We start from the raw sequence: 57,671 nt of genomic DNA, 5'->3' as shown, positions 1-57,671 counted from the left end.
AAATCAGTACAGTTAGAAGGTAAAACCTTAGCGTTATTACAGCCGACTAATTTAATGGTAAACAATGGTGAAACCATCGCGATTGTTGGCTCATCAGGCTCAGGAAAAACCACCTTGTTATCCATTTTAGCCGGGCTTGATTTACCAACGTCTGGAGAAGTTTATCTTAAAAACCATGCATTACACCAGCTTAATGAAGAACAACGTAGTCAAGTTCGTGCAAATCATGTTGGTTTTATCTTTCAACAATTCTTATTAATAAATAGTTTAACGGCTCTTGAAAATGTGATGCTGCCTGCTGAGTTAGCCAATATTGATGAAGCTGAGCAACGCGGCATAGAATTATTAGAAAAAGTAGGCTTGGCTGACAGGCTTGATCATTATCCGTCACAACTTTCGGGTGGAGAACAGCAAAGAGTTGCGATTGCGAGAGCTTTTATTAGTCAACCGGATATTTTGTTTGCCGATGAACCTACAGGAAATTTAGATACCAAAACAGGCTTACATATAACCGAGTTGTTATTTGACTTAAATGAACAATTAGGCACTACCTTAGTGCTGGTGACTCATGATCCTAAGCTTGCTGCTCGTTGTCAGCGACAAGTAGAAATGGACAGTGGTGTACTCACCCAAGCGTCAGAAAACAGTGTTTATGTTAGTCAAGAAAATTCAGCAGCAAATGTAGGTTAACCATGACAAGTTCAAATAACATCTGGTACAAACAATCATTGCGTTTACTTGATCATGAATTACGTCGAGGCGAATTAACCATAATCTTCTTGGCAATTGTTTTAGCGGTTGCGACTGTTTTTTCATTAACGGGGTTTTCAGGCCAAATAAAACACGCCATCGTCGCCAATAGTACGAATACCATCGCCGCCGATCGTGTCTTTGGGGCAAGTAGTCCGATTGATGAAAAATTTATTTCTAAAAGTGAAACGTTAAATCTAAATGTTGCGTTAAAAGCCTCCACCGATTCGATGGTCTTTTTTGGTGACAATATGTTACTCAGTGAACTTGATGCTGTTTCAACTAATTATCCTTTACGCGGTGAATTAAAAATTCAACGTGCCATCAATGGCGTGGAAGAGGTAGTTAGTGGACCCGCTCGTGGTGAGTTATGGGTGGAACGCAGTGTGCTTAGTCGGTTAGGTGTAGAAATTGGCGATACCGTAGAAATTGGCGTAGCCCCATTAAAGATTGCCGGTATTTTGACAAATATTCCCGATCGCTCTTATCGCTTTTTAGTGGCAGGGCCGACCATCTTAATGAATATTGAAGACCTCCCAGCAACTGATATTGTCCAACCAGGGAGTCGCATGTGGCATTCTTATTTGTTTGCTGGTGATCCTCAAGCAATAGAAACATTTGATGAATGGATAAAACCTCAGGTTAACGATACCCAACGTTGGTATGATGCTAAGCGCGCGCAAAATCGTTTATCAACTACGCTTGATAGCGCTGAGCGGTTTTTATCGTTAGCGAGTATGTTGGGTATTGTCTTAGCAGCGGTTGCGGTTGCGGTTGCTAGTAGACGCTACGGACAACGTCATCAATCCGTTGTTGCCGTATTTAGAGCTCTTGGTGCATCAATTTCACATGTTCGTAAACTGTATTGCTTACATTGGACTTTATTAAGTGTTATTAGCATTGGCGCGGGCTTGCTCTTAGGTTACGTGTTACTTCTGCTAGGGGCGAATGCCATTGAACAGTATTTGTCATTGGATGATTCACCGCTTACGTTTACACCTTTCATTACTGCGATTGTCACTGGTCTTTTATGCGCCGTAGCTTTTGCTATTCATCCGATAAAAACTTTAATTCATACTTCACCACTGTCGGTGATCCGGGGGTTCTCAACGCCAAAAAATGTTAAATTTGGTTGGCATCAATTAATCCCTTTAGTCGCGCTACTGACTTTATTGTTGATGTTTAGTGGCGACATCATTATGAGTTTTTCTTTATTAGCCGGTGGTTTATTGGTTTCTATTATATTGCTCGGATTAGGTCGTTTGGTGATGAATGCTGGCCGGAGTGTCGGCACAAAGGCGGGACAATCATGGCATTTAGCGTTAGCAAACTTAAAACGACGCGCCAATGAAAACAGTGTTCAATTAGTCAGTTTTACTATTGCGATAAAGTTATTATTACTAATTACCGTAATGAAAACATCGATTATTGACGAGTGGCAAGCTCAGTTTCCAGAAGATACACCGAATCAATATTTGGTGAATATTACCCAAGAGCAAATTGCGCCACTTGAACGCTTCACTGAAGAAAACGATATTCCACACCGAGGCTTTTTTGCGGTATACCGAGGTCGGTTAACGTCAATCAATGGTGAGCAAACCATTCGTATCAAAGATAATAAAGATCAAGATTTATCGGAAGAGGAAGAAAAAGAAACGCAAGATTCTGAACCCGAAGGTCGAAGAGGAATGGGGCGAGAGCTTGGCTTAACTTGGTTACATGACTTGCCACAACAAAATAAAATTCTCGAAGGGGAATGGTGGCAGAAAGGCGATACAACCCCGCAAGTTTCTGTAGAGTCAGGCGTTGCGGAGCGGCTTGATATTAAATTAGGTGATGAATTAGCGTTTAATATTGGCGGCCGCGAAATTTCCGCATCGGTGACCAGTTTACGAGAAGTTAATTGGAAAACACGTCAACTCAATTTTATTATGATCTTTAATCAATCTGTGCTGGCTGACTTTCCTGCTACGTCAATATCTGCTTGGAATGTTGCACCAGAGAAAAAGGACGCGTTTTATCAACTCATTGGACAGTATCCAACTATTTCAATGATTGATTTTGATAATATCATGAAGCAGTTGAACCAAATGATTGAACAAGTCACTATCGCCATTGAGTTAATTTTAGTGTTAGTTGTTCTTGCTGGCAGTTTAGTGTTAGTCGCTCAAGTACAAGCGAGTATGGAAGAGCGAGAAAGAGAATTGGCCATCTTACGTACACTTGGGGCGAAGGGGAGTTTATTACGAAATAGCATCTTATTTGAGTTTATTGCCTTAGGAGGCATTGCAGGTTTGATGGCGAGTATCGGCATGGAAATTGGCGTTTTCTTTTTACAAACGCAAACTTTTGACATGACAGGGAGCTTTCATTTTTCATATTGGTTAGTGGGAATTTTATCCGGTGCTGCATTTGTCGGTTTTATAGGCATGCTCAGTTGTTATCGCTTGTTAAATTTGACCAGCGTAACTTTGATCCGCAGAACGATGTAATTTCTTTTTGTCGATTTGATTAGTTTGACAGCAATAATCCTTTTAAATCCCGTTAATTAAATAATAAATAACGGGATTTTTATTTTCTATCCATGATTGTATCTGTTTTTCATAACGCTTTTACCGTATAGTTTTAACTATTATCAAAAAAATAAAAATTTACTTATGGCTTCTCTTGAAAATACCAATGGCGTAATGAAAGCGTTATTAGTGACTGCAGCATTATTTGTTGTTTTAGCGGGTGTGAAAACAGCAACCAATATTTTAGTACCGTTTTTACTTTCAACCTTTATCGCTATTATTTGTAATCCATTAGTGACTAATGCACAAAAATATAAAGTGCCAAAAGGCATTGCCGTGTTATTGGTGATTTTAATGTTTGTTATTATTGTCTTATCGTTAGCGGGATTAGTTGGAAAATCATTAACTGAATTATCCGCGTTAATGCCAGTATACCGAGCGCAATTAACGGTTCAGTTAGCCTGGGTAATCGAAAAACTTGCTTCTTACAACATTATCCTCTCTTCGGAGCTGATCACTGAATATGTTGATCCTGCGGCAGCTATGGGTCTTGCTGCAGATATGTTAAGTGGTTTGGGCAATGTTATGGCAAATTTATTTTTAATCATTATTACTGTCGTTTTTATGTTGTCAGAAGCCTCTTCAATGCCGAAAAAGTTACATTTAGCGTTTGATGATCCGCAAATGCGCATGAGACAAATTGATCGTTTTTTATCATCAGTGAATAATTATTTAGCGATTAAAACCTTAGTCAGTATAGCAACGGGTGCATGTGTTTCTATTATGCTTTGGGCGTTTGGTTTAGATTTCCCCTTGTTGTGGGGGGTGTTAGCATTTTTACTCAATTATATCCCTAATATCGGTTCAATTATTGCGGCTGTTCCGGCCATGTCGCTTGCCGTATTACAACTTGGTGCACCGGAAGCCGGTTTTATTGGCTTAGGTTATTTAGTGATTAATACCGTGATGGGCAATGCGGTAGAGCCTCGATTTTTAGGAAGAGGCCTAGGTTTATCAACTTTAGTCGTATTTTTATCTTTAATATTTTGGGGCTGGTTATTAGGCACTGTGGGGATGCTCCTGTCGGTTCCTTTAACCATGATCATTAAAATAGCCTTGGAAACATCAAAAGAAGGTCGTTGGCTTGCGGTGATGCTCTCGGGTGAGAACTTATCCGAATATTCGAGCGAAGAAATGGTTGAAAAAACGAAGACAGTATAAGTCTATTCGTTAAATAACCGATCGAATAACACCAAGCAGGTAATAGCTTATTGCTACAACTTAAACCATTGCCTGCTTACAATTTTTAACATTCTACTCGTCATTTTTAACATCTTTGTAACTGAAACTAACAGCCGTTATTGAAATAATAAACTCAATTACACCGCCTTTAAATAGGTTTTAATTACAGTTGAGTAGCCCATGAAATTTTTACCATATATTTTATTTAGTATGTTAATCACTGGTTGTAGCACTAACGGCGTTAATCGCGACAATCAAAATTTAGTGATTCAAGAATATTACGCAGAGGTCAGTCATCGAAAAGAAGTACAGCTCGCTTCTGATGTTCCATCAGGTATCATTGGCGGCAGCATTATAGGCGCTCTTGATCAAGCGGATGGTAATAGTGATGATATTATCAGTGGTGCAATTGTCGGTGCGGTTTTTGGTGGCTTATTTACCCGTTTATCAGAAGGGGATAGTAAAGCCTATGAGTACCATTTATATACGCCTGAATTAGGTGCATTTACGTTAATTCAAAAACAAAAAGTGGATATTACATCCGGTTGCTTGCTGGTGAGCGTATCGAGTATTACTCAAGTGTATGAAGATAATATTGGGAAATGCTAATTATTTAGTGATTCATGAAAGAAATGAATCTTTAGGTAGTGCTTTTTTTCATACTTGTTAGCCGCACTAATTTGTTTTTTATATTTTGTCTTTTTTAAACAGTGGAAGTTAAATGTCTTATTTTTGTCATCGTATTATTGGTTTAATTCTGTTACTTGTATGCCATTTGGCCGTAGCTTCAACAGATCAACAAATCGGTTTTTTTCTAAAGAGTGAATTTAACGATGGCGATTATATTAATGGCATTGGTAGTGAGTATTGGTTAATAAATCCAAACTCATCAGTTGGCTTGGCAATTAACAGTTCACTTGGCAATGCAAAAGTGACAGATGATTTATCGATTGAACATCATTATTTAGCGTGGGATTTGGGGATAAAATTTGGTTACTTTGACGATATCTTTGTTTATGCGGAACTTGGTTTTGATTTTGGCGAAATGGTATTAAGTGATCGCGATAAAGATGAATATGATCATAATTTAACCTTTAGTGAATTTTTAACTTACCTTGCCACCGATGGTTATACTCAACATCATAGTTATGCTGACTATTATCAAGATTACGATAGTTCCAATGATATAGATGGCTATATTGGCTCAGGCGTGGGGGTTAAATTTGATCAGATTGTTGTTGAAGGTTTTGCTCGTTATCGGCAAATAGATGGTGAATATTGGCAAGCCGACAGTCAAATTTATTCAGGAGTTAAAGTAACACTGTTATTTTAACTCATTAGTATCCTGATTTACCATGTTGGTATTGCTACGATTTTTTACCAATTTTAAATTGCCCATTGGACTTAAATTGAATTGCTTCTGCGCGTTTCTTGCCAATTAAAATGGTGCCATCATCGATAAATAAAAAATTTTTCCAGCAGTTTTTGAAAGTAAGCCAAGTTGTTTCAATCACTAGCTTTCGATTAATACAATAGTAAACAATGGTATTAGGATCCCATTGAATATTTTCTAAAATTGCATCAGGTAATGCTGCTTCATCGCTGTCCCAAATACCTTCCCATTTTCCTGATTCATGCCAATTCGCCTTATCAAAAGCCCAATCACCTTGTTTGAAAAAATCAGGATGATCAGCTTGTTTACTGATAAAACTATCCCATAAAACCATCGCTCTTTGCTCTGCCATTGGCTTGATTTTGTTTAATTCTTTACTGTCGATGGCTAAGCTTTTATGACGGAAAATCCAAGCGTATTTAAATTCATCTAAAGGGATATAATTCATTAATTATTTTATTTAGTGGGAAACTTACGGGAATTATAACAGGGGAGAATGTGAACTTTAATACCTATTATTTGATAAGTACTAAACAGAGGTGTTTAGTACTTAAAGGGCCAAAATTGCATCAATGTCATCTGTTTATTTCAGTTTCAATCGATTCTTATTTTCAGCTAATACATGTTTGCCAATACCTTGTACTTTCAATAAATCTTCGATTGAAACAAAAGGGCCATTGGTTTGACGATAACTGATTATCGCTTGCGCTTTTTTCATCCCTACGCCTTTCAACGTTACTAAGTCTTTTGGCTTAGCATTATTGATATCGATTACCAACTGGGTTTGAGCAGTTTGACTCGATTCTGCTGTTACCTCAGTGTTAGCGATAGAGTGAAATGAAATGACGGTGAAAATAATGGCAATTAAATTAAATATTTGCTTATTCATGATTGATATCCTTATAAGTGAAGTTCCATTTGTTACTAATTCCTAACGACAACATGAATCCGTATAAGTAACCTAATTAGGTTTAGGCATGAATATGCCTTTTGTCAAACTTAGCGTTTATTCGACAAGAAATAGGAGAAAAAACCGTCTCCTAAGGTTAAAACGTTGCAATAGTTTGGTTAGCTTCTCGAGGCAATATATGCTTGATAATCAGGAATCGACTTCTCATAACTTGACGAAAATAACGGTGAATTGATCAGTAAATCAGCAGTGGCACGATTACACGCGACAGGTATATTCCAAACTGCTGCTAATCTTAAAAGTGCTTTTACATCAGGATCATGAGGCTGAGCTTCTAAGGGATCCCAAAAGAAAATCATAATGTCGATTTTTTGTTCGGTTATCAATGCACCAATTTGTTGGTCGCCACCTAACGGACCACTAATTAACTTGTTTATGGCGAGATTAGTTTGTTTTTCAATATGTAAGCCAGTTGTACCTGTTGCATATAACGTATGAGGTTTAAGGGCATCTTGATATTTTTGACACCAATTAATTAGCTCAACTTTCATATTATCATGAGCAACTAAAGAAATTGATTTGATTGCAGGGGCATTAATGTCGATATAATTCATCACGAAGCTCTTTACCATGTCATTTGATAATAAGATTAACATGGCTTATAAAAATTATGCTAAGAGTTATATATAACTTATTGATATATTGCGACTCTTCAATTAAACAAGCGCATTATTATGGCAATATTTCAACATTTAACACGGTGTCAGATAATTAAGCTTTTATTCCTTACAAAGACTTGATAGCCTGCTATTAGTTTATCCAATGAGAGTGGCTTCATTTTGACTTCATCAACGTCATTACCAACAATTAACACCGGATTATCATTAAAATTAAATGACGATCAATCATTACCTTCGTCTGCTCGAATAGCCTTATTAGATAAACCGCTAGCTAAATTGAATAAAGGCCAAGTGTTAGTCAAAATGTTGGCTTCACCTGTGAATCCGTCAGATTTAGTTTATTTGTTAGGTAAATATGGTTTGGCGCCTAATAATGGTGCTTATGTTGGATTTGAAGGTTGCGGTATTGTTCTAGATGCGAATGCCGGTTTATATGGGAAATGGTTGATTGGTAAACGGGTTGCGGTGTCTGCTCAGCCTGGTATTGATGGTGTATGGGCAAAATATGCTATTACAAAAGCAAATTTTTGTTTGCCGGTACGTCCATCGTTATCTGACGAACAAGCGGCAACCATTATCGTTAATCCTTGTACCTCAGTATGTTTGGTTGACCGCGCTATTGCATTAAAAGCCAAAGCAATCGTCATTAACGCAGCTGCTAGTCAGGTAGGTAAGGGCGTGATCCGCTATGCGAAAATGCTTGGTATAAAAACTATTGCCACCGTGCGTAGTGAAAGTAATGTTGAGGTTCTGACCAAACTAGGTGCTGTTTGTGTGTTATTAACCACCAATGATGACTTTTCAGAAAAGTTAAGGCTTGCTTGTAAAGAGTTTAAAGCTACGGTGTTGCTTGATTCTGTTGCTGCAGAAGATACACCTAATTTGTTAAAAGCTATGCCAAATAATGCTACGGCGATTGTTTACGGTCGTTTAACAGAAACGTTTGACCCGGTAGGTGGCTTATTTTCAGTAGCTGATGTGATTTTCAGAAATATCAAGATTGAAGGCTTTTGGTTAGCAAAATACATTGGAGATGCGAAACCATGGCAAGTGATTTCGTTAAGCCGAAAAGTTCAAAAATTATTTGAACAAGGGATTTTCCAAACCGATATTTATGCCAGTGTAAATTTTGACGATTTTCCAGCAGCACTCGATCATTATGCAAAGCATAAAAGTGATGGAAAAGTGATTTTAAAGCCAAATGCTTAATCGTGTTCAGCTTAAGGTAAGTAGATTTGTTAACCTCAAATAGAATCGCTTCTAGCTATTGAATGGTTAATGATTAGTGATAAATTACCGCAAGCACTTTCCTTGTTGTATGAACACTGACAACCAATGCCCACTTTACTTAACATAGAATTATTTTGCGTATATAAGGGGAGTAATTATTGAAACAAAAAATAATGCACCACTGACTCACGCATAAAATCAACTGATTGTTGATCAAACAAAGCATAATAAACTGCGTTTATTTCAGCTATATTTTTAACACATAAAGTTTCACTACTGGAATTTCTAATTAATGACTCGTATTGCAATAGTATATTTTACTGAAAGTAATGTTACTGAGAAAATTGCTGAAGCGATTGTTTCTGGCATAAAACAAGAAGACGGAATAACTGTAATTTTACATAGAATTGCAGGACAAGAGATAATTGAAGGGCGTTTTGAAAATCCCGAATTATTTCAACAATTAAAGTCATGTGATGCGATTCTTTTTGGAAGTCCTACATATATGGGAAGTGTTTCTGCTCAATTTAAGGCTTTTGCTGATGCCTCAAGTGAATATTGGCAAGAGCAAGAATGGGCTGATAAAATTTCTGCTGGCTTTACCACGGGAACTGGGTTAAATGGTGATCAGTCAAGTACGTTACAATATATGTCAACCTTAGCAAGTCAGCATGGAATGTTATGGGTCAATATAGCTTCATCTTATGGTGTGGAAAATAATAAGCTAAACAGATTAGGTTGCCAATTGGGTGTCGTTTCTCAAGCGACTAACGGCTCTGTTCATGAAGTTGATCTTGCAACAGCAAAATATTTAGGGCGTAGAGTGGCAAAACTCACACTTCGGTTAAATGAATAACATCTTTAAAAATTAAAGTAGAACTGCTATTAGTTTAGTCGGTGTTACTTTGATATGAGGTTACAATAAATAAAATACCTATATTGCTTGGTACATAAAGTTATACAAGTCACTCTATTTTGACTAAAAACAGTTGGCTAACTTTATTTCGTTCGTTATTTTAGTCAACAATTAACAGCACTAAACGAGGCGTTAAATTTATACTGAGTTGAATAATATGATATTTAAAAAACGGTTTATTAATGCCGTAATAATATGCACCTTTGTTTCTATGGGTAGTAGTGCACAAGTAAAAATTAAGCGCACTGATATTGAAGATATTTCAAATTCTAGGGCTTTAATGTTAGACGTAGCTTTTACCGAAATAGTTAACAGGCACAAAATAAACACGGCTGGCGTTGCTTTGATTAAAAGTCGTCAGGTTGTTTGGCTGAATCATTATGGATTTCAGTCTCCCGGTGTTCCTGCGTCTACCAATACATTATTTAACATTGCATCATTGACTAAAACGATAACCGCAGAAACAGTGCTTAAACTAGTTGCACAAGGCAAACTGTCGCTAGATGAATCAGTAGCTCCTTACTGGCTAGATCCAGATCTCAAGGACAACCTAAATGTTCATAATTTAACACCTAGAATGTTACTTTCTCATATGAGTGGATTTATGAATTGGCGTTATTTCGCTGATGATGGAAAATTAGATTTTATTCATAAGCCCGGTACATCCTTTGGCTATTCAGGAGAAGGATTTGAATATTTGGCAAAATATGCTGAAAACAAAATGGGGGTTTCGTTCGATAAACTCGTTCAAGCGACTATTTTTGATCCGTTAGGTATGGATAACGCCTCAATTATTGTAGATAAGAAACTTTTTAATCGAATCGCAAAACCCTTAGATAAAAAGGGAAACTTTTACGGGTATTACTGTCATCCTCAAGGTTACTGCAGCAAAGAAGGGAGTTATTCTGCTGCGGCAAATTTGGTTATTTCAGTAGCCGATTATGCGAAGTTTTTAATTTCTTCAATGAACGGCGATGGTTTACCTCCTAAACTCAAAAATGATAGAAACACTATGCAAGGTATTCAATTTACACAACGCGAAATCGATTGCGGTGATACTATTGATATTCTGTGCCCGATTAAACTTGGCTATGGGTTAGGTTGGAGTATGTCTTTATTAGAAGATGATATGCTTATTGGTCATAGAGGAACTAACTGGACGGTAGTTTCTATTGCTTATTATTATCAAGGCAGTGGGGATGGGCTAATTATTTTCTTCAATGCACCAAATAAGGCTGGATTAGCAGCAATGATAGATGCGCTTGAGTTGCTAGACCCTGATTCACCTGAGATACACGGTTATAAACTTCGACTAGCTAGAAGTCACTAACACTCATTTGTTTTAATATTGCCAACTATTGCACTGAGTACGAGGATTAAATCATTAGGTGATATTTCAATTTCTAATCCTCTTTTTCCGCCACTGACAAATATTGTACTAAATTGTTGGCTAGACTTATCTATTACAGTCTTTAAACGTTTTTTTTGCCCTAGAGGACTTACACCACCTAACACATAACCGGTAGTGGTTTGAACACGTTTAGGCTCAGCCATTATTACTTTTTTGCATTTCAACACTTTAGCGACATTTTTTAACGTTAATTGATTTTCAACGGGCACAATTGCTACTGCTAGCGATTTATTTTCCATTTCAACAACTAACGTTTTGAATATTTTTTTAGCATCAACGGCTAATTTTTCCGCCGCTTCAAGGCCATATGATGCTGCTGACTCATCATGATGATATTGATGTAACTGATAAGCTATTTTTAATTTGTCGAGTAATTTAACGGCAGGAGTCATTTTTGTATTCGTTAGCCAACAGAACTGTGTAAGGCTATTTTATTTCCTTCGGTATCTTTTATTACTGCGCGAAAACCGTGTTCGCCCATTTGAAATTTTTCTTCGATTATTTCTACATTAAAACGCTTGGCAACTTCTACTGCTTGGGCAATTCGTCCCTCAACATTGAAGTAAATCAATGGACCAAATTCATTAATATGCTCCACTGGTGATTCGATTAAACAGCCAGAAACACTAGTATTGGCATGGGGTAGTAAACCAAAGTTAAACTCGTTATATGTTTGTTTTATTACTTCTCCAGCTAACAAGGCTGAATAGAAGTCAATAGCGCGATCTAAATTCGTAACAGGGATGTCAACCCAAACAATTTGATTGTTCATTGTTCATCTCATTTATATTGCCATTCAATTAGTTAACTTAATATGCGAGTTATTCAGCTATTTTGCAAATTGGATATGTATCTTAAGTAAAGTAAGATAGAATTTCACCCATAATAACTCGTCTTTTTAAAGTTTAATTTTTCATGGCATTTCGTATTTTACATACTTCTGATTGGCACCTTGGCCAATATTTTTATGGAAAGAGTCGCGCTCAAGAGCATCAGCAATTTTTAACATGGATATTAGCGCAAGTTAGTCAGCATCAAATACATGCGGTTATTGTTGCAGGTGATATCTTTGATACGGGAACTCCACCGAGTTATGCACGTGAAATGTATTTTGATTTTATTGTCAACATTCATCAGCTTAACTGCCAATTAATTATTTTGGCGGGTAATCATGATTCTGTCGCCATGTTAGGTGAATCTAAAGCTGTGTTATCCGCGTTGTCGTGTCGGGTGATCACTACAGCATCTGAAAATATCAATGAGCAATTAATTGAAATAAAAGATAGTAATGACAATTTGCAAGCTGTTATTTGTGCCATTCCTTTTATTCGCCCTCGTGATGTTTTATTAAGCCAAGCGGGTCAATCATCGCAAGAAAAGCAACAAGCTTTACAGCAAGCGATCACAGCACATTACCAACAGTTATATCAGCAAGCGAAAATCATCACAAAAGGAGAAGTACCAATTATCGCAACTGGGCATTTAACCGCCGTTGGAGTCACTAGCTCTGATTCAGTGCGAGATATTTATATTGGCACTCTTGAAGCTTTCCCTACTAGCGCTTTTCCTGAAGCAGATTACATTGCATTAGGTCACATACATCGAAGCCAAAAGGTTGGTAAAACAGAGCATATTCGTTATTGCGGCTCGCCTATTCCACTAAGTTTTGATGAAGTCTCTCAAGATAAACAAGTGTTGTTCGTTGAATTTAATCAAAAGGCACTATCGACTGTGAAGCCACTGGTTATTCCGCGATTTCAAGCGATGGCGATGATAAAAACTAACCTAGACGATTTAGAACAAGCGGTGAAATCATTGCTTGAAACTATTGATATCGGTGAAAGCGACTCAAGCCAAGCTGATAGTAATGAAGGGGCTAAGCTTGCAATTTCCAACGGTGAAAATGTCTGGTTAGATATTGAAATTGAAAGTGCTGATTATTTGGCTGATTTAAGTCATAAAATTGAACAAATCACACAAGCATATCCGGTTGATGTGTTATTAACCCGCCGAACTAAGAAAGCACGGAAATCGATGATTTCTAGCGAAGCAAAAGTGACTTTGGACGAGTTAAAAGTAGCCGATGTTTTTCAAACTCGTCTTGCAGAAGAAACATGGCTATCTGATGAAGAAATAGCCAGAAAACAACGTGTAAACGAACTGTTTTTAACAACCGTCTCGCAAGTAGAATCAGAGCGGAAACAGCAAGAAATACTTGATGGATCAGAACGTGTTGCGCTAAAACCAGCCAAAGATGGTGAAGTATCGTGAAAATTTTATCGTTACGCTTTGAGAATATAAATTCTTTAAAAGGTGCATGGAAAATTGACTTTACCCAACCGCCTTTTGACGCCAATACCTTATTCGCTATTACCGGTCCAACTGGGGCTGGCAAAACCACCATTTTAGATGCCCTATGCCTGGCGCTTTATCATCAAACCCCAAGGATCAAAGTGTCTGATAGTCAAAATCAATTGATGACAAGGCAAACTCCATACTGCTTAGCGGAAGTTGAATTTGAAATTAAAGGTCGTGCATATCGCGCGTTTTGGAGCCAAAGGCGAGCAAAAAACAGTATTGATGGCAACTTACAAAAACCGTTAGCTGAATTAGCGATATTTGATGAAAAAGGGGATAACTGGAAAATTATTGCCAGTAAAGTGTCAGATGTACGCCAAGAAATTGCCCAAATTTCTGGGCTTGATTTTAACCGTTTTACCAAGTCAATGATGCTGTCACAGGGACAATTTGCTGCTTTTTTAAATGCGCATGATAAAGACCGAGCCGAACTGTTAGAGCAACTTACCGGTACCGAAATATATAGTTTGATTTCACAACAAGTATATGAAAACCATAAACAAGCCAATGAAGAGTTAAAAAGGTTACAAAGTCAAAGTCAAGACATTGAATTGTTAGATAAAATACAACTTGATGAACTCACGAAACAATTGCAGGACCTATCGTTACAAGACAAAACCTTAACTCAACAGCAACAACAATGGTTATTGGCAAAACAACTTCATCAACAACGGACTGAACAACAATCTTTATTAGACTCAGCACAGGCATTACTTGTGCAAACGCAACAGCAAGAAGAAGCCAGTAAAACGGAGTTAGCTAAACTGACTTTAGCCGAGCCTGCTGCACTTATAAAAGATGATTATCAAGCTTATTATCGTCAAAAAGAGCTTCATGATAATTTAAGGTCTACTGCGAGCCACTTAGAAAACGCATTAAAACAAAGTACGGAAGAAAAATCTGCCAAAGAGCAACAATTATCAAGGTTATTCAGTCAACAAGAGCAACAAGCGCAAACACAACAAGAAACACAAGATTTACTGGTTAATCAAGTCATTCCGCTTGAAAGTGAAATGAATCATCAAACAGAACAATTAAAACAATTAAAACAAAAAGAGCAACAAGCATTAGAGGAAAAAGTTAACGGCGAAAAAACACTTCAACAATTAACCGCTGAATGTCATGAAGTAAAAAACAAACTTAGCTTGTTAAATGAGCAATCGGTTGCTCATCCACACCGACATTTATTGAGTGAAAATTTACCTTTGTGGCAACATCAATTTCAACAATTAGTGCAAGAACAACAAGAGATAAAACAGCTTTTAAACGAGCAAAATCAATTAAATGCAGATAATGAAGACAAAGAGTCAAATAAAAAAACGCTGACAAATTCGATTGTTAATCATCAAAACATTATCTCGACAAAGAAAGAGCAATTATCGGTTTTAGAAAATGACAAAATTAATTTATTGTCATCGCTTAAGTGTCAATCAGAACAAGATTGTCAGGAATATATTCAGCACTTACAAAGTGTACATGCAAATTTTTCTATTGCGATCACTCACGCCCAACGCTATCAAACAATTAAAACCGAGCTGGCTAAACTACAGGCCAACATTGCTGATATTGAACAGCGCATGCAAGTAAATCACCAAGCAACTGAAGAACTTAGAGCAGAATATCGTCAAGTTAAGCGTCAACGAGATGATGTATTTGTGATTGTTGAGCAACAAAAAACCATATTATCCTTGACGGCACATCGTGAACAACTTCAACCTGATGAGGCTTGCCCATTGTGTGGCTCGCAAGAACACCCCTTAATCGAACAATATCAAAAGGTTAATCACAGTGAAAATCACCATCAACAACGATTGACAGAATTGGAAGCAAATCTTGAGCAATTAAAACAACAAGGTGATAAAGCCAATAGTGAACAAGAAAAATTCAGCTACGAGAAACACTCATTAACACAAACTCATCAGCAATACCTAACTGAACAACAAGGGGTACATGACGAATGGCAAAAAGTAATGACACTCTTACCGGTCGACGTCGATATTGCTGAATTAGATGTGATTAACCAATTTACGAAACAACAGTCAAAACAGTTAGAACTTAGCCAAAACGATGTTAAGCAAGTGTATGAATTATCGCAAAATATTAAAAACCTGACCGCAGAATTAAATGTAGATGAAAAACAGTTTGCCACACTTCAACATCAGATAAATATTATCGATAATCAACTGGCGAATAACTTCACAATACTACAACGAAATAAAGAAGTTTTCAGCGCTAAGAAGGAAAGCTTGCTCACAGAGTACCAGCTCTTTAGTCAGTCGTTAAAGCAATATTTTTCTGAAGATAATATTGATTTCATCCAAGCTAATTCGTCGATTGACAGAACTGCACCTGAAGTCTTGTTAGATATTGATAGGTTTCAGCATTGGTTCGATAACCAAAATCAGCAATTATCGCAATATAAACACAATATTGAACAACAGACGATTTTGACTGAAAATTTAACCAAACTAGAACAAGCATTTGCGATAGCAGAATCAAACCTGAATGGCTTAACTCAGCACTTTAAAAGTATTCGTGAAGACATTGACGCTATCACAAATAAAAAGGCAGCCTTAAAAGAACAACGAGTTAGCTTAGTTGGTGAAAAAGGGATTAATGAAATTAGGGACGAATTATCTGCTGCTAAAATAAAGATCCAACAGCAAATAGTCGAAATACAAGATGTTTTTGAGAAAATTAAAGAAAAACATCAGGTACTTACAGGGAAAATAGGGAGCAATCAGCAACAGTTGCTAGAAAGTGAAAAACACTTAGCTTCTCTCGAAAAACATTGGCAAGACGTACTAACAGCGAGTACTTTTAGCGATGAAGCGTCGTTTGTTAATGCTTTATTACCAAGTGATGAAAAGCAACAATTAACGAGTTTAGCTCAAAAGTTAAAAGAGCAATCGCAACAAGCTAATACCCTTATTAATCAACATAATCAACAATTAACGCAGATTAATCGTGAAATTAAAACCCTTGAAGAAACCAATGTTACGCCTTTTGAATTAACCGTGATTGAAGAAAAATTGGCGACACTGGCCGAGCAATTAAAACAAGGTCAAGTAAAACAAGGACAGTTAAATCAGCAATTAACGAATGACGAAAACCTCCGCTGCAAGCAAAGTGAAATTATCGATAAAATCGCTAAGCAGCAAATAGATGTTGATGATCTTTCATATTTAAATGGTTTAATTGGCTCTGCTTCTGGTGATAAATTTAGACGTTTTGCCCAAGGCTTAACCTTAGAGCATTTAGTACATTTGGCTAATGTCCAGTTGTCACGCTTACATGCTCGCTATCAATTACAGTGTCAAAATAAAGAAAATTTAGCTTTAGAAGTGATTGATACTTGGCAAGCAGATCATATACGCGATACCAAAACGTTATCTGGTGGTGAAAGCTTTTTAGTGAGTTTAGCGCTTGCTTTAGCGCTTTCGGATTTGGCGAGTGCAAAAACAAGTATTGATTCGTTATTTTTAGATGAAGGTTTCGGCACGCTCGATAATGACACGTTAGAAATTGCGTTAGATGCGTTAGATAACTTAAACGCAAACGGCAAAATGATAGGTGTGATAAGCCACGTTGAGACGCTTAAAGAGCGCATAGGTGTACAGATTAAGGTTCATAAAAAGAGTGGTTTAGGGTTTAGCGAACTTGAACAACAATTTAGGTTTGTGAAAGAAAGTTAAAGTTTTTTAATTTCTATTGAAATGTTCTACAATTAATTTTAAGTTCAAATTATAAATAAATTTGAATGAATCATACGTTTAAAGGAATCACTTGAATCTCTCAAACTTTTTTTCATTAAATCATTTATCTATCCGTAAAAAAATTATTATTGGCTTAGTAGTGCCGATAATTTTTCTTTGTTTCACTTCTTCAATTATTTATTTAAGCATTTTAAAACAAAAAGAATCTACCTTTTGGGTTGAACATACTCATAAGGTGATTTCTGGCGGACATGAGCTAATTAAATTGCTATTAGATATGGAAACAGGAGAAAGGGGTTTTTTAGTCACAGGCAATGAATTATTTCTTGAACCGTATCATAAAGCATTAGTTGTTTGGAGTGAAAAATTAGACTCATTAAGGCATTTAGTTTCCGATAATCCTATTCAAGTTCAACGATTAGATAAGATAAAAAAATTACAAATAAAATGGCTGGAGTTAGCGGCTGACGTTGAAATTCAAGCCCGCCGTGAAGTAAAAGATTTAAATGGTAATGTGGCTGATTTAAGTCATGTAATTATCTTACTTGAAAAGGGGACAGGGAAAAATATTTTTGATGAAATTCGTCAAGTCAAAAGTGATTTTATTGATGAAGAAAATCGATTGATGCTGCTCAGAAAAACTGAGGAGTTAAAAACAGCACAACAAACCAAATTATTCATAATTATTGGCACTTTGTTGGCGATCATGATATCCGGCATCATTTTCATTTCAATTCAAAGGGGAATTTTAAGAAATTTAACTATTCTATCTACCGGCGCCGATAAAATTTCCCAGGGTGACTTTGATGCTTTGATTCAAATAGATTCCAATGATGAGTTTTTGCAATTAGCTGATGACTTTAATTTAATGGCAAAATCTCTCAAGTATTCTATGCATAAAATGGAAGCGTCGGTTAAATCTAAAAGTGAATTCCTAGCAAATATGTCACATGAAATTCGCACACCGATGAATGGTATTTTGGGAATGCTTATTTTATTGGAAGATACTGAGTTATCAGAAGAACAGAATGAATGTGTAAACAGTATTCGTTCATGTGGAGACGGTTTATTACTTGTTATTAATGATATTTTAGACTTGTCCAAACTTGAAGCAGGAATGTTATCAATAGATAGCCAACCTTTTAGTTTAGATAAAATGGTAGGTGAAGTTTGTTTTTTACTCGATGCACAAGCTTCCAATAAAGGGCTGATTTTAAAAGCAAATATACATGATGATACGCCAGACAGTTTGATGGGAGATTCCTTACGAATAAGGCAAGTTTTATTAAACTTAATGGGTAACGCGATTAAGTTTAGCGACCAAGGTACTATTTCACTTTCTATTAAGTCTATTGGAATTAAGGAAGGGAAACAGGGGTTATTTGTTGAGGTGAAGGATTCAGGCATAGGAATCTCTGCTTCTGATCAAGAAAAATTATTTAAACCGTTCTCTCAAGTCGACAGTTCTATCAGTCGAAAATATGGCGGTACAGGTTTAGGACTCATTATTAGTGCGCAACTAATTAAGCAAATGGGCGGAAAAATTAGTGTAAAAAGTGAGTTAGGAAAAGGCTCTACTTTTTCATTTTATTTATACTTAGAAGCTACCAGTTCATTGGTACAAAAAGATAAGATAGTAGAATCTAATCAGGTGATTAAAGAAAATAAAACGCTTGCCGATCAAATTCCTTTAGCTATTTTAATTGCTGAAGATAATCATATTAATCAAGTGATTGCTCGAAAAGTTTTTACTAAGCTAGGTTATGATGTAGATGTTGTAGAAAATGGCGCCAAAGCATTAACTGCAGCAGTATCAAAATCTTATGATGCTATATTTATGGACATGCAAATGCCGGTAATGGATGGCATAACATCAACCATTAAAATTTTGACGTCTTTACCAGATAACCCTCCTACGATTATTGCGATGACAGCAAACGTTTTAGAAGCTGATAAACAGAAATGTTTTGACGCAGGTATGACATATTTTCTAAGTAAGCCGATAGATGTGGAAGAAGTGGTTAAAGTTATTAAAATGCTGTCTTAAACTGCACTTTCATTTCTTTAGCATACTATACAATGATGCTTGTCTTTGCTTGTTATATGAATGCTTGATAGCTTGCATCTATTCAGGAAGTCATGACGAAATATAGTGATTTAAAAATATCTTCATCAGAAAATCATTCCCAGCTAAAATCAAAAAATTAAAGCATCCATTGCTAAGTATGTGTATGAGTACTTATTTACTCATTCCTTTGCAGGAGTTGGCTTTTAGCACTTATATTTGTAATTTTATCTCCAGTTAAAAATATTGTTTTGGGACAATAATGTAAAATAATATAATGATTTTAGCTGATTAACTTATTAATATAGAAAGATATATTATTATCAAGGATGTTCCTTGGAAACTTGGATTTATTTCACTTTATTAGCGGCATTTATGCAAGCGGTGAGAACCGCGGGACAAAAACAGTTGTCAGGCCATTTAAATGCTATGGCGACGACAGCTGTACGTTATGTCTATGCCTTACCTTTTGCTGCGCTTTATTTATTTTGGCTGTTACAGCATCGTGAAATAGCATTGCCAACTTTTAATCATTCATTTATTGAATATGCAATGATAGCCAGTGTTATGCAAATTATTGGTACCGCATGTTTGGTTGCTGCATTTAAATATCGAAATTTTGCTGTAGCAACTAGTTTAGCAAAAACAGAAGCGATACAAGTGGCCATTGTTGGAGCATTAGTGTTTTCTACCGCATTAAGCTTACTAGGTTGGCTATCTGTGATTGTCGGGGTTATTGGCGTGTTAATCGTCTCAAAGGTAAAATTTACTTATGCGGATGTTTTTCAAAACCCTGGGGCTGGCTTTGGTTTAGCATCAGGACTCGCTTTAGCCGTAACAACATTATTAATTCGTGAAGCGAGTTTAGCGCTTAATACAGATTTAATGGTCAGTGCCGCAGTCACGTTAGTTTTTATGATCACAGTTCAGTCAATTATCTCTATGGTATACGTATATTTTCAAGATAAAAATCAAATCTTTACTATGTTAACAAAGTGGCGATTATGTTTATTTGTTGGCATAACAAGCGTTATCGGTTCAATAGGGTGGTTCACTGGCGCGAGTTATCAAAATGCGGCTTATGTTAAAGCGCTTGGGCAAGTAGAGTTCTTTATTACTTTATTTTTAACCTACCGAATATTTAAAGAAAAAATCACTAAAATGGAATACCTAGGTATGTTTTTAATTATTGCCAGTGTCGCCATATTATTACTTTGGGCATAAAAGTCAGGTTACATTGATTTTATATAGAGGCTTTAACTGCTTTTTGATAAACTCGCGTAAAATTTTAAGCTGCATATTATTTGTGGCACTTTATTTCTTGGAATCAATATGAAAATTACCGATAAAACGGTTGTTCAGTTTCACTACACCTTAAAAGATGAAGCAGGGAAAGAGTTAGAATCTTCTTTAAGTTCAGATCCATTAGCGTATCTTCATGGTTACAATAATATGCTTGTTGGTGTCGAAAACGCCCTTGCGGATAAACAAGCCGGTGATAAATTTTCTGTCACCCTGCAACCAGAAGATGCCTACGGTGAACGAAAAGAAGACATGGTTCAGCGTGTACCTGTTAAGCATTTACTCGGTTTACCTAGTAAAAATGCTAAGTGGAAAGCGGGGATGACTGCTGTTGTTGAAACAGAACAAGGCCAACGTCAAGTTACGGTAATTAAAGCAGGCCGCTTTATGGTGACTGTTGATATTAATCCACCGTTGGCTGGCAAAGTATTAACTTTTGATCTTGAAGTTATTGATGTTCGCGAAGCGACAAATGAAGAAATTGAACACGGTCATGCTCACGGTGTTGGTGGCCATCACCACTAGATTATTCGTAACCGATAGTCTGCTTGGTTACGTTTTCTTAACTAAACTCACTTTATTACTGATAAAGTGAGTTTTTTTTCATCTGTTTTATCTTTCATTCAAAGCGCCGGGCTTTATCTCAAGAAAACTGAGGTTAGTCTCATTTTGTTTTCCTAAATCCGATATTCCTTGCTATGGTTTAAGTTACAAAAACTCGCAATATTTAATAATAACAAGATTAAAGGACGAACTATGAAAGTATTATCGTTACTCTCAATTGCACTAACATCTATCTTATCTACTACAGTACTAGCCGACACTCAGGTTATACATGCCGGTGAATTATTAGCGGTACCAGGTAAAGCCCCTTTAAAAAAACAAACCGTTGTAATTGTGGATGGCAAAATTAAAGAGGTTAAAAAAGGCTTTGTCTCTGCAAAATCAATTGATAAAGATGCCACGCTTGTTGATTTATCAAAAAGTTTTGTTATGCCTGGTATGATGGATATGCATGTCCATTTACAAGGGGAATTAGGACCAAATAATGACAGTGAAGCATTAAAAATGTCATCACAGTTGATGCAAATGCGTTCGCATATGTTTGCTATGCGTACATTAAACGCAGGCTTTACCACCGTTAGAGATGTAGGCTCAAGTTCTCAAGAAATGTACGCTTTAAGAGATGCTATAGATAGAGGTTGGATGCAAGGACCAACAATCATTGCCGCCGGTGGGGTTGGAATTACTGGCGGTCATGCTGATGTCAGTGGTGTCAGCCCTGAGCTAATGGAATTTCATGATGAAAGCAATAAAACCGTTTGTAATGGTCCTTATGATTGTCGTCGAGCGGCGCGTCATGCCATTAAATATGGCGCTAACTTAATAAAAATCACATCAACTGGCGGCGTATTAACCGATCGCGCTACCGGCACCGGGCAACAGATGGAAATGGACGAATTGAAAGAAGTTGTTTTAGCTGCCAAACGTATGGGGGCGAAAGTAGCAAGCCATGCACATCAAGAAGATGGTATTATTGCCGCATTAGAAGCCGGCGTTGCTAGCATTGAACATGGTACTTATGCTGGTAAAAAATCATATAAATTATTTAAAAAGTCAGGTGCTTATTTAGTGCCAACCTTACTTGCCGGTGAAACGGTGTTACAGATGGCAAAAAATACCGATGTGTTATCTGACTCTCAAAAAGCAAAAGCGATCAAAGTGGGAACCGACATGAAAGGTAACTTCGCTAAAGCTTATAAAGCGGGGGTTAAAATTGCTTTCGGTACCGACAGTGGCGTCTCTAAACATGGCATTAACGCGCAAGAAGCTGTTTTGATGTATAAAGCCGGTATGCCTGCCGCTCAAGTGATCAAATCTGCCACAGTTAATGCTGCGGATTTAATTGACAAGTCTGCGAGTCTAGGGACGATTGAAGCCGGTAAAATTGCTGATATTATTGCGATGCATGCTAGTCCATTAACTGATATTAATGAGCTTTTAGATGTGGATTTTGTGATGAAATCTGGTGAAGTTATCAAGTCTAAGTAAACTTTCGTTAATTAATGACGACTGGTGAGTGTTATTTTACCAGTCGTTTATCATCAATAGAATGTTAGAACGCGCTGTTATTGAAGGTAAATCGCCACAACACTGATCACTTACTCACTGTGATACTTAATTTATTTTTCAGCGAAAATATTCCTGTCGTTAACGCGACACCAAATAAAATTAAACTACAGCCAAATAACATCATCATGCTGATGTTTTCTTGTAAGAAAATCCATCCCCATAACAAACCAAACGCTGGAATTAAATAAGTCACAGAGATAGTTTTTGTTGGGCCCAACGCTGAAATCAATCGAAAGAAAATTATATAGGCAAAACCCGTGCAGACAATGCCTAATACAACGACCGCATTTATTGCAGCGATACTGGGCATCGTATCAGGGATAAAGAATAAACTGATCGGGACTAACACTAAACTTGCTGATATTTGACTGCCGGTAGCTAAAACTAAAGGTTTAACCTTTGATAGATATTTTTTAGTGAAATTGGCGGAAATACCATAAAATAATGACGCTAACATTACCGCAAACACCGGTAAAATTACCTCTGAGTTAGGCATATTTAATTTTTCGAACATTAAAAAATATACGCCAATAAAACCAATGAGCAATCCTAAAATGGTACTGTTATTAAAGGTGTCTTTTAACCAAATTACAGCAACGATAGCCCCGAACATCGGGGTTGTTGCATTTAGTACAGAAGTACTTCCGGCACTTAAAGTTAAGGTTGCCCAGCCAAATAACGAAAACGGAATAGCTGTGTTTAACAAACCAACGATAAAAATCGCGGTTTTTTGTTGAAATAATAAACGGATTTGTTTTTTATATGCTAATAACGACACTAACAATAAACTTGCTACGAAGGTTCTCATGGCCATAAAGAGAATCGGGCCAAATTCAGGGCCACCGATTTTCATAAATAGAAATGAAGCTCCCCAAATGGCTGCTAGCAAAGGTAATTCAATTGTTGGACGTATAATCATGTATCTGCCTGAACACAAGTTTAAGGACTGTTATTGTTTTACTTTAGTCATTGATAGTATTGAGTTTTTATCAAAAAAGGTAATAGTGCTGCGTACCTGTTAAAATCAACGAAGCCTAGTGTATCTCGAAAACTTCAATGGTACTGGCGGAGATCAGACGCCACTTTATATTAAAGCGATAAAGTCGTATGCCGTACACTTTATCATCAAAATTAGTCTTATCGATTAGACTCGCTTCATGAAGAGTCGATGAGTTATTTTGCTTATATGCGGGCCTAGGATCTTGTGCTAAAACCTGTTCAATTAAAGTTTGTAAATTGGGGAATTCTACTTGGACAGAATCTAATGTGTTCCTTGCTTTTTGAGCAAAACTTACATGTTTACTGTTGCTAGGTTGCTCTTGAGCGAAGCCTGCTTTCGCATCTGGTATAGCATCCGAATAGGGAATATAAGGTTTTATATCGACTATAGGGGTTTGGTCGAGCAGGTCTAAACCGGAAATATGCAATTCAACTTGTTTGTTGATATAAGTTATTTTTTCCAAACGTACCACGGACATGCCAATTGGGTTTGGTCTAAAAGTAGAGCGAGTGGAAAAAACACCTGTTTTTTTATTGCCCCCTAAACGAGGAGGCCTCACTAAAGGTTTCCATCCTTGTTGATGAGTGGCATGAAAAACAAAAATGAGCCAAATATGACTAAATTGTGCTAAATCTCTGACTAAATCGATATTATTTGCCTTGTTAAGTAAAACTACTTTTCCTGTGGCAGCAGTGACTATTCCAGGTTGTCGAGGGATGGCAAACTTTTCTTTATAAGGGGAAAATACCCGTGCAATAATCTCGACATTAATATTGGTATTTTGATTTAACGTTTGTTCACTTTCTCGGTTGTTTTTAATCGTATTATTCATTGCTGTTTACGCTTAACAGGTACGCTCGTCCATAACAAACAGTGGTAGCTAAACACTTTTTATCTGCTTCATTTTTTTCTATCAAAGCACAGCCTGAAAAAATAATGGCATTGGCGCCCAAGTCGTACGCTTTTCTACGAGCATTTGTTCTGGCATTGATTTCATCAGGTGCTTGATGATGGGCTTTTTCTTGGCAATCATCGCCTTCTACAGCTCCTAAATATTGATATTTAGGAGCAGCTTGGGAACTTTCTGTATTTTTATTCTTGAGCATGCTTTGTTCATTTTGATAAATTGTCACAGCTGCAGGGCTATAATAATCTTTAAAATTAAGGTTATCTAAATTGGTTTGTACCTGATAACGTGATGAACATGCGGTAATGAAACATAAGATCAAAAAGCTATTTAATGGTTTTATTCGTGTGGTTTTATTCATAATCGCTCAGGAAAGATAATTAGTATACTACTGTGGTATCACCTTATTCTAAGTTAATTCTTTTTGAAAGTATTTAGTCGATTGTCGCTTTGAACTAAAATGTTTAGTTGTAATAAAGCAGGTTTATTTAAAATTAAGCTGATTATAAAACGATGATCTGATCAATCTGGAAAGCCATAACTAGTCCATAGCAAAACAAAAACTTTACATGGTAAATTTTCGATTTTTACGTTAAAAAGAAAGAAATATTCTCAAAAAAGCTAAATTGCAACTGCTGGTTGACAAATTTACAAGTTGGCTTGCTAGTCTGCAACCCTCTGTATTCCTATGATTGCAACTCAAAAATAAAGAAAGGAATGTTAATAATGATTTTAGCCGAAAAAATTATCAAACTAAGAAAACAATTGAGTTGGTCGCAAGAAGAGCTTGCTGAGAAGATGGATGTGTCCAGACAATCAGTGTCTAAATGGGAAAGTACAAATAGTATTCCTGATTTAAATAAAGTGATTAAGTTAGCCGAAATTTTTGATGTGTCGACTGATTATTTATTAAAAGATGACATCGAAATACCGGATCTTCAAAGTGATGGAAAAGAACCGGGTAGTGTTCAGATTAATTTAGAACAAGCTTTACATTATGTAGAAACGAAGCGACTTGTGTCGTCTTTAATCACGAAAGGCGTGGTGTTTTGTATAAGCTCGGTGATCCCATTATTTTTCTTTTTGGCTATGGCCCAAACAGGACGATTAAATATGACTGGTAATGTTGCTGCTGTGGCAGGCATTGTCAGTATATTACTGATGGTGTCTGTTGCCGTTAGTTATTTTATAAAAACGAACCAGTATCAAGCTGAAATAGATTCCATAGAAAATGAGCCTTTTGAATTGTCTTATGGTGTTCATAGTGTTTTTCAAGAAAAACTAAAGGATTTTCAGAATATTTATCATTTTCGTTTATCTCTAGGGATTTTTATGTTCATCATTAGTTTTGTGCCTTTATTAGTGGCTAGTATGTTTATGCAAGGTGAAGGATTAACCTTAATGATGTTGATTGTGTTGTTTATAATTATTGCTATTGGTATTTGTATTGTGTCGCCTGTATCTGCAAAATTTGATGCTTACAACAATATTTTAAAAGACAATGTTAAAGAAACGGAAAAATCAAAAAGAGCAAAACGTGCCGAAAAGCTTGCGGCATTTTATTGGCCATTATTAGTTGCCATCTTTCTAGGTTGGAGTTTGTGGACAATGGATTGGGGTGTCACTTGGATAATATGGCCGGTTGGTGCGGTATTATTTGCGGCATTAATTGGATTAATGGAATTATTTGAGAAAAATGAAACTTAACTAAAACCATACTGAACTTTAATCTAAGCTAAAAACTAAAATCAAGCCTGCACGATTGCTTATGGGGTAAATACCTATAAATGGTAAAGGCTTGTATATTTTTAAAGCTAATTTACCAAATACTGTTTTCGAGTTAAGTTATTTGGTGATTAAAATTTCTTATCCAGTTCAATATTGTTACGTACTTGAGTAGACACGTAAGTTAAACGCAATAGTCATTACCACTATTACAACGATTATGTAATTGAATACATCGTAAAGTTAACAATATATCATTGATGAAAATGACTTTAACAGTAGCAGCGGTTGGTTGTTTTCATTTGTATGTACAATATCGTCTATAATTCTTGATTTTTAACGTGAAATCACATTGTAAGTCACTGTTAAATAATGATTTGTTTTATCGTTAGTTCGCTGGTTGGCTAACATGGACATGGAATATAAATTAAGTAATAATGTCGTCACATTATTTTCATCTATCTGTCATCTATGAGCAGAAGCGATATTTTTCGTGCTTTAATAACACTACTTACTTTAGCCATTTGTCTAACGTTTTCTGTTGTTTCGAGACAATCCGTAGCAGTTGAGCAAACGATCAAAATACCACAACAACGCTCCACGTTTGATATCTCACATGACTATCATAAACAACTGTTAAAAATGGCGCTGGACAAAGCGGCTGAAGGGCGAAAAATTCCCGAGATTCTTGATACGATAAAAATGTCGCAAGGGCGAGCGATTGTAGAACTAAAAAAAGGCGAAAACTTAGATGTTTATTGGTTAGGAAGTAGTAAAAGTCTTGAGAAAGACTTACTAGCGATTAAAATACCGACAACAAGAGGATTAATAGGTTATCGAAAGTTTACTATTCATCAAGATTCTGTAGCTAGTTTTGACCAGATAAAAACGATTGATGAATTAAAAAAATTCTCAGCCTGCCAAGGAGCTCATTGGCCAGATACTAAGATTTTACGCGCGGCTGATCTACTAGTTACAACTTCTACTCATTATGAAGACATCTTTAATATGCTAAATCATAAGCGATGTGATTATTTCCCTCGAAGTTTTCATGACTCATTAACTGAATTGGCATTACGGGCACAAATGTATCCTGATTTAATCAATTATCAAGACATTATTTTACATTATCCTTTCGCGGTTTATTTTTTTACCAGTAAAGCGAATGTTGAATTAGCCCGTTGGATAGAGAAAGGACTCATACTTTTAGCGGAAAATGGTGAAATTGAAAAGTTAATGCAAACGCATCCGTTAACTGCCAATGTTTATCCTTTTAAAGATGAGCATAGAACAGTTTATTTTGAATTGCCTAATGATTTTCTTGAATTAGGAGAAACCGCAAATAACCCTGACTATTGGATTTTACCGAAAGATTTTAATTTAAACACGCTTGAGAACTAACCTTTAAATATTTAATTTTATGCGAAGGGAATCATGGCCAGATAACACGTAAATTATTTGGTTTACCTAGCCATAGAAGAGGACTGCAAGTTAATTTCTACGTTGCTTAATCGCATCGCTTAATAAAGACAACATTGTTTGACTTGCCGTTAAATCAACGCAGGCATCTGTGATACTTTGACCATAGGTTAATGAATCTTTATCAATGACTTTTTGGTTACCTTCGACTAAAAAGCTTTCAACCATCACCCCTGAAATTCCTTTATTACCAGCGATTATTTGACTAGCAATCGATTTTGCCACATCAATTTGTTTATTATGATCTTTATAGCTATTGCCATGACTACAATCGACCATTATTCCTGCATTGATGTTATTGCTAGTTAATTTTTCTAACGTACTATTTATGTCATCTGGATGGTAATTTGGCGTTTTACCTCCGCGTAAGATCACATGAGCGTGAGGATTACCATGTGTTTGATAAATACACATTTGCCCGCTTTTATCAGGAGAATAAAGTACATGCGGTACACTGGACGCTTTTATTGCATCAATTGCAATTTGTATATTGCCATCGGTTCCATTTTTAAAGCCTACCGGGCATGACAGTGCTGAGGCTAATTCTCGATGGACTTGGCTTTCTGTGGTTCTTGCGCCAATAGCGCCCCAACAAATTAGATCTGAAATATATTGACCAGTAACCATGTCTAAAAATTCAGTACCAGCAGGTAAACCTAGTTCGTTAATTTCCATTAATAAATTACGCGCTAAATTCAAACCTTTTGCTACATGGAAAGATTTATCTAAATCAGGATCACTAATTAATCCTTTCCAGCCAACGGTTGTTCTAGGTTTTTCAAAGTAAACCCGCATGACAATGAGTAATTCATTCTTATGGTGTTCATGAAGCGCTTTCAGCTGTTTCGCATAGTCGATAGCTGCATCAGTATCGTGAATAGAACATGGCCCGATAATCACTAATAGTCGATCATCTTCTCCATTAATAATCGCTTCAATGTCTTTCCGGCTTTGAATGATAAAATTAGCAGTATCATCAGAGAGTGGAATTTGCTCAGCTAGTTGGGCAGGAGATACTAAATTCTCGATTAGCGTCGTTCTAAATTCATCGGTTTTGATAGTCATGTCATATTACTTTGGTAATTACTGTCACTTTAAAAGCTAAATACAGGTAATAAGGCTAAGTACAGTAAGGATAAATCATCGCGCTAACATACAGAAAATCGACACCATTGTGAACCGCTTTCACGGTATTAATCATGTTAAATTAATATAAATCAGTATTTGTATCTTTGCAGCCCTGTTTGATTAAGTATTTTTGCCGTAATTTCTTCCACTGAAAGTTTCGTGGTATTTAAAAAAGGTATTTTTTCTTTCTTATAGAGTTTTTCAACTTCTCTCAATTCCATACGGCATTGTCGAGCAGAAGAATATTTACTGTTAGACATGCGTCCTTCTCTAATATCCATTAATCTCTGTGCATCAATGGTTAAGCCAAACAGTTTCTTTTTATGCGGTACTAAAAAGCTTGGGAGTTTTAGCTCTTCCATATCGTCGTCTGTAAACGGATAGTTAGCCGCTTTGATACCGTATTGAAGGGCAAGATATAGCGACGAGGGGGTTTTACCTGAACGAGAAACGCCTACTAAAATGACATCGGCATGTTCATAGTTTGAAATATTCGAGCCATCATCGTTTGCTAAAGAGTAATTAACAGCATCAATTCGGTAATCGTAACTATTTTCATGGATACTATGCGTTCTATGAGCTTTAGGTTTAGCGGAAATACCAAGTTGTTTTTCTAAAGGTGAAACAAAATGCTCAAGAAAGTTGTAAATAATACCATCGCAACTGTCTAGTATTTCTCTGATTTCATGATTGACAAAGGTATGAAATACCAAAGGAGGTTCATTTGATTTTTTTGCGGTTTTGTTGATAAGCGCTTTCACCTCAAGGGCTTTTTCTTTAGTTTCTACAAAAGAAATCGTTTCATGTGCAAAATCTACAGGAAACAAAGAGAGTAAGGCGTGACCAAATACTTCAGATGTAATAGCTGTGCCATCAGAGATATAAAAAGCAGTGCGCATTTTAGGTCCTCATATAATTTTAATGATATTAATATTTCGTAATGTGATATGAAAGTTTTCTTTATATCTTTTAGTTTGAACAATAACCAGTGTAAAATGATCTCAGCTACAATGAAACTTAGGTCTGTTGAACTTACAGTTTAAAACACTGTTGTACTTGAAAAAATAGTAATCGAGACGCTTTAGGTAAGGTTTGGATATTCCAAATCCCCATGAAGCAACCAAGAGAGACTCCATTTCACTACAACCCAAAGGCTATGGCTAATTTAAAACTTAACGTATGTTACAAAGGTTAAAAAAGGTTGAAAAAACATTTAAGTCGTATGACTACATTACACGTTTTACGCCTTGTTATCTTAAAAATTAACCAATAGCAGAGAGTAAAATGAAAGTTCAACAGACCTTATTATAAAATAACCTTTTTAATTTTATCCACATCGGAGAATTTGTCGTGCAGGAATATGTACTTTGGTATGAAGAGTTAGGTATGGGTGATGTAGATCGCGTAGGCGGGAAGAATGCATCACTTGGGGAAATGATTTCAAACCTTTCAAATGTTGGGGTGCAAGTGCCAGGTGGTTTTGCAACAACCGCTTTTGCATTCAACGAATTCTTAGAGCAAAGCGGCTTAAACGACAAAATCTATCAATTACTTGATACGCTCGATGTAAGTGATATTCACGCATTAGAAGCCTGTGGTAACCAGATTCGTCAATGGATAATAGACACGCCATTTTTACCTGAAATGCAGCGAAATATTGAACAAGCATACGAAAAGTTAGCGGGTGAATTTTCTGCAGACGCATCTTTTGCCGTGAGATCTTCAGCCACTGCGGAAGATATGCCTGATGCTTCTTTTGCTGGTCAACAAGAAACCTTTTTAAATGTCCGTGGTTTAGACGCCGTCATGATCGCCATTAAACATGTTTTTGCTTCGTTATTTAACGATCGAGCAATTTCTTATCGTGTTCACCAAGGCTATGATCACCGTGGTGTCGCGCTCTCTGCAGGTATCCAACGCATGGTGCGCAGTGATATTTCATCTTCAGGTGTGATGTTCTCTATTGATACCGAATCAGGGTTTGAAGACGTTGTTTTTGTTACATCAAGCTATGGTTTAGGTGAAATGGTTGTTCAAGGGGCAGTGAATCCAGATGAATTTTATGTTCATAAACAAACCTTAGCAAAAAATAAACCTGCAGTTGTTCGTCGAAATATCGGCTCTAAAGCCATCAAAATGGTCTATACCGATGCTCAAGAGCACGGCAAGCAAGTCGAAGTGATCGATGTTGAAGAGCGCGTCTCGAATCAGTTTTCTTTAACCGATGACGAAGTTCAAGAACTGGCCAAACAAGCGGTTATAATCGAAAAGCACTATCAACGTCCAATGGATATTGAATGGGCAAAAGATGGCTTAGACGGCAAGTTGTATATAGTGCAAGCACGCCCTGAAACCGTTAGAAGTCGTGAAGTAGGCAACGTAATGGAGCAATTCCAACTTCAATCGACAGCCGATATTATTTGTGAAGGGCGCTCTATTGGACAAAAAATAGGTAGCGGTGAAGTGAAAGTTTTAGCTTCACTTGATGAGATGGATAAAATACAAAAAGGTGATGTGTTAGTCACTGACATGACAGATCCCGATTGGGAACCTATTATGAAAAAAGCCTCTGCGATTGTTACGAATCGAGGTGGTAGAACATGTCATGCGGCTATCATTGCTCGTGAAATGGGGATTCCTGCGGTTGTTGGTTGTGGCGACGCAACCAGTAAAATTGCTACGGGTGATGAAGTAACCGTTTCTTGTGCAGAAGGAGATACCGGTTTTATTTATCAAGGTAAACTAGAATTTACTGTCACTACTTCTCAAGTAGATGATATGCCTGAGTTACCTCTGAAAATAATGATGAATGTTGGCAATCCTGATAGAGCATTTGCATTTGCTCGTTTACCGCACGCGGGGATAGGTTTGGCTCGATTAGAGTTTATCATTAATAAAATGATTGGTGTTCATCCTAAAGCGCTCATAAATTTTGATGAGCAACCTGCTGATTTAAAAGATGAAATAAACGATATTATTGCCGGATACTCAAGTCCTACCGAGTTTTATATTGCTAAGTTAACCGAAGGCATTTCCACATTAGCGGCAGCATATTCACCGGAAAAAGTCATAGTTCGTATGTCAGATTTTAAATCTAACGAATACGCGAATTTAGTCGGTGGTGAGCATTTTGAACCTGATGAAGAAAATCCGATGATAGGCTATCGGGGGGCTTCACGCTATATTTCTGAAGATTTTAGAGCATGTTTTGCACTAGAATGTGAAGCAATAAAACGAGTCAGAAATGAGATGGACCTTACTAATGTTGAAGTGATGATCCCATTTGTCCGTACGCTCGAAGAAGCGGAACAGGTGATTGAAATTTTAGCTGAGCATGGTTTAAAACGTGGAGAGAATGGCCTAAGAGTCATTATGATGTGTGAACTACCATCAAACGCTTTATTAGCGGATCAATTTCTCGATCATTTCGACGGTTTTTCAATTGGCTCAAATGACTTAACACAATTAACGTTAGGACTTGATAGAGATTCTGGTTTAATTGCCCATTTGTTCGATGAGCGAAATCCAGCCATAAAAGCCTTATTGTCAATGGCTATCAAGGCATGTAAAGCACGTGGTAAATATGTTGGTATTTGTGGTCAAGGTCCTTCTGATCATGCTGATTTTGCCGCATGGCTTGTTAACGAAGGCATTGATAGCGTGTCGTTAAACCCAGATACAGTTTTACCGACGTGGCTTTATTTAGCAGAGCAACACGCTAAAAGTTAAGTAGAAAGGTTCAATTAACCGTAAAGAATAAAACAGCATTATTAAAGAAAATTAATAATGCTGTTTTTTATGGCGTGATGAAAGCCATTTTGTTGAAGAGAATGTCTTTTAAAGCCTAGTTATTCGTATAAATACGGTGTTGAGTTTATTTGATTGCTCTATTCAACCAAGCAACAGTCAAGCAATCCCACTAGAAATAACTTATGCGCAGCGGTGTAAACTATGAAACGGTTTGTACTGTGTTAGTTTTTTATATTTTTGCCACAATATTTCAATTTTTGTCTCGCCTTCATTACCCGATTTACATGAAAAGACAAATTTCTCTTCAACTTGATTTTCAGGTAATACTTCACCTTGTTCTAACATCAATAATCGTTTTCCTATGACACTTAACAGCTCTGCATCTGCAATAGTAAAGTCGCCTGATTTACTAAAACCACGAGGAAAATGCACATCATCATAAAATCTATCTGTTTGAATAAAACCGTGTATTGTTGTCATGTTTACCTCTGTTGACAGGGGAGATATTTTCGAAGATTATGCGGCTAAGTATTAGTGGTGTAAAACAAATAATAATTATCGTTTCGATAAGAGATAACATAATGGATGTTGAGTTAATAAAAACCTTTTTAGAAGTAAAAGATTGCCGACATTTTGGCAAAGCCGCCGAAAACTTATATCTCACGCAAGCAGCAATCAGCACAAGAGTTCGACAATTAGAAAGATATTTTGGTGTTTCTTTATTTCATCGTGCGAGAAATAACATTCAGTTAACGCCTGCTGGCGAAAGATTAGTACCCCATGCGGAGAATATGCTTAATACCTTAAGGATGGCAAAGCAAGATGTAGCCTTAGCGTCTGATCAAGTTGCTCAAATTTCCATTGCAGGAACTCCCAATACTTGGGATGTATATATTCATGATGCCATCTCAAAAATTTATAATTATCAACCTCAGATAAGTTTAGTAGCTGAAATTTTATCGCGTGAGCAATTAACTCGACAATTATTAGAGCGCTCATTAGATGTCGCTATTTTATTTGATCCACCCAAAGTTGAAGAGTTAAAAATTGAATCATTGCACATGTTCAAATTGATCCCCGTTACTACTTTTGATCATGTGATTGAACAAGGATCAGATGTTGAGCGTTACATCATGATTGATTGGGGGACGAGTTTTATTAACTGGCACGCAAAAGAAGTGTTAGGAATTTCTATTCCCGCAATAAGAACCAGTACCGCTCGTATCGCGCTTGATTTAATGCTGCAATGTGGAGGCAGCGCATATTTACCTGATATGTTAGCAAGGCCTTTTATAGAGCAAGGCACCTTATTTGAAATCCCGAAATTACCGGTGTTTGAACGTGAAGTGTTTAGTGCTTTTCATAAAGAAAATGAAAATGAGCAACGTATTATTGAAATTAAAAATTTATTGAGAAAAGACGATCCAGAAGCACCGGCTATCATGACGCCATAACCAGAATGACATTGATGGTTTTTTTAGCAACACTTGTATGTAAAAGCATCCTTGATTTCACACGCAAAAGTTATGCCTGAATAAAGTAAAAAATTTTTATCGTAAACTAAAAAATATTTTACTTTTCTTACCTGAAAAAAACATAGATTATCCGATTTGAACAAGATTAACTTTTTTGGTGAATAACATGGCAATTGCTACTCAATATGAAATGGATTCCTCAGACGATTTAAACTTTAACGGTGATGACGATTACCCAGAGTTAGATAATAACATTGCTGATTTTGAATTAAGTACGGGGTCATCTGAAGTTAAAAACTCTCGTCAAAATCATAAACGTAACTTCTTGGCTAAAAGGAAAATCGAACAGCTACAAGAAGCGAAACGGCTTAGAAAGTTAGAAGAAGACTATTTTGATGATTGGGATTAGTTTATTTTTAGATAACTTGAGACCTATTAAACTATTTTTTTGATTCTCCTTATTAAATTGTATTCAGTAATTGCGTAAAACTTGGTTTTGCGCAATTAATCACCCGTATAAGACAAATAGAAATTATTTATTCTCTCTTTTGCCAACATCATTGGCTTTTTCATTTTTCTCCCTTAAGCTAGTTCTATAGTTAATTGCTTGTTAGTTAACATCATATTTTATTGTTTAAGGTGAGGTACTTTATCAAAATGGCAAACATTCCTTGGTATAAAAACCCAGAAATGATAGTTGCTTTATCGGCACTTATCATCGGCTTGGTCACTGCCTTTACTTCTATCTATTCTGCCTATGTTGACCGAGAATATGCACGTGCTTCTGTTTGGCCGAGATTAGAAATATTCAGAAGTTTTAACGGCAGTTCTTTTAGTTATGGTGTAAATAATAGTGGTACAGGCCCAGCACTAATCAAATATGCTAAAATTTATGATGGCAGCAAATATTTAAAACATTGGAAAGACGTTGAAGCGTTTAAAAATATTAGACAGTCACATTTAAGTAATCGAACCTTGTCGCCACAAAATAGCATTACACCTGTTTCGTATAAAGGTAAAGATGCTCAAAAGATTGCAGAGGCGGATAATTCAATCAGCATAGAACTTTGTTATTGTTCAATTTATGACGAATGCTGGCTTATTGATAGAAACAATCGTCCTGAAGAGATTGAGGCTTGTATGATTAGTGAAGAACAACAATTTTTACAATAAAAATATAGGTGACTCCATGGATAAAGCGCTGGAAACTATGATCAATAATATGCCTGAAAAAACGGGTAAAACGCTGGAAGAATGGTTTGTCATATTAGCAAAAGAAAATTTTGAGAAACATGGGGTTGCCGTCAAGTTTTTAAAGTCTGAATACGGTGTTACCCATGGTTTTGCTAATACCATAGTAACATTGTCAAAACAGGATGATTCGTCACAACAAGACCTTGTTCAAGCTCAATATCAAGGAAAAGAAAATTTATTACCTCTTTACGAAAAATTGATTTCTATTGTTGAAAGTTTTGGTGATGATGTTGTTATAACGCCGAAAAAAACAAGTGTTAGTATTATTCGTAAAAAACAGTTTGCTTTAATTAAACCGGCCACTAAAACAAGAATTGATTTGGGATTAAAACTTAAAGATGTTGAAATTCAAAGTCGGTTAGCCGATTCTGGCCCCTTTGGCACTATGTGTAGTCATAGAATAGTATTAAATGATCTTGCAGATATTGATGATGAAGTGTTCAAATGGTTAGCGTTAGCTTATGAGAAATCCGTTTAACTATATCAATAAGTATCATTATTATAACCAATAAAATCTTTGATAAAGGGGCAGATATGAATAACTCAAAACAAGAAAAAAAATCTGAACAAAAAGATAAAAACGAAACAAATATGGGAGCTGGAATTGCAATTGGAATTGGCGTAGGTGTGGCAATGGGAACTGCAACAGGTAATATAGGTGTTGGTTTAGCAATTGGTATCGCGATAGGTATTGCGCTTGGCACCAAATTACAAAAAAGTTCTAAGACAGATAAAGATAAATCGAATGAATAAATTCGACATTTAACTTTATTTAACCAACATTAAGTCAATATTAACAAGTTTTAAATAACAGATAACGCACCGAGAGATATGATGATAGCTAAAGGCCAGTTCAATATAAGTTTAACACCTCAAGACGATGAGAGCCCAGCAGGTAGAATGTTAATAGATAAAACTTATACTGGCGATTTAATTGGCTCAGGTATTGGCCAAATGATCAGCAAAAGAACGGTAGCAGGGACTGCGGTATATTACGCTATTGAAGAGTTTTCTGGCCAATTAAAGGGGAGAACGGGCGCGTTTACACTGGTTCATAGTGGCGTTATGGATAAAACATCACAATCGTTAACCGTCACCGTTTTAGCTGGCTCAGGTGAAGGGGAATTCAGTGATCTTTCTGGTACGCTAGATATTATTCAAGAAAACGGAGTACATTCTTATATCTTTAATTATTCGTTGTAATAAATGATGCCATTTCAATTTCAGGACTTATTTTAATATTGTTGTTGCAGTGACAGGCTATAAAATAAAATGTTCTTTGCAAAAAACGTTCATTTTACCTCATGGTAAATTCTATTCACGGTTCTTGATCATTTGAGTTGTTTAAAAGAGTGCCTTAAAAATTAATTTAGCGATGCACTGGCTGAACAACATCATTGCTATTTGCTCGGTTTTTTGAGTAAAAAAATATTCATAATAGTTGAAAAAGTTCTTAAGGTTTTTGATATCTGCCTGTCAAAAATTAAAATGACCATGATATACTTTCTGCACTTTTCTTTTTGTAAGTATTAAAGCTGTTATGTTACCTCGGTTAGATCCTCAAGAGCTTGTTGCTCCGTTATATCAAGATTACGCGAAAACCTTGTCTTTGCTTAACTTTACTGGTGATATCAGTACGAGTTATGGCGCACGTTTAGCTGTGGCAACCGATAACAGTATTTACCAACAATTACCGCAATTAGTCATACATCCGCGTTGCCAACATGATATTCAAATAATCACTGAACTTGCGAGCCAAGATAAATTTCAAGAAATAAAATTTAGTGCTCGCGGAGGCGGTACAGGTACCAATGGCCAAAGTTTAACGCCGGGCATAATTGTCGATTTATCAAAATATATGAATCGTATTTTGGAAATAAACGTTGAAGAAAACTGGGTTAAAGTTGAAGCAGGAGTTGTTAAAGATCAATTAAATGATTTTTTAAGGCCACATGGCTTTTTCTTTTCGCCTGATTTATCAACCAGTAATCGGGCGACTATTGGCGGCATGATCAATACTGACGCATCAGGTCAAGGCTCGTTAGTTTATGGTAAAACATCAGATCATGTTCTTGGTTTAACCTCAGTGCTGGCCAATGGTGAAGTTATCTCTACTGCACCGATGTCAGTTGCTCATGCGGTTGAGTTAGCAACTGAAAATACCACCTTAGGGAGAATCCTGAAACAAGTACTTGCCACAAGTGTTGAAAAACGGGATAAAATTTTAAATAAATTTCCACGATTGAATCGCTTTTTGACTGGCTATGATCTTGAGCATGTTATTAGTGATGATTTACAAACGCTTGATTTATCACGTTTGATCACTGGCTCAGAAGGCTCTTTAGCCTTTGTTTGTGAAGCAAAGTTAAATTTAACGCCTATTTCCAAAGCAAAAACCTTAATTAATATCAAATATGATAGCTTTGATTCTGCACTTCGCCATTCTCCAACCTTAGTTGCAGCGAATGCTACTTCAGTTGAAACCATAGATTCGAAAGTCTTAAATTTAGCTAAACAAGACATTGTTTGGCACTCAGTCAGTGAGTTAATTACTGATGTTGAAGATAAAGTAATGGATGGTATTAATATCGTTGAATATAACGGTGAAAGTCCTGAAGCTTTAGCTGGAGAAATTAAGTTACTAACCACTCAATTAGACAAAGATATTGTCAATGAAACGGGGGTTATTGGTTATCAAGTAACTTCTGATCTTGCCAGTATTGGTAAGCTTTATGCGATGCGTAAAAAAGCAGTGGGTTTGTTAGGCAATACCAAAGGTAGTCAAAAACCATTGGCGTTTGCGGAAGATACTGCCGTTCCCCCCGAGAATTTAGCCGATTTTATCGCAGAGTTTCGTGAATTGCTTGACAGTTATCAATTACATTACGGAATGTTTGGTCATGTTGACGCGGGGGTATTACATGTTCGTCCGGCACTTGATATGTGTGATCCTGAGCAAGAAGTCATTATGCGTGAAATCTCCGATAAAGTGGTGGCATTAACCGCTAAATATGGGGGCTTAATGTGGGGCGAACATGGTAAAGGTTATCGTAGTGAATATAGTCCTGAATTTTTTGGTGAAGAACTATTTAATGAATTAAGAAAAATTAAAACTGTTTTTGATCCACTCAATAAAATGAACCCAGGAAAAATTTGTACGCCAATAGAGTCTACTGAGCAATTAGTTTCGGTAGATGCAGTAAAACGCGGGACGTTTGACCGACAAATTCCTATTGAGGTTAAAGACTCATTTAAATCCGCCTTAGAATGTAACGGAAATGGTTTATGTTTTAATTACGATGCGAATAGTCCTATGTGTCCATCCAGTAAAATTACTCGGGATCGTCGACATTCGCCAAAAGGGCGAGCGGGGTTAATGCGTGAGTGGTTACGTTTATTAGAAAATAAAGGTGTTGATATTTTATCGTTAGAAAAAAATATTAACGGTTGGTCAGTTAAACAGTTACTCAATAAAGTGAAAAATAAACTTGGTAAAGCAAACCAACAAGACTTTTCACATGAAGTGATGGATGCCATGTCAGGCTGTTTAGCTTGTAAAGCTTGTGCAAGTCAATGTCCGATAAAAGTAGATGTGCCAGACTTTAGGGCACGTTTCTTAAATGTTTATCACTCACGGTATTTTCGCCCGTTGAAAGATCATTTAGTCGCCAATGTTGAACAACTTGCGCCGATCATGGCAAAAGCGCCAAACTTTGTTAACTTAGTGTTAGACAATAAACTATACGAAAACGTGTCAAAAGCGACAATAGGTTACGTTGATACACCATTATTATCGGTGCCTACATTAAAAATTAGAACTGAAAGAAATGGATTTGAGCGTTTTGATTTAGAGCGCTTTAAAGGGTTGTCGGCAGAACAAAAAGCACCGTATGTGTTGATAGTGCAAGACCCTTTCACATCCTTTTATGATGCGGGCGTCGTTGAAAAACTGATGCAGCTTATCGATAAATTAGGTTTTAAGCCGGTGTTGGTGCCGTTTAAACCTAACGGTAAACCACAACACGTGAAAGGCTTTTTAACGCGCTTTGCAAAAACTGCAAAAAATACTGCGGACTTTTTAAATCAGTTACATGAATTAGCGATTCCGATGATCGGTATGGATGCTTCATTAGCGTTATGTTATCGCGATGAATACAAGCAAATTTTAGGTAGTGAGCGTGGCGACTTTACCGTGTTACTTGCTCATGAATGGCTTATTTCGATGATCGATCACAATAAACTAAAAATTGAACAAAAGTTGCTTGAAGATAATACTGAATATCAGTTATTTGCCCATTGTACGGAAAAAACAGCGCTGGCAGGCAGTGAACAAGAGTGGGTAAACATTTTTAATTATTTTGGCTTAAGATTAAATAAAGTGTCGGTTGGCTGTTGTGGTATGGCAGGTACTTATGGTCATGAACACGTCAACTTGGCAAATTCAAAAGGGCTTTTTGAGTTAAGCTGGCAGCCTAAATTAGCGAAGGTGAAAGAAGAACAAGTGGTTGTTACCGGTTATTCATGTCGTAGCCAAGTTAAACGATTAGGTCATTTAAAAACCAAACATCCTGTTGAAGTGTTAGTGGCTTCCCTTGCTTAATACGTGTGCTGTTTGATTCTTAAACATTAAGTGATAAACGTTAAAGATTAAACCTGAAAGGATAAAGCAAAAAACCGATCATAAGATCGGTTTTTTATTTTTAAAATCAAGCGAATACTTTAATGTTATGTTTATCAAAAACTATATTACGTAAAGAATTCCCTCGTAATATTAATCTTGATTTCCACGCGTGATAATTTCACGGGCCATTTCATCGGCAACAATCCCCGTTGGTTTATTCTCATTGGCCGCTTTATCAAAAACATTCATTAAAGTATGGTAAATTTTTTCGACTAATTTTGTCGCTTCATTTTCACAATAAGGTTGAGGGTAAATCTCTAATGCTACGTTGATAATGCCCCCTGCATTTATCACATAATCAGGAGCGTATAATATCCCTTTATCTTTTAATAGTTGATCGTGTTTAGCCGCGGCTAATTGATTATTAGCACAGCCAGCTATGATTGAAGCTTTAAATAAGTCAATGGTTACATCGTTCACTGAAGCCCCTAAAGCACAAGGAGAGAATACATCAACGTCTTGATGATAGATATCATCTAAAGCGACGATAGTTGCACCGAATTCACTGGCAGCTTTATCTAAGGCTTCTTGGTTGATATCAGTAACCACTAAGCTAGCGCCTGCTGCATGTAATTTTGCACATAAATCGTAACCAACACTTCCTAAACCTTGGACAGCGACTTTTAATCCTGATAAATCATCTTTACCGAGTTTAAATTTAACGGCTGCTTTAATGCCTAAAAAGGTCCCTAAAGCGGTAAATGGCGCAGGATTACCACTTTTTCCGTCTAGTCCTGCTACAAATTCTGTTTGGCTATTTACAATCGCCATATCACTGGTGGTGATATTAACGTCTTCAGCTGTGTAATATCGACCACCTACATTATTAACCGCACGACCAAAGGCTTCAAAAAGCGCTGTTGACTTAAGTTGTTTTGGATTGCCAATGATGACAGCTTTACCGCCACCGAGTTTCAAGCCCGCCATTGCATTTTTATAGGTCATTCCTTTAGACAGTCTTAATACATCGGTTAGTGCTTGTTCATCATTATCATAATCCCAGAAACGACAACCTCCAGCACCAGGTCCTAATGCTGTGTTATGCACAGCAATAATGGCCTTTAAGCCAGTTGCTTTATCACTACAAAATACCACTTGTTCATGATCATCAAAATCTACTAAATCGAAAAATGCCACTACTTGATCCTCGTGTGCTAAGTTGGTCTCTTTGAAACCTATATTGTAATATTTCTTGCTGCGCACATTACCACTTAGCATGAGCTATAGCTAGTCAGGGATAAAATAAACTGTACGTATACTGACTTAACTTTGTGGCGAATTTTGTACACAAGTTCAGGAGCAAAAAATGAAGAGTTCAAGGATAGCTTGCGTCAAAATAAATCTTTATATATCCTCACTCGCAGACGATAAGTAGTTAAGGTAAAGCAGTATGAGTTCACTTTCTCAATTAACAGATGAAGAAAAACAGCAATGGTTAAAAGATAAATATCAAGTAGCGACTAAATTTTTAGCAGATAAAGGTTTAGTTACTGTCAGTGTGTCTGATGCTGACAGTAGATATATCATTCCACTTTTTTCAGTTTGGAAATTAAATTTAATCGATAAATCAAGTGTTTGGGTTATAGCGGGCGATTTACCTACTGATTATATTGAAACCACTGCTGCAAAAGATGCGAGAGAAGCCGTACGTCATTTTTCTTATAAATGGCAATTGCAAGCGGATCAATTATTACAAGCTGGTATAGCTGAGCAGCAAGAGTTTGCCAATATATTGATCAGTAGAGCAGAGAATTTATATAAAATATTTACGAAAGATGAGATTTGGTGATCAACTTAGTGCGAGCTGATAGATAAAATAAATATTACCTAAAAGCCTAAATAATTTAACCACATATGGTTAATGGCTAAGGTAATATTTTGCACTTTTAATGGCGTCAATTGAGCATTGCATTTTCTGTCTAGGCATACCTGCCTCCATAAACACCGCACCGGCACTAATAAAATTAAACTTTCTAAAGTAATCGATATTTTCTAACGGACTATAAATGAAAACTTCATTTAAGTTTAATTCTTTGGCGATGGCTAATAAGCCATGCATAATGATATGGTCAACGTTTTCTTTACGGTATGCCTTTAATACAGCAATCCGAGATATTTCTCCTGTGGCTAATAAGCGTCCTGTACCAATAGGCTCTTGGGTAACATCGTCACACACCAGTAAATGAACAGCGTGACGATCTTTATTATCAAACACTATTTTTTTTGGCATGCGCCATTCACATATAAAAACTTTTTCTCTTACGTTTTTAAGCAAGGGAGCTGCTTTCTCCCATTGCACTCGTCCTATACTATATGACATGATTTTATTCTATATACCAATAACCCTTATTTAACACACTAGTTAACAATTGAGTGTTTTTCAAACAAGTCATGAAACTTTTTGCTTTTTTTGTTGTCATTGGCTCAGATCCAGCAAGATATTGGCCTAATCCGATAGTTTCTTCTGATAATTCAAATTTATCGCCATTAATAAATAAACTAGCTAAAGGCGTTGTGCAATATAACGCTTTTATGCCAGAAACCGGCGAAAATTGAATCTCATCATCTTCTAAAAAACCTGAAACTTGTTCAGTAGTAAATGCTTCCATTGGAATTAACAATTCTAGGGTATGATGACTTTGTGTTAAATATTCACTGATATAGTTTGAAAAAAATTGTTCATCAGCAAGTTGATTCAACATAAAGTTTTTTATTTGATTGATATCTTTTTCATGTAATTGATAAGGGCTGCTTGAAACTTGTCTGTCTGCATCAGAGAAACGCTGCTCGCCTAATTCTTCATCAATCATTTTATCGGCAAATGCCGACCATAAATCTTGATTACTGGGTGCTTGGAAACCGATTGAATAATTGACAGAATTTTCGATTGATACACCATTATGTGGATGATTTGGCGGGATATATAATAGATCGCCAGCTTCTGTTATTTCATCAATAATAGGCGAAAAATCACTGACTTGTTTTAAATCAGGGTGGGGAATTAACGTTTCTAATGTACTATTTGGAGCACCCACTTGCCAACGTCGCTTACCTTCACCTTGAAGAATGAACACATCGTATTGATCTAAATGCGCACCTACGCCACCGTTTGGTGTTGAAAAACTTACCATTACATCGTCAATGCGCCAACGTGGAATAAAGGTAAATAACGAAATTAAACGATCGGTATCGCGCGACCAGTTATTTACCGCTTGAACTAACAAGGTCCAATTTGTTTCACCGAACTTTGTAAAATCATCAAAAGGGCCATGTTCAACATGCCAAGAATTATCTGGATTTTGAGCAATAATACGGGATTCAATTTCTTGTTCCATCGCCAAACCGGCAAGTTCATCAGCTTCAATTGTTCCTTGAAAATTAGGGATGGCTTGCTTGATGAGCAATGGTTTTTTTTGCCAATATTCTGTTAAGAATGTTTCAGGTGTTAGAGCACCCCATTGAATACTTTCCATAATCGTTCACTCTTACTCAATAATGTGTTGATCGTTAAAAACAAAAAGGAACCTATGGGTTCCTTTTTTAGTTACCTAAATCAGCGTGGTATGACGCTTATTAGTCTAATTCATTGATAAATGAAACGGCGCGGCCAATGTAGCTAGCAGGTGTCATTTCTCTTAAAGATGCTTTTGCTTCTTCAGGCATGTCTAAATTGTCTATAAAGGCACGCATTGAATCGCCATTCACACGTTTACCACGGGTAAGCTCTTTTAATTTTTCATACGGTTTTTCAATACCGTATCGACGCATCACCGTTTGTACGGGCTCTGCTAATACTTCCCAGTTGCTGTCTAATTCAGCCAGTAAGTTTTCTTCATTAACTTGCAGTTTGCTAATACCTTTGAGTGTTGCACCGTAAGCAATTAAAGAATGAGCAAATCCGACACCTAAATTACGTAAAACGGTCGAGTCTGTTAAGTCACGTTGCCAGCGTGATACAGGTAATTTTTGTCCTAAGTGAGCGAATAATGCGTTCGCAATTCCTAAGTTACCTTCCGAATTTTCAAAATCAATTGGGTTTACTTTATGTGGCATAGTTGAAGAGCCAATTTCACCCGCAATTGTTTTTTGTTTGAAGTGACCAATGGCAATATAACCCCAAATGTCGCGGTCGAAATCAATTAAGATAGTATTGAATCGAGCAACCGCATCAAATAATTCAGCGATATAATCATGTGGTTCAATTTGGGTAGTAAAGGCATTCCACGTTAAGTTCAATGAGGTGACAAACTCATTGGAAAAGTTATGCCAATTAACTTCAGGGTAAGCTGAAAGGTGAGCATTGTAATTACCGACTGCACCGTTAATTTTACCTAAAAATTCAACATTAGCGATTTGATCACGTTGACGTTTTAAACGCACATAAACATTGGCGAATTCTTTACCCATAGTACTCGGTGAGGCAGGCTGACCATGAGTACGGCACATCATAGGGATGGATTTATATTCAACGGCTAGTGCTTTAATTTCTGTTAATATGTCATCTATTACCGGCAGTAAAACTTGCTCACGACACTCAGTTAACATTAAACCATGAGATAAGTTATTGATATCTTCAGAGGTACAGGCAAAGTGAATAAACTCAGTTACCGCATTTAATTCTTCGTTGTTGGCCACTTGCTCTTTTAAGAAGTATTCAACCGCTTTAACATCATGGTTAGTTGTTGCTTCAATGTGTTTAATACGTAATGCATCTTCTTCACTAAAGTTATCAACAATCGCATTTAATGCCGCTGTTGCTTCAGCACTAAAGGCTGGAACTTCGTTAATTTCTGGTGTTGCTGCTAATTTTTGTAACCAACGTACTTCAACCGTTACGCGATATTTAATTAAACCAAATTCACTAAAAATAGGGCGTAATGATTTTACTTTGCTACCATAACGACCATCTACTGGTGAAATTGCACTTAATGCTGAAAGTTCCATAATATTTCCTAATTTCGTTAACTGGCTGTAATTATTTAATGGTTAAATTAAAGCGTCGTTAACATGATTAATATTTATATACGTTTTAATAATTGCTCTGCACATCCAACAATTTTTGAACGTGAGAATAAAATAGTTCTGCGTTTACCACCTACTTGTCGCCATAAAACCGCTGAGCGAATACCTGCAAGTAATAACGCTCTAATTTTATGTTGATTAACAGGTTGCTTTAATATTTCTGGGTTACCGGCCACTTGAATAGGGGTGCCAATCGGGCTAATTATATCGCTGTAAATACTAGCTAAACTTGCAACGAGCGTTTCACTATCAATATCATAATGGGCTAATTGGCGTTGACATTGTTCGATTCTATTCCCTAATTCAGCAAGCTGTTTAGGTTTTTTACTTAATCGACGCTCTAAACTTAATAAGCTGACAACATAGCGAGTAATTTCCGGATCTTTTTGGGTTGTTTGGTTACCTAAATGCGACATCAAGGTTTGTAAACCAAGCGATAAGTGGCTGATATCTCCACCATAAACTTCTAATGTACTGTCAGGAGAGGTAACCATTACGCTATTTAATAAAGTAACAAACTCCTCGTCGAGTGTTTGTCCTTGTCTAGATAATTTTTGTACTAACAATGCAACTTGGCAAACTGCTGCGAGTGTTATAGTTTGTTCTTCAAATGCTTGCATAAAATATAATTAACCTTAACCCATGCGCTTAACGAATAAGAGTATTAATAATGCCGCCGCCTAAGCAAATATTATCTTGATAAAATACGACAGACTGACCGGGTGTAACTGAGCTTTGCTGTTCATCAAACATAACCTGATAAGTACCTTCAACTTCACTTACCGGAGTTAGAGTACAAGGAACATCTTCTTGACGGTAGCGTGTTTTTACCGTGCAAGAAATCGGCTTATCAAGTTTTTTGCGATTCACCAAATGGAGCTGATTGCCAATTAATCCTTTAGAGAATAGACGAGGGTGGTTATGACCTTGTCCAACAATTAACACATTTCTTAACAGGTCTTTTTCAACCACGTACCAAGGCTCTTCACCCGCATTTGCTAAACCACCAATACGAAGTCCTTTACGTTGGCCTAGTGTGTGATACATTAATCCGTCATGCTCACCAATAACTTCACCTTCAGCAGATTCTATTTTTCCCGGTTGTGCAGGTAAGTATTGCCCCAGAAAGTCTTTAAATTTACGTTCACCAATAAAACAAATTCCCGTGCTGTCTTTTTTATTGGCGGTAACTAAATCCGCTTTTTCAGCGATAGCGCGCACTTCAGGTTTTTCGATATGACCAACGGGAAATAAAGTACGACCAACTTGTTTATCGCTTAGCGTATATAAAAAGTAACTTTGATCTTTATTATTATCTAAGCCACGTAACATAGCCCATTGACCATTACCTTGTTCATCAGTGATAAATTTTCGTTGAACATAATGGCCTGTCGCGATGTAGTCAGCACCTAAGTCTTCACATGCAAACTCAAGAAAAGCTTTAAATTTAATTTCTTTATTACACATAATATCAGGATTAGGTGTACGACCGGCTTTGTATTCTGCTAAAAAATATTCAAAAACATTGTCCCAATATTCGGTTGCAAAATTAATTGTGTGTAATTTTATACCGAGTTTTTCACACACTTGTTGAGCATCTTTTAAGTCTTCAGCAGCGGCGCAGTATTCATCGGTATCATCTTCTTCCCAATTTTTCATGAACAAGCCTTCAACTTGATAGCCTTGTTCAATCAACAGATGTGCTGATACAGAAGAGTCTACTCCACCTGACATACCAACAATGACTTTGGTATCTTGTGGACGTTTTTCGTTTAATGGCTCACTAATAGACATTGATTACTCGTTTTTCCTAATGTTTATGTTGTATTACAAAAGGCCTAAAGAAAATGGCGCGAAATTATAGCACGGGCAATGAGTTGGTCATAGTACCTAACAAGAGATTCTCACGATGAAAGTTATATATTTTTTGGAAGGTCTATTTGCGCTATTTCACAGGCGATAAAAGTTAAAGATTGGTTTTGAAAGTGTCTAATGTTACTTTTTGGCCGGCTAAATAATCGTCAATACACTGTAGAACCATTGGGCTTCTTAATTGCGTTTCTTTTGATTTAATTTCATCATAAGTCAGCCAATGTGTCGCAATTATTTCCTCATCATTAGGGGAGCTTTTAAGCGGCTCGGTTAACTCTATGACAAAACAAAAACGTAAAAAATACAGTGCAATCTCAGGTCGATGAAAATAATAGATACCGCTACAATATTGAGGTTCAATTAGTAACCCTGTCTCTTCAAAAACTTCCCGTTTAGCCGCATCAATTAAATTCTCATTAGCTTCTAAATGACCAGCAGCTTGATTGAAAACTCGTTGGTTATTTTCAATTTCTTCCACCAATAAAAACTTATCTTGATGCACAATAACTGCGGCAACCGTTGTATTGGGTTTAAATTGTTCGCTGCCATGTCCTTGGGTTAAGAGACTCATTAATTATTCCTTAGATTGAGAGTTTTAAATTGGCCATTTTCTATTCCTGCTATGGTATATTTCCCTATGCTATAACGAATCAACCTAAGGGTTGGAAAACCGATATTGGCGGTCATTCTCCTTACTTGCCTGTTTCTGCCTTCGGTAATTGATATTTCAAGCCAGGTGGTAGGAATGTTTGCCCTTTCTCTAATAGGCGGTGTTCTTGGCCAGATATTAGGTTCATCCATCACAGTTACTTTAGCCGGTTTTGTCATGCCATCTTTTAACTCGACGCCTTGGCGTAATAAATTTAGATCTGTTTCTTGCGGCGCACCCTCTACTTGTACCCAATAGGTTTTTTCAGTTTTCTGCGTGGGATTCGCTAATTTATGCTGTAATTTACCATCATTGGTCAGCAAAAGTAGACCTTCACTATCTCGATCAAGACGTCCTGCCGCATAGATATCTTTAATTGGCACAAAATCTTTTAAAGTCTTTCTTTTGTTATTATGGTTTGCATCATCATCAGTAAATTGACTTAAAACATTAAAAGGTTTGTTAAGCAAAACTATTTTTTTTTCATCGTTCACTGGTCTGACCTTTTTTGCATGGCTTGGTTTTGCTCTTTTATTTTGCCAATTTTTTCTTTCTACCACGCTTTTTTACTCCGTTTTATTACTAATCGTTCTTATCAAGCTATTTAAATATGGCATGATTTCCTATACTATGCGCGCGCTAAATAAATTTTTGATAAGGTGGATATCAACCTATTTAAGTTGAATGAATATTCACTTTGTCGCACGCTCGCAGATCAAAGTAGGAAGAAAAATGTCCACAGAATCATCTAAAATTATTTATACCATCACAGATGAAGCGCCAGCACTGGCGACTTATTCACTATTACCCATTATCCAAGCATTTACTGCGTCATCAGGTATTGATGTAGATACACGCGATATTTCTTTAGCAGGTCGTATTATTGCTAATTTTCCTAAATATTTGACGCCAGAGCAACAAATTGGTGACGCTTTAAGTGAATTAGGTGAATTAGCGAAAACGCCTGAAGCAAATATTATCAAATTACCTAATATTTCTGCATCAATTCCTCAATTACAAGCGGTTATTAAAGAATTGCAAGATAAAGGTTATGCATTACCTGATTATCCTGCAGAACCACAAAATGAAGCAGAAGAGTCAATCAAATTAACGTATGCGAAAGTATTAGGTTCAGCGGTAAACCCGGTATTACGTGAAGGTAATTCTGATCGTCGTGCGCCAGGTTCTGTTAAACAATATGCTCGTAATAACCCTCACTCAATGGGTGCATGGTCTAAAGATTCTAAATCACATGTGGCGCATATGTCATCGGGTGATTTTTACGGCAGCGAAAAGTCGGTAACTGTTGATGGTGCTACAAACGTAAACATTGAATTTGTCGCTGACAATGGTGACGTTACCTTATTAAAATCAAATTTACCGTTACTGGATAAAGAAGTCATTGATGCTTCTGTGATGAGTAAAGATGCTTTAGTTAAATTTTACGAAACTGAAATTGCCAAAGCGAAAGAAGAAGATGTTTTATTATCGCTTCATTTAAAAGCGACCATGATGAAAGTTTCAGACCCAATTATGTTCGGCCATTGTGTTAAAGTTTTCTATAAAGATGTTTTTGAAAAACATGCAGAAACTTTTGAACAGTTAGGTGTTGATGCTAATAATGGTATTGGTGATGTTTACGCGAAAATAGCGCGTTTACCTGCTGATAAAAAAGCTGAAATTGAAGCAGATTTAGCCGCGGTGTATGCTTCTCGTCCAGAAATGGCGATGGTTGATTCAGATAATGGTATCACTAACTTACATGTTCCAAGCGATGTAATTATCGATGCTTCTATGCCGGCAGCGCTTCGTGCTTCTGGTCAAATGTGGGGCCCTGACGGAAAACAAAAAGATACTAAGTTTATGATCCCAGATCGTAACTATGCTGGTGTTTTCTCAGCAGTTGTTGATTTTTGTCGTGAAAATGGTGCATTTAACCCAACAACTATGGGTACAGTGCCAAACGTTGGCTTGATGGCTCAAAAAGCTGAAGAGTATGGTTCACACGATAAAACATTCACCATGACAGGTAATGGTACCGTTCGTGTTGTTACTGAAAATGGTGAAACATTAATCGAACAAAATGTTGCCCAAGGTGATATTTTCAGAATGTGTCAGGCGAAAGATGCTCCTATTCAAGATTGGGTTAAATTAGCGGTTACCCGTGCAAGAGCAAGTGGTATGCCGGCAGTATTTTGGTTAGACGAAAACCGTGGCCATGATGCCCAAATGATCAAAAAAGTTAACACTTATTTAGCCGACCACGATACAACAGGTTTAGATATTCAAATTTTAGCGCCTGTACAAGCGTGTGAATATACCTTAGCGCGTTGTGCTAAAGGTGAAGATACTATTTCTGTCACTGGTAACGTATTACGTGATTACTTAACTGACTTATTCCCAATTTTAGAATTAGGAACGTCTGCAAAAATGTTATCAATTGTGCCATTAATGAATGGCGGTGGTTTATTTGAAACGGGTGCAGGTGGCTCAGCACCTAAGCACGTTCAGCAATTCAATAAAGAAAACCATTTACGTTGGGATTCACTAGGTGAATTTTTAGCATTGGCAGCGTCTTTAGAGCATGTAGCGGTAACAACGGGCAATACTAAAGCGCAAGTACTGGCAGATACTTTAGATGCGGCTACGGGTAAATTCTTAGATGAAAATAAGTCACCTTCACGTAAAGTGGGTGAATTAGATAACCGTGGTTCTCATTTTTACTTAGGTATGTATTGGGCACAAGCATTAGCAGAGCAAACCGCTGATGAAGAACTTAAAGCTGCATTTACGGCAGTTGCGCAAGCATTAACTAAGCAAGAAGCTAAAATTGTTGATGAGTTAAACTCTGCTCAAGGTCCAGCAATGGATATTGATGGTTATTACTTCGCAGATACGACATTAGCTGAAAAAGCTATGCGTCCAAGTGAAACGTTCAACACAATTTTATCAAGCCTTTTGTAAAAAACGCTTCATAATTTAGCACGTTAACATTTAAAAAAGGCTATGTAGCAATACATAGCCTTTTTTATGTTCAGGATGAACGGTATGTCGCGGTGCCAAGGATGGCAATGAGCGACGATGTTCAAGATGAACGCTATATTGAAGATAACTCGCCTCATTTCGTTTATGTTATTTACATTTCTACTTGCCAAAAATTTCAATTGCCGTTATTTTCATTAAGTTATTGAAAAATTGATAACAAATTACTCTCCAAACAGTTCTCTAAGACACTTAAGGTTTATGGTTGATACAATATTAAGAGAAGTAGAGCTAAATGATGCTCCGCAAATAGCCAATATCTATAATTATTATATTGAAAGCACGGTGATCACGTTTGAAGAACAAGTGATCGTCGCTCAAGATATTGAAAAAAGAATTGAAAAAATTCAACGAGCAGGTCATTTTTGGTTTGTGGCCGAAGTTGACAATAAAATCGTGGGTTATGCTTATTCTGCGCCATGGCGCGACCGTTCTGCTTATCGATTTGCCAGTGAGGTGTCCATTTATCTGACAAAAGATTCACAAGGAAAAGGGCTTGGTACTCTTTTATATCAAGCATTATTTCAACAACTTAAATCTACCCCGATAAAAATATTAATTGGTGGGATCACTTTACCCAATGAAAGCAGCGTGGCACTTCATGAAAAATTTGGCATGGAAAAAGTGGCACATTTTAAAGACGTTGGTTATAAATTTGATCAGTGGCTTGATGTTGGCTATTGGCAATTAAAGTTATTTTAACGTTTAATGATTTAAATACTAACGGTATAACTCGTTAATTTTTCGTTTAAAAACACTTAAAAGGATTTCACTTGAAAACATTTATCTGCATAACATTAAGCATGTTTAGTGTGCTTGCTTACGCCAATGATAATTTTGCAGCGTGCGGTAATAATGAACAAGCTCGACTGTTAGCTGAAATGATCATTAAGGATGCCGAACAGCAAAGAAGCGTTATTCGCTGTAATAAGTTGTTGACGAAAGTCGCCACCGATAAAGCGCAGTTAATGGTGAAAAGCGGTTTAGTGATGCACAATCTTGGTGGCAGCCCTAATGAGCGACTACGTGAAGTAAATTATCAACTGCCTAGCTATTACGGTGGTGCGATGAGTAATCAAGTGGAAGCCATAGCTGGTGGTTACAGTGATGCAGAAGATGTTTGGGACGGCTTTAAAAATTCATTTGGTCATAGACAGCATTTATTAGGTGAAATAGATTTTTATCGAGAGCAAGATGAACTCGGCATTGCTTTTGTTAGAAAATGGGAGTCACCACATGTTGAATATTGGGCAGTCTATTTAACAAAAGGTTTTAAGAAAAACCAAAGTAATCCTTTTGCCGGTAAAAAACTGCCAAATAAAGGCACTTTAATATTAATTGAGCCTTCAAAGTTGCAAATTAAACCAGAAGTTCAGCAGCCAAATTAATTTGCTTATGCTTTGTAAACTTCGATTTACTCTCTAATTATATTAATTCGGAAAATGACTAGTGTTGCTGTTGCAGAAGCGATATCTTGTCATTCTATTTTTCAATACTTTAACAAAAATAAGGGTGTAACGTTGAAACTACTTAAAAATATTCAATTTTTATCAGTACTAGTTATTTCATCAAGCTTTACCGTTTATGCAAATGATAATTTTGATAAAGCCTATAATTCTTTTGATGTTCACGCGATCAAAAAAGATATTAAAACTCTGTCATCTGATACGTTTGAAGGGCGAGAACCTTCAGGTGTAGGTGAGAAGCTTACCACCGATTTATTAATTAACGCCTTTAAATCATTAGGCTTAAAACCTGGTAATGGCGACAGCTATACACAAGCAGTCCCTATGGTTAGCATAACGAGTACACCGGTGAAACATTTATCAATAGCCGATCTCGATTTTGAATTTCCGAAAAATTATGTTGCCAGTTCAAGAAAAACTGAAAAAAACATTGAATTAAAAGATTCTGAACTTGTCTTTGTTGGTTACGGTATTAATGCTCCAGAATATAACTGGAATGATTATCAAGATATTGATGTAAAAGGAAAAACAGTCGTAGTTCTAGTGAATGATCCTGGTTTTGCTACACAAGATAGTACGTTATTTGAAGGCAATACGATGACTTATTATGGCCGTTGGACATATAAGTATGAAGAAGCCGCAAGACAAGGAGCTGCAGGCGCTATTATCGTTCATGAAACTAAGCCTGCTAGTTATGGCTGGAATGTTATTGAGAGTAGTTGGACTGGCGCGCAATATCATTTACCGGCAAAAGAAGTCAATGAAGCAATTGTTGATGTTGAGATGTGGATCAGTGTTGAGAAAGCAAAAGCATTGTTTGCCAAAGCAGGCAAAGACTTTATGCAAGCTAAAAAACAAGCCTTGTCTAAATCATTTAAAGCAATCCCTCTTTCGCTAAAAGCGAGTGTGTCAATTAGTAATGATTTTGAACAATCAACGTCTAATAATGTGTTAGCAACTATACCTGGTAGTGAAAGCCCTGATGAGCATGTGCTTTATATGGGCCATTGGGACCATTTAGGTACAACGATGATTGATGGTAAGAAACATATTTTTAATGGTGCACATGATAACGCAACAGGCACGGCTGGTTTGATCCATATTGCAAAAGCGTACAAAGCGTTAAATAAATCGCCAAAACGCTCGATTACGTTCGCTGCAGTGACAGCTGAAGAGCAAGGTCGGTTAGGTTCAATTTACTTCGCTAACCATCCTACGGTTGAATTATCAAAAATTGTTGGCTTAGTAAATATGGATAGTTTAGATATTACGGGCCTTAAAACTGACTTAACGGTAGTTGGTTTTGGAAAATCTCAATTAGAAGATTACTTAGCGAAAGCAGCTAAACGCCAAAATAGAACCTTAACGGCAGAGCAAACACCTGAACGAGGTTATTACTACCGTTCAGATCACTTTAGTTTAGCGAAAAAAGGTGTGCCTGCGTTAAGTGCTGGTGGTGGCTCTGTGTGGTTAAATGAGACAGAAAAACAAATAGGCAAGCGCGTGAAAGCTGAAGTGGCGAAATGTTATCATCAAATTTGCGATGAATATAATGAACAATGGGGCTGGAGTGGTTTAGTCGCTGAACTTCAAGTGTTCTTTGAAACAGGCTACTTATTAGCCAATACGAAGCAATGGCCTAACTGGCATCAAGGTACTGAATTTAAAGCGCTTCGTGATGCGATGATGAAATAATTTATGGTGCTTTAAAAGCCTTAACTGGATCATAATAAAAACGCCAATCGTATGATTGGCGTTTTTTTTTGACGACTTTTTTGCTGCTAATGAGGAGAGTGGCTTTTCTTTGTCTTGATGATCAGCGGAAACAGTATAATTATGAGTAACCATGATGTTGAGCCACCTCCGCCGCTAGAGCTAGTATCAGGCGTTGGAGTAGGTGGTGTTACTACCGTTTCATCATTATCAATGATACTAACACTCACTTGGTTAATTTCGCCGATAATAGATGAGTCCTCAGCAGATAAGGAAATCGTAAAGGTTTCATCTGATTCATCGTTTGTGTCATCAACAATTGAAAAATTAATCGATTGCTCTATTTCATCAGCAAGAAAAGTGATAGTACCGTTTGATAAATCAAAATCGCTTGATTGTGTCGCTGTATCGTTGGACACCTGTAAATTAACCGATAATTGACCATAACTGCCATTTAAGCGAACAACCTTGATGGTTACTTCTCCGGCATCCTCATTAAAAGAAACCGTACTGCTTTCAAAGGTAACTTCACCTCTAGCCGGTGTTTCATTTTCTTGAATGACGATGATGGCTGTTCCCGTATTTTCTTCGATATAGGCATTGTTAGGGTTTGTCATCATTAACGAAAAGCTTTTGTCGCCTTGGTATTCATCATTATCAATAATAACAATTGATACGTCTTTACTATATTCACCCGAGTAAAAAGTAATGGTTTGATCTTCAAACACATAATCTGTGCCGTTAATCGCAGTATCGTCGATTGCACTAATATCGACAGACATTTCACCAAGAGCGTCATTAGGTCGAGTAATGGTTAACGTTAGGTTGCCAGAATTTTCATCCACTGCATTGCTTGTTTCTTGCCAACTTAACGCGGTACCGCCATTATCTTTTAATGTAACGTTTAACTTTGATTTATCGCCTAAAGTTGCTGAGTCGGGATCGGTTAGTTCTATGGTGAAACTTTCATTTATTTCATAGGCTTCATCTGCAAAAATATCGAGCGTAAAGGTTTGAAATAATTGTTTATCGCTTAGCGTCAGTATTTGTTCAATGGCCTTATAATCGTCATCGCCAGTTGCCGTTTGATCTACTGATCTCACCGTGACTTTTACGTCTCCCTTATCACCTAACGAGCGGATCACTTTAAGCGTGACGGTTTGATTGGTTTCATTTAAATTCAGTTGTTCAATTTGAAAACTAAGTTCCCCCGCCAGTGCTGTATTATAAAGGGGATTGGTATTATTTGTGAGCTCTTCACTGTTAGAAACACCATCATTATCAATGTCTTGGTCGTCTGTGTTGATATTACAAGTGGTTGGCTGTTGATAATTTTCATACGGAATAAATTGTTCAACATAGTTTACTTGCCAACAATAAAGATTATCACTGCCAAATAATCTTATTTGTGACCAAGTGTTATGTAAGTTAAATAGGGCACTTAGATCGGTAATATTGGTATTGGTCGCGTTTAACGTTGTTAAGTTATTTAAATAAATTATCGAGTCTAAATTTGTGATTGGATTTTGACTTAGTGTTAAAGATTGTAAATTTCTATACCCATTAAGCGGTGTTAAATCCGAAACCATGTTGTTTTCGATATCTAAGAGCTGAATCTCTCTTAAGGCATTGAGCCCACTGATATTTGATAATTGGTTATCATTAAGATATAGCTGGGTGAGTTTTGTCAAATTTGCTAACGATGGTAAATCAGTGATTTTATTATTACTGATTGACAACCAGCTTAGGTTTTCTAGATCTTGTATATCAGTGATATCAGTAATTTGGTTGTTTTCTAATAATAAGGTTTCTAAGGTCACATGATCACTGATTGCCGAAATATCACTAATTTGATTGTCTGTTGCATTTAAATAGCTGAGATAATTTAAGTTTTCTAAGCCATCAAAGGATGTTATTTGATTATAATTGACGGTTAAATAATTTAAATATAGTAACGAAGCTAATGAAGATAAGTGAGTAATATTATTATTGGATAAACTCAACGTAGCTAATTTTGTCAGCGATGATAAAGCTGAAATATCGGTTAAATTATTTCCATTTAAATAAATTGACGTTAAGCCACTAAATTTTTCCAAACCTGATAATGATCTGATGTTTCTATAACTACAAAATAAATCTCTGACTTGGCCAGCATACGTAATATCGTAATTATTAATCTGGTTTTCTAAGCAAGCTTTTAAACCGGAACTTTCTATATTATTTAAAGCGTCAGAAGCAAGCGTGAGGTCAGTTTCAGTATCCATAATATTGGCCAACTGAAAACGCAATTGATTAAGTGCATAACTGGCATCTGCACCATGCTCCACATCATCTTTATCAATGCCACAAGCTATCTCGGTACAAAGGATATTAGGGTTAGAAAATTTATAGACTTTGCCTGCTGTTGCCGTACTATAAGCCATGACGGTAGAAAAACCGTTGTCAGGGTCTGAAATACGATAACCTCTGGCAAACGGAAAACTGTAACCTTCATCACCTTGGTCAAGCGAATGGGCAAGCCCCATATTATGACCTAATTCATGCGCGTTAACATAATCAGCACAATCGATACTGGTATGGCTATACATAAACCCAATCGAATTGTTCACTTCACGATTACCCCATGCTATACCGCAAACAGTGTCTTCAGCCATATTAGGGCGTAATAAAGCCACCATATCCGCGCCAGTTTCAAATCGGATATTTTCGATATTAGTAAAAGCTTCATGACTTTGATAAGTAATATCATCTAAAGCTTCTTCAGATAATATTTCATCCGGGTAATCAACGGCTAACGTGTCAGCAATGGCTATTTGCATATTTACTTCACTATCGAGGTAAATTTGGTTAGTGACTTCAACAAGATGGTTTAATCGGGTGGTTACATCACCATCGTAAAGGGTCTCTGCAGTTAAACTATAAACAAATAACACTTTAACCGTTGCCGTGTCATTATTGTCAATTGTAGCGCTAGAGTTAGAATGTTTAATCATGGTCTGTAAAGTTGGGGAAGCCGTGAATTCATCACTATCACGTTGATTGAATTGTTGTGGCGTGGTGTTACGTGTTGATTTTTGCGCAAAGTGAGGGCTTTCTCGAGGGATTTTCACATCATTATTGTGGCTATTATTGGCTTTGGTAAGCATCTGCTCGTTTAATAGCTTACCTTGGTTATTATTTCCTTGTGCAACATAAACATCATTGTTGGTAACAATTCTAAAAAAGAATTGGTTTTTACCTAAAGTTAAAATAACTGGCGTTGTTTCTTTTTGATGATCAATTTTGGCAATGATATGGACAATGCCATTTGGTTTACGTTTTATCTTTGTAACTTTCGCTTGATAACTTTCATTTTCGGTAAGGTTAATAGTGATAATGTCATTGATTTGATGATCTTTTAATAATCTCGTATCTACCGAAAAATTTTGTGCATTGCTATAAGCTTGACTGCTCATAAACTGAGATGTGGTTTTATTAGCCGCTTTAGCTACTTCCCAGTTGAATAGATCAATGGCTGAAGAGGTTAAGGGTAACAATGATAAAATGACGGTTGCCAGAAGACGCTTCATAAAAACTCCATGTTTAAAATATTTAAACAATTTTTTGAATTGTGAACAGTTTACTTGAATATTCATGATAGAACATTTAGCTAGTTTTAAACACCAAAATTAATAGCTATAAATTAAGTAAGTATTGAAATTTGTTATAACGATGAAAAGATAGGAATTGAGAAGTAACTGACGTTCTTCTTAGCATGGGGCATGAATAATTAATTTTAAACAAAGAAAAAGGGCTATACATATGTATCGCCCTTAATGTGGCTCCTCAACCTGGACTTGAACCAGAGATAAACGCGTTTTATCAAGAGTACAGTCCGTTGCGCATTAAA

The 57,671-nt window shown here is 36.6% G+C and carries 49 protein-coding genes (1 of these 49 running past the window's edge); 29 read left to right on the top strand and 20 right to left on the bottom strand.

What is annotated here, in order from left to right:
* From ABXH06_RS17475 to ABXH06_RS17455, 5 genes are all read left to right on the top strand, one after another.
* Window positions 1-690, top strand: partial view of an ABC transporter ATP-binding protein gene (locus tag ABXH06_RS17475; RefSeq protein WP_311584716.1) — the 3' portion only. 57 nt of this gene lie to the left of the window's left edge; 690 of the gene's 747 nt are visible here — the last part of the coding sequence; its start codon lies off the left edge, out of view; the stop codon is at window positions 688-690.
* A gap of 2 nt (window positions 691-692) precedes the next feature.
* A complete protein-coding gene (locus ABXH06_RS17470) occupies window positions 693-3,242 on the top strand; it encodes an ABC transporter permease (RefSeq protein WP_353519051.1) in 2,550 nt (849 codons plus the stop codon).
* Between the two features lie 165 nt (window positions 3,243-3,407).
* The gene (locus ABXH06_RS17465) at window positions 3,408-4,484 is read left to right on the top strand and encodes an AI-2E family transporter (protein ID WP_311584710.1); all 1,077 of its coding nucleotides are present in this window, start codon (window positions 3,408-3,410) and stop codon (window positions 4,482-4,484) included.
* 201 nt (window positions 4,485-4,685) lie between these two features.
* Entirely contained in the window at window positions 4,686-5,114 is a 429-nt protein-coding gene (locus tag ABXH06_RS17460) for a hypothetical protein (RefSeq protein ID WP_353519050.1), read from the top strand.
* A gap of 112 nt (window positions 5,115-5,226) precedes the next feature.
* Window positions 5,227-5,838: a hypothetical protein gene (locus ABXH06_RS17455; RefSeq protein ID WP_353519049.1), complete on the top strand. Its 612-nt coding sequence runs from the start codon at window positions 5,227-5,229 to the stop codon at window positions 5,836-5,838.
* A 34-nt stretch (window positions 5,839-5,872) separates the two neighbouring features.
* Here ABXH06_RS17455 and ABXH06_RS17450 read toward each other — a convergent pair whose 3' ends face one another.
* The 3 genes from ABXH06_RS17450 to ABXH06_RS17440 all read right to left on the bottom strand — a co-directional run bounded on the left by ABXH06_RS17450 (window position 5,873) and on the right by ABXH06_RS17440 (window position 7,422).
* Window positions 5,873-6,346 carry a DUF2947 family protein gene (locus ABXH06_RS17450; protein ID WP_311584700.1) on the bottom strand — a complete coding sequence of 158 codons (474 nt, stop codon included), beginning with the start codon at window positions 6,344-6,346 and terminating at the stop codon, window positions 5,873-5,875.
* A gap of 135 nt (window positions 6,347-6,481) precedes the next feature.
* A complete protein-coding gene (locus tag ABXH06_RS17445; protein WP_353519048.1) occupies window positions 6,482-6,787 on the bottom strand; it encodes a ComEA family DNA-binding protein in 306 nt (101 codons plus the stop codon).
* A 179-nt stretch (window positions 6,788-6,966) separates the two neighbouring features.
* Entirely contained in the window at window positions 6,967-7,422 is a 456-nt protein-coding gene (locus ABXH06_RS17440) for a methylglyoxal synthase (RefSeq protein WP_353519047.1), read from the bottom strand.
* Between the two features lie 225 nt (window positions 7,423-7,647).
* Between ABXH06_RS17440 and ABXH06_RS17435 the strand changes: the two genes are divergently transcribed.
* From ABXH06_RS17435 to ABXH06_RS17425, 3 genes are all read left to right on the top strand, one after another.
* The gene (locus ABXH06_RS17435; protein WP_353519046.1) at window positions 7,648-8,697 is read left to right on the top strand and encodes a zinc-binding dehydrogenase; all 1,050 of its coding nucleotides are present in this window, start codon (window positions 7,648-7,650) and stop codon (window positions 8,695-8,697) included.
* Window positions 8,698-9,010: 313 nt separating this feature from the next.
* Complete coding sequence (locus ABXH06_RS17430; protein ID WP_353519045.1) at window positions 9,011-9,574, top strand: flavodoxin family protein; 564 nt, start codon at window positions 9,011-9,013, stop codon at window positions 9,572-9,574.
* A gap of 217 nt (window positions 9,575-9,791) precedes the next feature.
* Window positions 9,792-10,964, top strand: a complete 1,173-nt coding sequence (locus ABXH06_RS17425) for a serine hydrolase domain-containing protein (protein ID WP_353519044.1) — start codon at window positions 9,792-9,794, stop codon at window positions 10,962-10,964.
* Here ABXH06_RS17425 and ybaK read toward each other — a convergent pair.
* Window positions 10,961-11,437: a Cys-tRNA(Pro) deacylase gene (ybaK, locus tag ABXH06_RS17420; RefSeq protein WP_353519043.1), complete on the bottom strand. Its 477-nt coding sequence runs from the start codon at window positions 11,435-11,437 to the stop codon at window positions 10,961-10,963. The genes ABXH06_RS17425 and ybaK overlap by 4 nt on opposite strands.
* An 11-nt stretch (window positions 11,438-11,448) precedes the next feature.
* Window positions 11,449-11,817, bottom strand: a complete 369-nt coding sequence (locus tag ABXH06_RS17415) for a VOC family protein (RefSeq protein ID WP_353519042.1) — start codon at window positions 11,815-11,817, stop codon at window positions 11,449-11,451.
* Between the two features lie 143 nt (window positions 11,818-11,960).
* On the opposite strand from ABXH06_RS17415, the gene sbcD reads away from it, so the two are divergent.
* The 6 genes from sbcD (at window position 11,961) to ABXH06_RS17385 (ending at window position 22,538) form a co-directional block, all read left to right on the top strand.
* Window positions 11,961-13,316: an exonuclease subunit SbcD gene (gene sbcD / locus ABXH06_RS17410; protein ID WP_353519041.1), complete on the top strand. Its 1,356-nt coding sequence runs from the start codon at window positions 11,961-11,963 to the stop codon at window positions 13,314-13,316.
* Window positions 13,313-17,098: an AAA family ATPase gene (locus tag ABXH06_RS17405; protein ID WP_353519040.1), complete on the top strand. Its 3,786-nt coding sequence runs from the start codon at window positions 13,313-13,315 to the stop codon at window positions 17,096-17,098. The genes sbcD and ABXH06_RS17405 overlap by 4 nt, the downstream gene beginning before the upstream one ends.
* A 91-nt stretch (window positions 17,099-17,189) precedes the next feature.
* Window positions 17,190-19,166, top strand: coding sequence for a CHASE3 domain-containing protein (locus tag ABXH06_RS17400; RefSeq protein WP_353519039.1), 1,977 nt, complete (start codon window positions 17,190-17,192; stop codon window positions 19,164-19,166).
* Between the two features lie 354 nt (window positions 19,167-19,520).
* The gene (locus tag ABXH06_RS17395; RefSeq protein WP_353519038.1) at window positions 19,521-20,408 is read left to right on the top strand and encodes a DMT family transporter; all 888 of its coding nucleotides are present in this window, start codon (window positions 19,521-19,523) and stop codon (window positions 20,406-20,408) included.
* A gap of 108 nt (window positions 20,409-20,516) precedes the next feature.
* On the top strand, window positions 20,517-21,011 hold the full coding sequence (locus ABXH06_RS17390; RefSeq protein ID WP_353519037.1) for an FKBP-type peptidyl-prolyl cis-trans isomerase: 495 nt from the start codon (window positions 20,517-20,519) through the stop codon (window positions 21,009-21,011).
* A gap of 231 nt (window positions 21,012-21,242) precedes the next feature.
* Complete coding sequence (locus ABXH06_RS17385) at window positions 21,243-22,538, top strand: metal-dependent hydrolase family protein (RefSeq protein ID WP_353519036.1); 1,296 nt, start codon at window positions 21,243-21,245, stop codon at window positions 22,536-22,538.
* 106 nt (window positions 22,539-22,644) lie between these two features.
* Here the strand turns inward: ABXH06_RS17385 and ABXH06_RS17380 are convergent, their stop codons facing one another.
* The 3 genes from ABXH06_RS17380 to rcsF all read right to left on the bottom strand — a co-directional run bounded on the left by ABXH06_RS17380 (window position 22,645) and on the right by rcsF (window position 24,887).
* Window positions 22,645-23,538 (bottom strand): DMT family transporter, encoded by an 894-nt coding sequence (locus tag ABXH06_RS17380; RefSeq protein WP_353519035.1) that lies wholly within the window; start codon window positions 23,536-23,538, stop codon window positions 22,645-22,647.
* Window positions 23,539-23,653: 115 nt separating this feature from the next.
* Window positions 23,654-24,451, bottom strand: coding sequence for a tRNA (N6-threonylcarbamoyladenosine(37)-N6)-methyltransferase TrmO (tsaA, locus tag ABXH06_RS17375; RefSeq protein WP_353519034.1), 798 nt, complete (start codon window positions 24,449-24,451; stop codon window positions 23,654-23,656).
* Entirely contained in the window at window positions 24,444-24,887 is a 444-nt protein-coding gene (gene rcsF, locus ABXH06_RS17370) for an Rcs stress response system protein RcsF (protein WP_311584664.1), read from the bottom strand. The genes tsaA and rcsF overlap by 8 nt, the downstream gene beginning before the upstream one ends.
* Before the next feature lie 365 nt (window positions 24,888-25,252).
* Between rcsF and ABXH06_RS17365 the strand changes: the two genes are divergently transcribed.
* Both ABXH06_RS17365 and ABXH06_RS17360 read left to right on the top strand, forming a co-directional pair.
* On the top strand, window positions 25,253-26,233 hold the full coding sequence (locus ABXH06_RS17365) for a helix-turn-helix domain-containing protein (RefSeq protein ID WP_311584662.1): 981 nt from the start codon (window positions 25,253-25,255) through the stop codon (window positions 26,231-26,233).
* A 489-nt stretch (window positions 26,234-26,722) separates the two neighbouring features.
* On the top strand, window positions 26,723-27,652 hold the full coding sequence (locus ABXH06_RS17360) for a transporter substrate-binding domain-containing protein (protein WP_353519033.1): 930 nt from the start codon (window positions 26,723-26,725) through the stop codon (window positions 27,650-27,652).
* A gap of 90 nt (window positions 27,653-27,742) precedes the next feature.
* Here ABXH06_RS17360 and ABXH06_RS17355 read toward each other — a convergent pair whose 3' ends face one another.
* Together ABXH06_RS17355 and ppsR are read right to left on the bottom strand one after the other, a co-directional pair.
* The gene (locus ABXH06_RS17355; RefSeq protein ID WP_311584657.1) at window positions 27,743-28,795 is read right to left on the bottom strand and encodes a 3-deoxy-7-phosphoheptulonate synthase; all 1,053 of its coding nucleotides are present in this window, start codon (window positions 28,793-28,795) and stop codon (window positions 27,743-27,745) included.
* A 152-nt stretch (window positions 28,796-28,947) separates the two neighbouring features.
* A complete protein-coding gene (gene ppsR, locus ABXH06_RS17350) occupies window positions 28,948-29,757 on the bottom strand; it encodes a posphoenolpyruvate synthetase regulatory kinase/phosphorylase PpsR (RefSeq protein WP_353519032.1) in 810 nt (269 codons plus the stop codon).
* 451 nt (window positions 29,758-30,208) lie between these two features.
* Here ppsR and ppsA point away from each other — a divergent pair, with 451 nt between their 5' ends.
* A complete protein-coding gene (gene ppsA, locus ABXH06_RS17345) occupies window positions 30,209-32,587 on the top strand; it encodes a phosphoenolpyruvate synthase (protein ID WP_353519031.1) in 2,379 nt (792 codons plus the stop codon).
* A 201-nt stretch (window positions 32,588-32,788) separates the two neighbouring features.
* On the opposite strand, the gene maoP is transcribed toward ppsA, so the two are convergent.
* Window positions 32,789-33,088: a DUF413 domain-containing protein gene (gene maoP, locus ABXH06_RS17340; protein ID WP_311584649.1), complete on the bottom strand. Its 300-nt coding sequence runs from the start codon at window positions 33,086-33,088 to the stop codon at window positions 32,789-32,791.
* A gap of 101 nt (window positions 33,089-33,189) precedes the next feature.
* Between maoP and ABXH06_RS17335 the strand changes: the two genes are divergently transcribed.
* The 7 genes from ABXH06_RS17335 to ydiJ all read left to right on the top strand — a co-directional run bounded on the left by ABXH06_RS17335 (window position 33,190) and on the right by ydiJ (window position 39,937).
* On the top strand, window positions 33,190-34,062 hold the full coding sequence (locus ABXH06_RS17335; RefSeq protein ID WP_311584647.1) for a LysR family transcriptional regulator: 873 nt from the start codon (window positions 33,190-33,192) through the stop codon (window positions 34,060-34,062).
* A 187-nt stretch (window positions 34,063-34,249) separates the two neighbouring features.
* The gene (locus ABXH06_RS17330) at window positions 34,250-34,492 is read left to right on the top strand and encodes a hypothetical protein (protein ID WP_353519030.1); all 243 of its coding nucleotides are present in this window, start codon (window positions 34,250-34,252) and stop codon (window positions 34,490-34,492) included.
* A 248-nt stretch (window positions 34,493-34,740) separates the two neighbouring features.
* Window positions 34,741-35,256: a hypothetical protein gene (locus ABXH06_RS17325; protein ID WP_353519029.1), complete on the top strand. Its 516-nt coding sequence runs from the start codon at window positions 34,741-34,743 to the stop codon at window positions 35,254-35,256.
* A 16-nt stretch (window positions 35,257-35,272) separates the two neighbouring features.
* Window positions 35,273-35,815: a DUF4287 domain-containing protein gene (locus tag ABXH06_RS17320; RefSeq protein WP_353519028.1), complete on the top strand. Its 543-nt coding sequence runs from the start codon at window positions 35,273-35,275 to the stop codon at window positions 35,813-35,815.
* Between the two features lie 56 nt (window positions 35,816-35,871).
* Entirely contained in the window at window positions 35,872-36,090 is a 219-nt protein-coding gene (locus ABXH06_RS17315; RefSeq protein WP_311584635.1) for a glycine zipper domain-containing protein, read from the top strand.
* Between the two features lie 78 nt (window positions 36,091-36,168).
* Window positions 36,169-36,540, top strand: a complete 372-nt coding sequence (locus ABXH06_RS17310; RefSeq protein ID WP_353519027.1) for a DUF3224 domain-containing protein — start codon at window positions 36,169-36,171, stop codon at window positions 36,538-36,540.
* A gap of 337 nt (window positions 36,541-36,877) precedes the next feature.
* Complete coding sequence (ydiJ, locus tag ABXH06_RS17305) at window positions 36,878-39,937, top strand: D-2-hydroxyglutarate dehydrogenase YdiJ (RefSeq protein WP_353519026.1); 3,060 nt, start codon at window positions 36,878-36,880, stop codon at window positions 39,935-39,937.
* A 171-nt stretch (window positions 39,938-40,108) separates the two neighbouring features.
* Here ydiJ and ABXH06_RS17300 read toward each other — a convergent pair whose 3' ends face one another.
* Window positions 40,109-41,155, bottom strand: a complete 1,047-nt coding sequence (locus ABXH06_RS17300) for a Leu/Phe/Val dehydrogenase (protein ID WP_311584626.1) — start codon at window positions 41,153-41,155, stop codon at window positions 40,109-40,111.
* Between the two features lie 253 nt (window positions 41,156-41,408).
* Here ABXH06_RS17300 and ABXH06_RS17295 point away from each other — a divergent pair, with 253 nt between their 5' ends.
* Window positions 41,409-41,807 carry a DUF4826 family protein gene (locus ABXH06_RS17295; protein WP_311584623.1) on the top strand — a complete coding sequence of 133 codons (399 nt, stop codon included), beginning with the start codon at window positions 41,409-41,411 and terminating at the stop codon, window positions 41,805-41,807.
* 69 nt (window positions 41,808-41,876) lie between these two features.
* Here the strand turns inward: ABXH06_RS17295 and ABXH06_RS17290 are convergent, their stop codons facing one another.
* The 7 genes from ABXH06_RS17290 to ABXH06_RS17260 form a co-directional block, all read right to left on the bottom strand.
* Window positions 41,877-42,338: a GNAT family N-acetyltransferase gene (locus tag ABXH06_RS17290; RefSeq protein ID WP_353519025.1), complete on the bottom strand. Its 462-nt coding sequence runs from the start codon at window positions 42,336-42,338 to the stop codon at window positions 41,877-41,879.
* 4 nt (window positions 42,339-42,342) lie between these two features.
* Complete coding sequence (locus ABXH06_RS17285; protein ID WP_311584616.1) at window positions 42,343-43,491, bottom strand: cupin domain-containing protein; 1,149 nt, start codon at window positions 43,489-43,491, stop codon at window positions 42,343-42,345.
* A 100-nt stretch (window positions 43,492-43,591) separates the two neighbouring features.
* Window positions 43,592-44,962 carry an adenylosuccinate lyase gene (gene purB / locus ABXH06_RS17280; protein ID WP_353519024.1) on the bottom strand — a complete coding sequence of 457 codons (1,371 nt, stop codon included), beginning with the start codon at window positions 44,960-44,962 and terminating at the stop codon, window positions 43,592-43,594.
* A gap of 74 nt (window positions 44,963-45,036) precedes the next feature.
* Window positions 45,037-45,660 carry a high frequency lysogenization protein HflD gene (hflD, locus tag ABXH06_RS17275; RefSeq protein WP_353519023.1) on the bottom strand — a complete coding sequence of 208 codons (624 nt, stop codon included), beginning with the start codon at window positions 45,658-45,660 and terminating at the stop codon, window positions 45,037-45,039.
* A gap of 28 nt (window positions 45,661-45,688) precedes the next feature.
* Window positions 45,689-46,834, bottom strand: a complete 1,146-nt coding sequence (gene mnmA, locus ABXH06_RS17270) for a tRNA 2-thiouridine(34) synthase MnmA (RefSeq protein ID WP_353519022.1) — start codon at window positions 46,832-46,834, stop codon at window positions 45,689-45,691.
* Window positions 46,835-47,006: 172 nt separating this feature from the next.
* Window positions 47,007-47,483 (bottom strand): NUDIX hydrolase, encoded by a 477-nt coding sequence (locus ABXH06_RS17265; RefSeq protein WP_353519021.1) that lies wholly within the window; start codon window positions 47,481-47,483, stop codon window positions 47,007-47,009.
* Window positions 47,483-48,121 carry a pseudouridine synthase gene (locus ABXH06_RS17260; RefSeq protein WP_353519020.1) on the bottom strand — a complete coding sequence of 213 codons (639 nt, stop codon included), beginning with the start codon at window positions 48,119-48,121 and terminating at the stop codon, window positions 47,483-47,485. The genes ABXH06_RS17265 and ABXH06_RS17260 overlap by 1 nt, the downstream gene beginning before the upstream one ends.
* 172 nt (window positions 48,122-48,293) lie before the next feature.
* On the opposite strand from ABXH06_RS17260, the gene ABXH06_RS17255 reads away from it, so the two are divergent.
* The 4 genes from ABXH06_RS17255 to ABXH06_RS17240 all read left to right on the top strand — a co-directional run bounded on the left by ABXH06_RS17255 (window position 48,294) and on the right by ABXH06_RS17240 (window position 53,764).
* Window positions 48,294-50,525, top strand: coding sequence for an NADP-dependent isocitrate dehydrogenase (locus ABXH06_RS17255; protein ID WP_353519019.1), 2,232 nt, complete (start codon window positions 48,294-48,296; stop codon window positions 50,523-50,525).
* 279 nt (window positions 50,526-50,804) lie between these two features.
* Complete coding sequence (locus tag ABXH06_RS17250; protein WP_353519018.1) at window positions 50,805-51,305, top strand: GNAT family N-acetyltransferase; 501 nt, start codon at window positions 50,805-50,807, stop codon at window positions 51,303-51,305.
* A 71-nt stretch (window positions 51,306-51,376) separates the two neighbouring features.
* Window positions 51,377-51,991: a CAP domain-containing protein gene (locus ABXH06_RS17245; protein WP_353519017.1), complete on the top strand. Its 615-nt coding sequence runs from the start codon at window positions 51,377-51,379 to the stop codon at window positions 51,989-51,991.
* 132 nt (window positions 51,992-52,123) lie between these two features.
* Complete coding sequence (locus ABXH06_RS17240) at window positions 52,124-53,764, top strand: M28 family metallopeptidase (protein ID WP_353519016.1); 1,641 nt, start codon at window positions 52,124-52,126, stop codon at window positions 53,762-53,764.
* Between the two features lie 86 nt (window positions 53,765-53,850).
* Here the strand turns inward: ABXH06_RS17240 and ABXH06_RS17235 are convergent, their stop codons facing one another.
* Entirely contained in the window at window positions 53,851-57,351 is a 3,501-nt protein-coding gene (locus ABXH06_RS17235; protein WP_353519015.1) for a Calx-beta domain-containing protein, read from the bottom strand.
* Between the last annotated feature and the right edge of the window lie 320 nt (window positions 57,352-57,671).

The sequence above is a fragment of the Thalassotalea sp. SU-HH00458 genome (genome assembly GCF_040362795.1).
In the GTDB taxonomy this organism is placed as follows: Bacteria; Pseudomonadota; Gammaproteobacteria; order Enterobacterales; family Alteromonadaceae; genus Thalassotalea_H; species Thalassotalea_H castellviae.
Note: the sequence above shows the minus strand (reverse complement) of the source record. Positions and strands in the feature narration are given on the sequence as shown.

Coding starts and splice junctions, on each gene's coding strand:
- ABXH06_RS17265 (WP_353519021.1), bottom strand. CDS start 47,483: ATGAGTCTCTTAACCCAAGGACATGGCAGCGAACAATTTAAACCCAAT.
- ybaK (WP_353519043.1), bottom strand. CDS start 11,437: ATGACTCCTGCCGTTAAATTACTCGACAAATTAAAAATAGCTTATCAG.
- ppsR (WP_353519032.1), bottom strand. CDS start 29,757: ATGCGCACTGCTTTTTATATCTCTGATGGCACAGCTATTACATCTGAA.
- hflD (WP_353519023.1), bottom strand. CDS start 45,660: ATGCAAGCATTTGAAGAACAAACTATAACACTCGCAGCAGTTTGCCAA.
- ABXH06_RS17290 (WP_353519025.1), bottom strand. CDS start 42,338: ATGTCATATAGTATAGGACGAGTGCAATGGGAGAAAGCAGCTCCCTTG.
- ABXH06_RS17390 (WP_353519037.1), top strand. CDS start 20,517: ATGAAAATTACCGATAAAACGGTTGTTCAGTTTCACTACACCTTAAAA.
- ABXH06_RS17250 (WP_353519018.1), top strand. CDS start 50,805: ATGGTTGATACAATATTAAGAGAAGTAGAGCTAAATGATGCTCCGCAA.
- ABXH06_RS17415 (WP_353519042.1), bottom strand. CDS start 11,817: ATGAACAATCAAATTGTTTGGGTTGACATCCCTGTTACGAATTTAGAT.
- ABXH06_RS17310 (WP_353519027.1), top strand. CDS start 36,169: ATGATGATAGCTAAAGGCCAGTTCAATATAAGTTTAACACCTCAAGAC.
- ABXH06_RS17450 (WP_311584700.1), bottom strand. CDS start 6,346: ATGAATTATATCCCTTTAGATGAATTTAAATACGCTTGGATTTTCCGT.
- sbcD (WP_353519041.1), top strand. CDS start 11,961: ATGGCATTTCGTATTTTACATACTTCTGATTGGCACCTTGGCCAATAT.
- ABXH06_RS17430 (WP_353519045.1), top strand. CDS start 9,011: ATGACTCGTATTGCAATAGTATATTTTACTGAAAGTAATGTTACTGAG.
- ABXH06_RS17325 (WP_353519029.1), top strand. CDS start 34,741: ATGGCAAACATTCCTTGGTATAAAAACCCAGAAATGATAGTTGCTTTA.
- ABXH06_RS17295 (WP_311584623.1), top strand. CDS start 41,409: ATGAGTTCACTTTCTCAATTAACAGATGAAGAAAAACAGCAATGGTTA.
- ABXH06_RS17455 (WP_353519049.1), top strand. CDS start 5,227: ATGTCTTATTTTTGTCATCGTATTATTGGTTTAATTCTGTTACTTGTA.
- ydiJ (WP_353519026.1), top strand. CDS start 36,878: ATGTTACCTCGGTTAGATCCTCAAGAGCTTGTTGCTCCGTTATATCAA.
- ABXH06_RS17440 (WP_353519047.1), bottom strand. CDS start 7,422: ATGAATTATATCGACATTAATGCCCCTGCAATCAAATCAATTTCTTTA.
- ABXH06_RS17355 (WP_311584657.1), bottom strand. CDS start 28,795: ATGACTATCAAAACCGATGAATTTAGAACGACGCTAATCGAGAATTTA.
- ABXH06_RS17360 (WP_353519033.1), top strand. CDS start 26,723: ATGAGCAGAAGCGATATTTTTCGTGCTTTAATAACACTACTTACTTTA.
- ABXH06_RS17445 (WP_353519048.1), bottom strand. CDS start 6,787: ATGAATAAGCAAATATTTAATTTAATTGCCATTATTTTCACCGTCATT.
- ABXH06_RS17255 (WP_353519019.1), top strand. CDS start 48,294: ATGTCCACAGAATCATCTAAAATTATTTATACCATCACAGATGAAGCG.
- tsaA (WP_353519034.1), bottom strand. CDS start 24,451: ATGAATAATACGATTAAAAACAACCGAGAAAGTGAACAAACGTTAAAT.
- ABXH06_RS17460 (WP_353519050.1), top strand. CDS start 4,686: ATGAAATTTTTACCATATATTTTATTTAGTATGTTAATCACTGGTTGT.
- maoP (WP_311584649.1), bottom strand. CDS start 33,088: ATGACAACAATACACGGTTTTATTCAAACAGATAGATTTTATGATGAT.
- ABXH06_RS17380 (WP_353519035.1), bottom strand. CDS start 23,538: ATGATTATACGTCCAACAATTGAATTACCTTTGCTAGCAGCCATTTGG.
- ABXH06_RS17470 (WP_353519051.1), top strand. CDS start 693: ATGACAAGTTCAAATAACATCTGGTACAAACAATCATTGCGTTTACTT.
- rcsF (WP_311584664.1), bottom strand. CDS start 24,887: ATGAATAAAACCACACGAATAAAACCATTAAATAGCTTTTTGATCTTA.
- ABXH06_RS17385 (WP_353519036.1), top strand. CDS start 21,243: ATGAAAGTATTATCGTTACTCTCAATTGCACTAACATCTATCTTATCT.
- ABXH06_RS17285 (WP_311584616.1), bottom strand. CDS start 43,491: ATGGAAAGTATTCAATGGGGTGCTCTAACACCTGAAACATTCTTAACA.
- ABXH06_RS17235 (WP_353519015.1), bottom strand. CDS start 57,351: ATGAAGCGTCTTCTGGCAACCGTCATTTTATCATTGTTACCCTTAACC.
- ABXH06_RS17425 (WP_353519044.1), top strand. CDS start 9,792: ATGATATTTAAAAAACGGTTTATTAATGCCGTAATAATATGCACCTTT.
- ABXH06_RS17335 (WP_311584647.1), top strand. CDS start 33,190: ATGGATGTTGAGTTAATAAAAACCTTTTTAGAAGTAAAAGATTGCCGA.
- ABXH06_RS17330 (WP_353519030.1), top strand. CDS start 34,250: ATGGCAATTGCTACTCAATATGAAATGGATTCCTCAGACGATTTAAAC.
- ABXH06_RS17315 (WP_311584635.1), top strand. CDS start 35,872: ATGAATAACTCAAAACAAGAAAAAAAATCTGAACAAAAAGATAAAAAC.
- ABXH06_RS17320 (WP_353519028.1), top strand. CDS start 35,273: ATGGATAAAGCGCTGGAAACTATGATCAATAATATGCCTGAAAAAACG.
- purB (WP_353519024.1), bottom strand. CDS start 44,962: ATGGAACTTTCAGCATTAAGTGCAATTTCACCAGTAGATGGTCGTTAT.
- ABXH06_RS17465 (WP_311584710.1), top strand. CDS start 3,408: ATGGCTTCTCTTGAAAATACCAATGGCGTAATGAAAGCGTTATTAGTG.
- ABXH06_RS17365 (WP_311584662.1), top strand. CDS start 25,253: ATGATTTTAGCCGAAAAAATTATCAAACTAAGAAAACAATTGAGTTGG.
- mnmA (WP_353519022.1), bottom strand. CDS start 46,834: ATGTCTATTAGTGAGCCATTAAACGAAAAACGTCCACAAGATACCAAA.